We start from the raw sequence: 55,188 nt of genomic DNA, 5'->3' as shown, positions 1-55,188 counted from the left end.
ACGGTTCCAGTTAAAGCATCGGTCATGATAAGCGGATGGTAACCGACGTTCAAGTAGTGATAATTAAAACCAATTTTTTCTTGATGACCAAAGGTCTCAAAGTAGGTTGAATCCAAATCTAGCACCAGTTCAGTATTGGCTGATCTTTCATCAATTAAAGAGACAATACGACGATTTAATTCTTGTAGCTCATCAATGTCTTCGTTCGTGAGATGTGATAGAAATCTGGAAATAGTTGGTTGAGATGCCATGTTTTGCGCATAAACAAGTCGATGTTCGATATCTTGGGTCAAGTAATCTGCAACGTCGTCGTTGCGATAACCTTCGATAACTTGAATGAGCATTTGCAATAACAATTCTACCTTAGCATAGCGTGGATTTTTGCGATTATCGTTGAATTCAACGTTATTAAAGAGCCTGGAAATTACAGGCGAATTCAGAAAAATACTAAGCAGCACGTTGCCACCATCCGAGGTAATTGGTGCCCCATTGTCTGAAACTGCAACTAAATGGTTGCTAGGTAATACTTTTTGAGTCATAATTTTAGACGCTCCAATTTTTGAGTATTTGGTTTGTTTTCCACTAACAAAATATCATAAAAAAGAGCTCCTATGGTTTTCACCCAACGGGTGAAAGCGCAAAACCCGCTGAAACGGTATTAACTTGCTGTTTCAGCGGTTTTTTGTTTGTCTTGATGAATAATCCGGGATTAATTGTAACGCCAGAATGACAAAAAAAGGGGGGACACGAATGGCAAAATTTCATCGGGCTTTTGGTGTATATGGCATATTGATTATGCAACAACAACTGGTTGTCGTAAAAAAGAAAGACGGACCATACAAATATCGCTATGATTTACCTGGGGGAAGCTTAGAACCTGGAGAGTTTCTTCAGAATGCACTTATACGAGAAGTAGCGGAGGAAACTGGACTGCATGTGCGCGATGCTTCGCAGGTTGGAGTTACCAGCTTTACGTATCCTTGGATATTTGAGGATTTTGACTGGAATCAGCATATCGTCGTTCTTTATGAGGTTACGACGTTTGAAGGTGAATTGTCTGAAGAAGTTCCCCAATTTTCCGGTCAAGATTCATTCGGTGCTGAACTTATTAGCGTAGACGCTGTTTCAAACTTAAATTCATCACCGATTGTTGTGCAAGCGGTTGAATATCTAAAAAATGGGGTGTTTTCAACTAAAGAGACCAGGTTCGATTATTGGGATGTGTTGAGTCAAGAAGAAGCGCCATTTTAACGAAAATCAGCCCATTAATGGCTGCCACGCCAGATAGTTACTATCTGGCGTTTTTTTGTGCGGTTGCGTAAAATGAAATTGGATAGATGGGGGATGAATCATGGATCGAATTACAGAACAAAAGCGACAAGCTGGCGAATATGCAGCTTCGTTAATCACGGATGGCATGATAGTTGGTCTGGGGACTGGCTCGACCGTTAAGTTCTTCATTGAAAAATTAGCGGAGCGTATCAATCGGGAAGGATTGGATATTGTTGGAGTGACAACATCACGTCAAACGTCATCATTGGCCAAAGGTTGGGGAATCAAACTTAAGTCAGTTGACGAAGTGTCAGCAATCGATTTGACCATCGACGGGGCTGATGAGGTCGACACCAATCTGGATGGTATCAAAGGTGGTGGCGCAGCATTGCTCTTTGAAAAGATTGTTGCGCTAAATTCCAAGCGCAATATCTGGATTGTTGATCAAAGTAAGTATCACGACCAATTAGGTCAATTCCCATTACCAGTTGAAGTGGTGCCATACGGTAGTCACCAACTCTTGAAGCGCTTTGAAGCGGCTGATATGGCGCCAACATTCCGTCGTTTGCCAGATGGGCAACGTTTGACAACGGACGCCGGCAATTACATCATCGATTTACATTTAGCAGTCATTGAGCACCCACAAGCGCTGGCTTATTATCTGGAACAGACTATTGGTGTCGTAGAACACGGCCTATTTTTGAATGTGGCGGATGCAGTGATTATTGGTGGTGAAAAGTTAGTGGTCATCGAACGCGAAAACATTGAAAATCACTGATTATCCACATAATTTTCAAATTCACACAATAGCGTATGGTATAATAATGAGCATTAGTAGTAAGTTCGGGGACTTATTAAAAGGAGAATAAAGACTTATGACTTGGCAAGAAAATTACCAAATTTGGGCAGACCGTACTGATTTGCCACAAAACTTGCAAGACGACATGAAGAAGTTGGCAGCTGATGAAAAGGCTGCTGAAGATGCATTCTACCAACCACTTTCATTTGGAACGGCTGGTATGCGTGGCCTTTTGGGCGCTGGAATCAACCGTATGAACATCTTTACGGTTCGCCAAGCAACTGAAGGTTTGGCGCGCTTGATGGATTCATTGGACGACGCTGTTAAGGGACGTGGTGTTGCAATCTCTTACGATTCACGTCACTTCTCACCAGAATTTGCAATCGAATCTGCTAAAGTTTTGGGAGCGCACGGCATCAAGGCTTATGTCTTTGAGACGTTGCGTCCAACCCCTGAGTTGTCATTCACGGTTCGCCACTTGAACGCCTACGCAGGTATCATGATTACGGCATCACACAACCCTAAGGAATACAACGGTTACAAGATTTACGGTGAAGATGGTGGTCAAATGCCACCTAAGGAATCAGACATCATCACTGCCTCAATTCGCGAAGCTGACATGTTCGAAGTGCCAGTTAAGGACGAGGCTGAGTTGGTCGAAGCTGGTTTGTTGGTTAAGATTGGCAAGGACGTTGACGACGCTTACTTGGCTGAAGTGAAGACGGTTACGGTTAATCAAGAGTTGATCGACACGGTTGGTAAGGACATGAAGTTGGTGTACTCACCATTGCACGGAACGGGTGCTTTGATTGCTGGCCGAGCATTGAAGAACGCTGGTTTTGAAAACGTGACGATTGTGCCTGAACAAGCTGAGCCAAATGGTGACTTCCCAACGGTTAAGTTGCCAAACCCTGAAGATCCAGAAGCTTTGGCAATGGGAATTGCTTTGGCTAAGGAGCAAGGGGCTGACGTTGTTATCGCGGTTGACCCAGACGCTGACCGTATGGGAACGGCGGTTCGCCAACCATCAGGTGAGTACCAATTGTTGACGGGTAACCAAATCGGTGCCGTTTTGTTGAACTACTTGTTGACGGCCAAGAAGGCTGACGGCACGTTGCCAGCTAACGGTGCTTTGGTTAAGTCAATCGTGTCATCAGAATTCGCCGCTGATATTGCTAAGAGCTTTGGTGTTGAGACGATCAACGTTTTGACTGGATTCAAGTACATTGCCGAACAAATCCAACACTTCGAAGACACGAACGAGCACACGTTCTTGTTCGGATTTGAAGAGTCATACGGTTACTTGGTAAAGTCATTTGCCCGCGACAAGGACTCAGTTCAAGCAACGGTTTTGTTGGCCGAAGTGGCAGCTTACTACAAGTCATTGGGTAAGACGTTGTACGATGGTTTGCAAGAATTGTTCGAGCAATACGGTTACTTCGTTGAAAACACGAAGTCATTGACGTTTGCTGGTATCGATGGTGCCGACAAGATTGCATCATTGATGAACAAGTTCCGTGCTGAGACGCCTGCTGAATTTGGTGGTGTTAAGGTTGCCAAGGTTGAAGACTTCTCATTGCAAACTGAGACGGACACAGCTACGGGTGCCGTAACGCCAATGACGTTGCCAAAGGCAAACGTAGTGAAGTACTGGTTGGCTGACGGTTCATGGGTAGCCGTTCGTCCTTCAGGAACTGAGCCAAAGATTAAGTTCTACGTTGGAACGAAGGGTGCTACGGCACAAGCTGCTGACGAAGAGTTGGCTGCTATCCAAGCAACGATTGCAACTTATGTAGACTAATAATAATGATTGACCGCTACAACTCATCGGGTTGTGGCGGTCTTTTTCATAGTGACCGTTATTTCATCATGATATGATAACGGTATACATAAGAGGTGAGGTGACGGCTGATGACGATGAAAGCAGCTAAGAAGTTAGCCGACGGTATGCGCGGAGGTAAAAAGCTAATTTTTACTGAACAAGCATTCGATGACTATCAATATTTTTTGACGCAAGATCCAAAGACAACGAAAAAGATAAACAAGCTTCTGAAGGAAGTATTCCGCACACCGTTTGAAGGGACAGGTAAGCCTGAACTGCAAGCGGGACTTGATGGTGGTTGGTCACGACGCATTGATAGCGCGAACCGCATGATTTATTTCCCTGAAAGTAATGGGGATGTGACGATTGCCCAACTTCGCTACCACTACATGAAGTCAATGACGTCTTGAGGAGATATTGAAAATGGAAGAATTAATTGAACGCCTAGAAAATATCGCCCAAAAGATGGTCGATGATGGCCGTTTGTTCGGGGCGACAGTCGGCGTGGTGAATTTCAAGAACCAAAAAGAAATCGCCTCAGTTGGACAAGTCGGCACGGGTGAATTTGCGGACGATATTTTGTCAGTGAACCACATTTACGATTTAGCAAGTTTGACCAAGCTGTATACGACGATGCGTTATTTGCAATTATTCAAGGCAGGGACGGTAACACCAGAAACGACGGTGCAATCAATCTTGCCAGCTTTTGGCAACGTCGAAATTACAATTGGTCAATTGCTTTGGCACAATTCTGGTTTGCCAAGTAGCGTGCGCAAGGTCCCTGCACTGACACGTGAGATGCTCGAAGAAGATTTGATGCTAGGCAAGACCATCAACGAGTCTGGTACAGTAACGAAGTATTCCGACGTCGGCTTCATGGTGTTGGGAAAAGTGCTTGAAGCGCTTGATGAAATGCCGCTGGCGTTGGATGTGACGGCGAATGTGTTGGCACCTAAGAATTTGGCTAACTCAGGGTATCGCGTGGCGGACAAGGGACGTTTTGATGCGCCGCTTGATCGTTTCGTGCCGACTGAGGATGTGCCATTCCGTGGTGGTGTCTTGCAAGGTGAGGTCGATGATTTCAAGGCGTACTTGCTGGGCGGTGCTGGTGGACACGCCGGTATGTTTGCGACAGCTGAAGATGCCTTGTCATTCGTACACGAGTGGTTGATGCCGGATGAAGATTTGCCAGCTGATATGCACGCTTATCTTAAGGACAATCAGGCCGGTATTCGCACGTTTGGTTGGCACTACTGGACGTACGGTGGTGAAGATAATCCGGTTGTGGTCACGGATTGGTTGTACCAAACGGGCTTCACTGGCACGATTATGGCAGTTAATTACCGCACGATGCAGGGGATGGTCGTTTTGACGAACCGTGTGCACCCAACGCGTAATAACACAAGCTGGCTAAAAGACCGCTATGAATTTACCCAAGCTTTCTTTGCCCAAATTTGATTTACCTGATATACCAACGACTTTCTGGTAAAATGAAATTAGCATTAAAAGATGTCATAAAAATAATTTAATAGGGGGCAATATAGATGACAATTATCATCATTATCGCAGTCGTTGTTGTGATTGGTTTGATTTGGATCAGCATTTACAACGGCTTGGTAAAGGCACGTATGCACACACAAGAGGCTTGGAGCCAAATTGATGTGCAATTGAAGCGTCGTAACGATTTGATTCCGAACTTGTTGGAAACGGTTAAGGGTTATGCCAAGTTCGAACAAGGCACGTTGGAAAAGGTTGTGTCATTGCGTAACGCTTTGACGCAAGTACCATCTGGTGACCACCAACAAGCCATGGAAATTTCTGACCAATTGACGACGAGCTTGAAGTCGGTCTTTGCGGTTGCGGAAGCTTACCCAGACTTGAAGGCATCAGCCCAATACAACAAGTTGATGGATGAGTTGACGAACACGGAAAACAAGATTGCGTACTCACGTCAATTGTTCAACACAACGACAGCAAACTACAACGCCAAGTTGCAAACATTCCCAACGAACATTATCGCTGGGATTCACCACTTCCAACCAAGCGAATTCTTGGAGACACCTGAAGAAGAGAAGCAGGTTGTTAAGGTATCATTTGACGATCAAGGAATGTAATCGAGGTTTAAACGCAGATGTTATTTGACCAAATTGCCAAAAACAAGCGTAAAACAGTGATGCTTTTCTTTGGATTCTTCCTATTCATGGGGGTTGTCGGGGCTGCATTGGGAACCTTCCTGATGAATGGTCACTGGCAACAGGGAATCGTGATTGCCTTCGTGGTCGGTTTGGTTTACACGGTCTACATGGTTGGCCAATCGACTGACGTTGTCATGTCAATGAACCATGCCCGCGAAATCAAGAGCGCTGATGAGGCGCCTGATTTGTGGCACATCGTTGAAGACATGGCGATGGTGGCGCAAGTGCCGATGCCGCGTGTCTTTATCATCAATGATCCGAGTCCGAATGCGTTTGCGACGGGAAACAATCCAGAACACGCAGCGGTTGCAGCCACTACGGGTATCTTGCAACGTTTGAACCGTGAAGAACTTGAGGGTGTTATGGCCCACGAGATGACCCACGTACGTAACTACGACATCCGTTTGCAAACGATTGCTGTGGCGATGACGTCAGCGATTGCGTTGCTAGCAAACCTAGGAACGCACTTCTGGTACTTCGGTGGTAACCGCAGTCGTGATCGTGAAGGTGGCGGTAATGCAATCGGTATGATTGTGTCATTGCTTGTGTTGATGTTGGCGCCGTTGGCTGCCACATTGGTCCAACTGGCGATTTCACGTAACCGTGAGTACTTGGCTGATGCTGGGGCGGTTGAATTGACGCGTAATCCACAAGGGCTGATTAACGCTCTTACGAAAATTTCGCAAAGTGAACCGATGTCAGAAGCCAACGTTTCACCAGAAAGTTCAGCATTGTATATCGCGAACCCATTAAAGGGAGATAAGATGGCGAACTTGTTTGCCACGCACCCACCCATGGAAAAGCGTATCGAAGCTTTACGCAATATGTAAAACACAACACCCGCGTCGTGCAAAACTGCATGGCGTGGGTGTTTTTGCTAAATAGATTAAATTGTCTATAAAATGCGAAAATTGGAAAAAGTAGACTGAATTGTCTATAAAAACGAAAAATGCTAAAATATAGACTAAATAATCTATAAAACTTAGTGAGGGGGATTGAGATGATTAAGCGTGAGAGGTACTTGAATTTTTTAATTGATGCCATCGACAATGAATTTGTCAAAGTCATCACGGGAGTTCGGCGTTCTGGAAAGTCCGTGCTATTAATGCAGGTTCAAGATGCGTTGCGGGAGCGTGGTATTACTGACGATCAAATTGTCTATCTAAATTTTGAGTCATTCAGTAATGCTAAGTATCTAAATAACCCGGAACGGTTGTATGACGATTTGATGCAACGTAACCAGGGTAAGAAGCTGTATTTCTTTTTTGATGAAGTTCAACTGGTCTCGCAATGGCAAATGATTGTGAATTCACTTCGCATTGATTTGCCATCGGATATTTATATCACAGGGTCTAACGCCTCAATCCTGTCAGGTGAATTGGCAACACTATTGTCAGGGCGCTACGTTCAAATTAACGTTTATCCATTTTCATTTGCTGAATTTGTTGAACTTAAGGAAATTGATACTAGCTCAGTAACCAGTGTGCGCGATGCTTATCTTGAATATCGTGAGTTTGGTGGTATGCCAAGTATTTTAGATGCAAACTTGTCTGAAAATCAACATTTCGAATATCTATCAAATTTATACGATTCAATTATGTTGCGCGATGTTTCGCAGCGTTCAGGTGAAGGTAATCAACAGCTATTGAAGATGTTAACGCTGGTGATGTTAGATTCAATCAGTAGCGAAGTTAGTGTTTCTAAGTTGGTCAATCGATTGAAGGACGCTGGGTTTAACATCAACACGACACGATTCAGGAATTATGTTGGCTTGCTGGAGCAGGCGTATTTGTTTATCAGCGTGCCAAGACTAAATCTCCGCGGTAGTCAGCGTTTGCGTTCGAATGATAAATTTTATGTCATCGATAATGGGCTGTGGCATTCACAAGTGGGGGATGCAGGTACTAATATTGGTTCGCAACTTGAAAATATCGTTTGCTTGGAACTAATGCGACGCGGTTTTGATGTGAAATATGGTGAAATTGACGGTAAAGAAATTGATTTTGTTGCTGAAAAACGTGGTCAACGCCAGTACATTCAAGTCACGCAACAAATTCCGGAGAATAGTGAGCGCGAGGTTGCCAATCTTGTTGCAATTCCTGACGGTTACCCTAAGTTGTTGATCACGGGAGAGGACTTAGGCGTGAAACAAATTGATGGTGTACCGGTGGTGCCGATTTACGAATGGTTGCTAAACGATAATAATTAAGTCAAAACAAAAAGCAGCAAGGTCGATGACTTTGCTGCTTTTTGGGCTACTGCCTATATGGGGTTAATAGTTTTGTTAACTCGCTTTGAGCAGCTTCATCTTGTGAAACGGAGAATTTGTCCATTGCGGTTGCGTCCGGAATGCCATCATCTGTGAATTCATAGAAGCCGGAATTAGTTGATGGAGCGAGTGAGCCATCTTGTTGCGAAAGTTTTAATTCGTATACTTTGCCATTGTCGGCCAGTAGATATTTCACGACGGGCTTGTCACGGTCGACTACCTTTGAGTAATTGTCAGCAAATGAATAATTTGAAAGATCTTGTACGCCGGTTGTGCCGTCCAAAGATGTATAAAAGACAACACCTCCAATTGCATGAATTGAAAACGAGGTAGAACCAGGATGGTCCATGTTTTGTACTTGAATATTGCCGTCATCGCTCAACGCGTACCAATCACCGTGCCCGGCGGCTCCGTGATCGAAAAACCATGAACTAACAGCCATATTTCCCATTTCAGCACGTTGACCAGCCCACTGAAGAAAAGTGTTAGAAATATCTGATTTGTCAGAATCAGTTAGCGAAACTGTTTTTGGCTTATTTGCATTCTTAACTTTGATTTTAATTCCGTCCGTATCGGAAGAGCTGCTTTGTGAAGCCTTTGGCTTTTGCACCTTTTTGACGATCTTTTTGGATGTGTTAGCAGGTGCAGAAGGTTTATTGAATAGTTGCCAACCTATAATCACAACGCCAACAACTATTAGAATGCCAACTATTGAGGTTATTATTTTTTTCACGATGACTCTCCAAACTGTTATTTATAGTAATAGATTTTAAGCTATACTTAAGTATATAAATATGATTGAGGACGGTCAAATGGGCAAGAGAGTAAAAGTTGTGATTGGGATACTGGTAGCCTTGGTTGGGTTAACAACTGTTCAGTATTATCATGATAAGAGTCGAGCGCTGTACAGAAATAACTACGTCACTCTAAAAAGTGCCAGTCTTTTGAGAATAAACGAAAGCGAAGATGCTGCGAGCTTCTATAAAACGTCACATCACACAAACAAGGTAAACGCGGAATATTTTGCGAAACACACCATGTTCCATTATGGTAATTTATTTAAAAAAGTTTCTGATATAGATAGTTTTTCCGAACGTGACAATGAATACTTATTAAGACCTCAAGTGTTTTTGGACACAGGAATTAGCTTTTGGTATCTAATTGATCCGATGTATCGTCAAACTATCTATAACATGGAAAATGACATTGCGCTAAATCCTGCCACTTCTTTAACAGACATGTATGCATTTATGAAAAATATATCAAATCATCCATGGCTGTACGGTGAACGTTATTCTGATGGGCAATACCAAAATCAATCAAGCTACCTTGAGGACGGTGGCGATATTTTGAAAGAATATATCGACGATAAAGCCTATAACGAAGAATTTAGTCGGGCTACGAACATCGAAAAAGATGATCCAATTGACGAGTCGTCTAGTTCTTCGTCTGCTGTAAGTAGCGAGGCTAAAAAGTTAACGAAGAAGCAAAAAGCAATCGATGAATCATTCCAACAAGTATTGCTAACGATTTCAGACAAAATAACTTCAGAAGAAGGTACGCCGTATCATGCGGGGGCACAATCATATCCCAAGTTACCAAGTGAATACAAAAAGTTACCAAAAACGTTTAAAGTAACCTTCACTGGTACTCAGGCAAGTGCGTCAGATGAAGAAAAGGTGGATGAGAAAAAAGTGTTCACTGTGAAGCTTGAATTAGATAAAGAAGATAATTCATTTATGATTGTTAACTCAAAGGAGCTCCCAAGTTATTTTTCAGATTTATCTGAATAGACAAGCTATTTCTCACGGGCATCTCATGAAACTTACAATTTACATGTGTTACAATGGACAAGTAACATGGTCGTCGAAAAGGCCAACAAAAGGAGATTAAGATGAAAAAGAAAGCGCCAGTGGTGAAGAACCAAGAATTTGACGCAACGGTCATCGATTTAACGTACGAAGGTAACGGAGTCGTTAAGGTTGATGATTTCCCAATTTTCGTCCCAAATGCTGTTCCGGGTGAAGAAATCCGTGTCGGCATTACGAAGGTTGCTGGAACGTACGCATTCGGACGTGTTGTGAAGACGTTGAAGGAATCAGAGGACCGCAACAAGGATGTTGACGTAGCAACGTTGACGACAGGAATTGCCCCTTTGGCTCACTTGAAGTACGATGCACAATTGCGTTTCAAGCAAAACCAAATCCAAGAATTGTTCAAGAAGCAACACGTTGATGTTGAAGTTTCTGAGACACTTGGTATGGAGAACCCAACTGGGTACCGTAACAAGGCGCAAATTCCTACGCGTGAATTGCGTGGTGAATTGACGACTGGATTCTTCCGTCGTGGTTCACACAACTTGATGCCAATTGAGGATTTCTACATTCAGGATCCTGAAATTGACAAGGCTATCGTGGTTATCCGTGATATTTTGCGTAAGTACCACATTCCAGCCTACAACGAATTTGAGCACACTGGTGTTATCCGTAACATCATGGTGCGTCGCGGTTACTACAGCCACGAAATGATGGTTGTTTTGGTAACGCGTTCAAAGAAGTTGCCAGGCGCAGAGATGATTGTTGAAGAAATTCGCGAAGCTTTGCCTGAAGTGAAGTCAATCATCCAAAACGTTAACCAAGAAAAGACAAACGTTATCTTGGGCGAGAAGAACAACACCCTTTGGGGAAAGAATGTCATCACTGACACGTTGTTCGGTAAGAAGTTTGCCATCGGACCAAACTCATTCTACCAAGTTAACCCACAAACGACGGAAACGTTGTATCAATTGGCTGCTGACAAGGCTGGCTTGAACGGTGATGAAGAAGTTATCGACGCTTACTCAGGTATCGGAACGATTTCATTGACGATTGCTGACCGTGTTAAGTCAGTTTTGGGTGTCGAAATCGTACCTGGTGCCGTTGACGACGCCAAGCGTAACGCCGACATCAACGGTGTGACGAATGCCAAGTTCGAATTGGGTAAGGCCGAAGAGAAGATGGTTGAATGGCACGATGCTGGTATGCGCCCAGACGTTATCTTCGTTGATCCTCCTCGTAAGGGATTGACGCCAGAATTGATCGACGCCGCAACTGGCATGGAACCAGAAAAGTTCGTGTACATTAGCTGCAACCCTGCAACTTTGGCACGTGACACGGTTCAAATTTTGGAGAACGGTTACCACATTGAAGGACCTGTTCAACCAATCGACCAATTCCCACAAACGACGCACATTGAGTCAATCACTGTGTTCGTTAAGGATTAATATATAAAAAAGCAAATCGATAACCCGAAGAAGCTCACCGACAGTCTAACTGTTTGGTGGGCTTTTTTGGTAGCGCAATGTATAATGAATGTATTATTGAAAGCGCTTTAAGGAAACGAGGGATATGGAAATGACACTAAAGTTAGGTGTAATCGGTACTAATTGGATTACCAAGATGCTGGTTGAGGCCGCACATGAATCTAATGAATATGAACTAGCAGCCGTATACTCACGCCGTGCTGAAACAGGGGCAACTTTTGCCGCTGATTTCGGGGATGTCCCTGTGTTTACTGACTTGGCAGATTTTTACAACAGTGGCATCGAAGTTGTTTACATTGCTTCACCAAACAGCTTGCACTATGACCAAGTTGTACAAGCAATTGAGCATGAGTTACACGTGATTGTTGAAAAGTCAGCCTTCTCAAACACGAAGGAATATGAAGCGGTATACTCATTGCTTCGTGAACATCCGAATGTGCGCTTGTTTGAGGCAGCACGCCACATTCACCAACCAACTTTTAAGGCGATTGCCAAGAAGGTCTCAGAAATGGACCACATTTCTGGTGCGACGTTGGTCTATGAAAAGTACTCATCACGATTTGATGACTATCTAGCAGGAAAGGAGCCTAATGTGTTGACGCGCGAGTTTAGTGCCGGTGCGTTGACTGACTTGGGTGTTTATCCGCTTTATGCAGCAATCGCGTTGTTTGGCATGCCAAAGGAAAGCCACTATTATGCAACACCATTGCGTAATGGGGCCGATGGTCGTGGTATTGCCATTTTGCGTTATGCTGACTTTGATATGACTGTCCAATTTGGAAAGGGTGCCAACAGCTACCTACAATCAGAAATTTTGGGCATGCGCGATACAATCGTCATTGATAGTATTGCTGAGTTGCATGAGGTGACTTACAAGGACGGTCGTGGCAATGACACTGATTTGACAACGGATGTTCCTGGTAACCCAATGGTTGCTGAAATGAACGTCTTTGCCAAGATTATCAATGATCCAGTTGCTAACGATGAAGAATATCGTCAATTGTTGACGTTGAGCCAACGCGTCAACATCGTGATGACGAATTTGCGTCACGATGCCGGCATTGTTTTCCCAGCCGACAAGTAAAATGAACGAATGATAAGCGTCGCACGTTTTGTGGGGCGCTTTTCTGTTACAATTAGAAAGACAATGAAAGAAATTGAATGAGGATATAAAATGGATACTCGTTTTGAAGAGCGATTGGCGAGCGTTGGGTTTACCACGCTAACGCCAATTCAAGAAGCCGTAGCTGAACCGTTGGCTGCCGGTGAATCAATCGACGCCTTGGCACCAACTGGAACTGGAAAGACATTGGCCTTTACGTGGCCATTGTTGCCAACGTTGGTACCGGGGGATGGTGAGCAATTGCTAATCTTGGCACCATCACAAGAATTGGCCATGCAAACGACACGTGTTGTACGTGAATGGGCAACTTTGGTGGACTTGAAGGTTTTGGCTTTGACAGGTGGTGCGAACGTGAAGCGCCAACTAGACGCCTTGAAGAAGCACCCAGAAGTGATTGTGGGAACGCCAGGTCGTGTCGCTGAATTGGTCGACAACGGTAAGTTGAAGTTGAAGCGTTTGCGCACGTTGCTATTGGACGAAGCGGACGAATTGTTGACGGAAGACACTGCTAAGCAAATTGACGGTGTTTGGGACGCGATTGACGACCCTGACGTACAAGTTGCCTTGTTTGGCGCAACTGAAGTTGACACGACAATTGCAGCTGGTTTGTTCGATCGTGACTTTACGCGTATTGATCAACGTAATGTGCCAATTCCAACGGCGATTGCCCACGAATTCTGGCCAACAGCCCGCGAGCAACGTAACAAGCGTTTGCGTCAATTGGCAGCCCGCAAGAACTTCCAGGCCATTGTGTTCTTTAACACAACCAAGCAATTGAAGGTGACGGCTAGTTTCTTGGCGCACGAACACGTGGCGATGGCAACATTGGTCCGTGGTGACTCAAGTTCAACCCGTGCCAAGTCATTGGAAAACTTCCGTAAGGGAACGGCGAAGTTCTTGTTGACGACGGATGTGGCCGCGCGTGGTTTGGATATTCCTGACTTGCCAGCGGTTATTAACTTTGATTTGCCACGTAATGGTGAAACGTATACGCACCGTGCCGGTCGTACCGGGCGTATGGGGAAGCATGGATTGGTGATTTCATTTGGAAATGATCACGACTTGCGTGATTTGCGCCGATTGGTGGCCGTTGATATTCAATTGGTCAACGGTGCCAGCCAAGCAACGAAGCCAACTTCATTCTCAGGTTCAGCTGGTCACACAGTAGAACCAGGGGCAAGCAAAGAAGTAGCTGACAAGCCACGTCCAGTTGCCAAGGTTCGTAAGGTGCACAAGAAGAAGACTGAAGAAGTCGTTGCTCGTACAGATCGCTTCGCAAAAGAGAAAAAAGCTAAGCGTAAGCACAGCAAAAACAAGGGCAAGCCAAAGCGTAAAAACGGCGAAAACTAGGCATTTAGACCGTTATTCCGGAAATAGCGGTCTTTCTTTTTGCACTTAGTTTGTGAAAATAAATTGTTATTTAGTTCACATAAAGCGGGGGATGTGTTACTATAAATAAGGATAGAGAGTTCACAAACGTTTTTTGTTTGTGAAATAGCATGAAAATAAAACTTTTTAGAAAATGAGGTAGGTTGACATGGCAGAACATGACATCCCCCGCGCGACCGCTAAGCGTTTGCCAATTTATTACCGTTACTTGAAGCTTTTGTTGGATGCGGGTACGACTCGCGTTTCATCAAACGAATTGTCTGATGCCGTAAAGTTTGACGCTGCGACGATTCGTCGTGATTTCTCATACTTTGGTGCATTGGGAAAGCGTGGTTACGGTTACGACGTTAAGGCATTGATGACGTTCTTCGGTGAAATCTTGAACCAAGATACATTGGCATCAGTTGCCCTTGTCGGGGTTGGTAACTTGGGACAAGCTTTGTTGAACTTTAACTTCCACCAAAGCTCAAACGCCCGCATCTCTGCAGCTTTTGATATCAACGAAGACATCGTGAACACGATCCAAGCTGGTGTTCCTGTATACGGCATGGATGATTTGGAGAAGCAAATTTCTGATCAACGTATCGACGTAGCGATTTTGACGGTGCCAGCACCAGTTGCCCAAGAATTGGCTAACCGTTTGGCCAAGGCTGGTGTACACGGAATCTTGAACTTCACGCCATTGCGTTTGGATGTGCCAAGTGATGTCCGCGTGCAAAACGTTGATTTGACGAACGAATTGCAAACGTTGTTGTACTTTATCAACAATTTTGGCGCTTCAGAGGCTGAATAATGACATGATAAGCTACCCAATATTGGGTGGCTTTTTATTTCATTTTGAAACATGATAACGCTTACTTTGTGGAAGTTGTTTTGGTAGAATAATACATGTTAAGTAGTTCATACTTAACGTTTCTCATATGTTATAAGCGTTATTATTGTCTAAGACCTCTAAAATGATAACGCCGCAAATGGGCGTGCTTAACCACCACGGCTGTTTGTAAAACGGACCTCGATATATTCATATCGGAGGCCTATTTTTTTATTAATTTGGTGGTACGATATCAGTAAATTAACAGGGGTGACGTTGATATGGGTGAAAAGAAAAAGAAGAAAAAATTTGCTTGGTTCAAATGGCTAGTCGTACTTTTGATTTTGCTAATTTCGCTAGGTTTGATTTTTCATAATGAGATTGCCAACTACAGTTTGAAGTCATTCGAACCGCAAGTGACAAAGCAGTCGATCAAGGCAGGCGAGAAGGAGAAGAAGCAAGCAAACTACAATTGGCAGAAGGTGGGCGCTTTGACCGCACAGCAGGTCCTACAAGCACGCTTGAATTCAGATAAGATTAACTTCATCGGGTTTGTCGCCGTGCCTGAGGTGGGCATTTCAGTGCCAATTTCAAACGGCACAACTGATTTGAACTTGTCACTAGGTGCCGGGACGATGTTTCCTGATGAAGTGATGGGAGAAGGCAATTACGCGTTGGCATCCCACTTTATTCCGGGTGACTCAGGTCGTGATTTGTTGTTCTCACCACTTTACTACAAGGGGAAAGTGGGCCAGGACATATATCTGACTGATATGAACACCGTTTATCGTTATAAAGCAGTCGATTTCAAGGTGATTCAGCCAACCGATGTCGATTGGGTATACCCAGTTGAAGGTAAGAAGTTGGTCACGCTGATTACGTGTGATTACACGGCGAAACGTGGGCGTATTATGATGCGTGGTGAGCTGCAAGATGTGAAGAGCTGGGCTGACACGCCAAAGCACATCCAGAAGGCGTTCACGACGGATAACCGTTGGATTAAGTAAAGATATGCAAAAAGCCATTGGCCCGCATCCGTGGGGCCAATGGCTTTTGTTGTTAGTTGTTAATGTAGATAAAATCAGCAGCGTGTTGGGTAATCTGGATTTCGTTTCGTCCGTCCGTCAAAACAAGCGGTCCATCGAATGGCAAACGTTCCTTGATTGTCCACGTGCTACCAAGGGTTACACCAACTGTCTCTACATATTGGAGCAACTCTAAGTCTTCCGTAAAGCTATTAAGCGTGACGGTTTCGCCATCATTTGCTTCACGTAACGTGCGCAACTTATCTGGTTCGTAATTGTAATTTGCGTCCGGAATGAGCAAACCATGAGGTGAATATTTTGGATAATCCAAGAACTTCTCAAGGGCGTTAACAAATTCATCGTCGGCATCGTGATCCAAGTTGTCAGCGTTAAAGTGCGCTTCAGAAATTGAAAGGCCAAGCTTAGTTGCCCCGAATGTTTCAATCAAACGGTGTGAACGAATCAAACGAAGGGCAGTTTGACGACCAGGTTCCGTCAGCGTAACGCCGTAATAAGGCACCACATCAACTTCGCCGGCTTCTTGCAACTTCGCTAACATGTTTGAAACTGAAGAAGGCGTGACGTTCAAGTGATCAGCGATTTGATTGTTTGAAATCTTGCTGTCGTCATCACCACCGCTTAGCTCTAAAATCGTTTGCAGATACTGCGTCTTTGATACGGATTCGCTCATAATGAAATTCCTTTTTACGATTAATTTGTTTAGTGCATTAATTATAACATGATGTCGTGGATATAAAAGTTAAGTCCTTTAAAAAACATAAAGGTGATTTGCCGAAAAATAAAATTCAGGATATGCTTAGTTTGTTGATAGTGCACTGGTGGTATCGCCGCCAGGTTTGAAGTTTTGGAGGCAGACATGCACGGACAGGAGTTTCACCAAAAAAACAAGCTACACGGGGAACAAAAGCTGTGGGCACTATTAGATAGCGCTCGCGAAATCCCGCAGCAAACCGCATTGTTCGTTTATTCAGCCGTTAAGCAATCTGGCTACGGTAAGCGACAAGTATTCGTTGGACGCGTTTATGACAGTTGTGTCTATCATATTGGTTGTGACACAATCGAAAATGCGTTCAAGCTAAAGTTCAGTACACCTGATGAGCGCAATAAGTTCGCCAATTCATTTGAGGCAGCTTGTGTCGAACAAGGACTAGCTGTTCATCAAAGTTTCTAAGTCACACAAAAAGAGGATCCGACTGGTGTCGAATCCTCTTTATTTAATTACTTCATCATTAGGCGTGACTTCATTTGCTCAAGAACTGGGTGGTTCAAGAAGAAATAAAGGATAATCGCTTGAATTGGTAGGAAGATGATTTGCTTCACACCACGTACCCAAAGGAGTGATGTGATTGCGTGTGGATCAGTCATACCACCCATAATTACAATCCATAGCGTATTCATAATAGCATTTACAATAACCAAAACTAGAATAACCGTGATGATAACGCGGGCCCAGCTGATGTGCTCGCGGTTATAGAATGAGAAGCCGTAGATGGCAGCCCCAACTAGAGCTGACAGGGCGAATCCCCAGAAATAGCTGTAACCACTAATCATCGTTGAAATAAAATCGTTGAAGAATGCAACAATCATTCCCCAGTAAGGGCCGTACCACTTGGCAATCAACCCAACAACGATGAACGTGAAACCAACCTTAACGGAAGCTGGTCCAAACGTAAAACGGCCGATGACGATTTCCAACGCCATCAAAATTCCTAGTAATGCCAACTGCGTCGTGCGCAAACGTGGCAATGCGTAACTTAATGTCTTCATATCGAAAACACCTCCTAATTTTATTTGGAGGGTTTCACCTATTACAGTGAATGTGATAATGATATCGCGAACGTACCAGTCCTTCGTCTGTGGCCCACATTCCGTTTCCACAGCACTTAACGCATCAAAATCTACCCTGCATTTTTGTTACGAGTTCTATTGTAGAACAACTTGGCCGAAAGGGATACAAAAAGTTATTAAATTGACCAAAGTAAAATGTTTAACAACGAAAGAAAAATGTTAAAACGTTTTATCGTTCGGAATATACGAACAATATTAGTTGATAGAGGCAACTAATTTGCGAATTGTTGGTCAATTTGTGAACATAAGTCGCAATAAGGGGCTGTAAAACCTTTCAAAAGTTGGTAAAATGTTTACATGGTATTTAACCCGGAAAGAGATTAATCATGATAACAATTAAGGTACCTGCAACATTAGGCAATTTTGGACCTGGGGTCGCGTCGCTAGGCATGGCGCTAGACCTTTCATTAACGGTCGAAATCATTGAAGCAAGCAATGTTTGGGTGGTTGAACACAATCTAGGGGATACGATTCCTTATGATGAGACGAATTACATTGTGGCGGTTGCCAAGAAGTTGTATCCAGATATTACGCCACATGTACTACGCGTGACGTCAGATATTCCGTTGCGCCAAGGCTTGGGTTCATCGACGGCGGCACTTTTGGCAGCGATTGAGTTGGCGAACCAACTGGGCGAACTCGGTCTAGATGACTACACAAAGCTGACGTTGGCCGCTCGTACGGAAGGACAACCAGCGAATGTCACGGCGGCGTTGCTTGGTGGTGTGACAGCTAGCTACTTAAACGACGGTAACGTTTTCGCTAGTGGGGTGGTCGCGCCTGAATATCAAGCGGTAATCTATTTACCTGATTACCAACGCACAGACAAGGCTGACAAGCCAACCGAAATCACGCTAGCAGATGCAACCGGAACGGCAGCTGCCGGTAATATGTTGTTGGCAGCCTGGCAGTCACAACAATTGGTATTGGCTGGGCAATTGTTGGAAACCGATAATATCCAACGGGCAGTGATTAATGACGTGCCAGAGTTGGGCGCGATTCGCCAAGCATCACATGCACTTGATGTATACGGATCAGTGGTTGCGGGTGATGGACCAGCGGTGGTGACGTTGGTTGCACCAAACCAAACCCAAGATTTGTTAGATGTGCTGGCTTATTTGGATTTGCCAGGTGAATTTAAAGTGGTTGATATTGCAGGAACTGGGTTAACAGTGTTTTAAGAAGGAGACGGAATAATGGGGAAGGCTTCAATCCGTGACGTTGCTAATTTGGCGGGGGTTTCAATTGCAACTGTGTCACAAGTACTGAATGGCAAGGGAGAACGATTCTCAGACGCCACGAAACAAAAGGTGTTGGCTGCACGTGACGAGGTTGGTTACGTGCCAAACGCCAGTGCCCGTAGCTTGAAACGTGGGACAACGACGATGATTGGCGTCATTGTACCAAGTTTGCGCAATCCATATTTTGGTGACATTGTGCAACGTATGCAAGAGGTGTTGCCAGAAAATGTGTCATTGCAAATCATGACAGCGGAAACCAGCACGGCTGATCAAACAGTTGAAACATTGGTAGCTGCGGGAGCACAAGGCTTGGTTGTAGCGAGTCAATTGTCTAATCCACCTGCCGTTGCGCGTAGCTTGCGTCGCCGTGGCATTGCCATGGTCGTGCTTGAAAACCACGATGAATTGGAAGATGCGGATGCCGTTTATGCATCAGATACGCAAGGTGGTCGCAAGGCTGCAGAACACTTGATTGCATTGGGCCACAAGCACGTGGTGTTGTTGGGTAATCAGGTTTATACGGATAACTTGCAATACCGTACCGCTAGTTTCAAGGAAACGATGGCCGAAGCTGGTGTGAAGGTTAGCGAAGTGGCCACACGTAATTTGACGAAGCACGCTGGTCGTGCGGCCGCGATGGCAGTCTCAGTCACGCATGCGACAGCTGCTTTTGCGTTGAATGATGAGCTAGCAATTGGTGTGATTTCGGGATTGAATGCAATCGGAATTAAGGTGCCAGAACAAATGTCAGTCATCGGTTATGACGACACTGATTATGCGGAGTTCTTCCGTCCAGCGTTGACGACGATTGAGCAACCGGTCTGGGATATCGCCAAGGCCGCCTTGGATTCAGTGCTCAAGCGGATTGCAGAACCGGACGCACCACGCCAAGTTTCAGCGTTCGATGCAAACTTAGTTGTACGCGAGTCGACTGCACCATTAGCTTAATTATGGTAAGCTAGTACCTTGAGGAGGTGCGCCATGACAATTTTGTTTAAGCGAACACGCGATTTAATAGCGAATCCGACCGGAGTAACCGAACATAAGGCAGCAATGTCAGCAGCTTTGATAGGGCAAGTTGAGACATTGATGGCTGATGGTTGGTTACCTAAGTCCTTGGCAGCATATGTTGAGGCCGTTGCGAAGGAACCTGAGCTAAACGATGCGACGATGATGGACGTATTGGAAGCCAAGTGGTTTGAAGCACACAGAGTGGGATCAGCGCTCTTTACAGAAATGTTAGTAGCCGGTTTCCACCGTGGTAGCGCGCCAGCAACTGACCGTTTGGGGATGTTGTACAATGTTTTGGGGTTATATCTAGATGAAACCAACTTTGTGCAAATGACACATTTGGGTCTTTGGGATGATCGTGAAGCAACGCCTAGCTTATACTACCTACAAATTAACGATGAAGATGAACTACAAGCGTATTGGCAGTTTGTTAATCGTGTTGCCTACTTGATGCGATTAAAGTACCGTGCTTGGAACGGTATTCGCTCACGTTATGCAACCAGTCGATTGTTGACGGCGACGTTTGACAACCAACTGCGTTACTATCTTGGTAAGCCAGTGTCTGATTTTGTGCGTGCCCAAGGCTGGACGCGTGCGATGTATGAGGCAAAGGTCCTTGAAGAGATGGGTCACGAGGTGCTGCACCCTGGTGTTAGTCTGCACAATCGTGGCGTAGCGGACCAATCAAATGTGAAGGTGGTCACACCTGATTATCACGTTGAATTGATTTTCGATTCAGCTGATCAGATTGTGTCATTGTGGCAACCACTTGAAGCGCATCAAGTGATTGTTGCAGATGGGTCAGTACGTTTCGTGCAAGATCATACTGTTTACTCACTTGATGAGTTGCAGATGATTGCCAACACTGAGTCAGCTAACTATGCTGGCCAAGGTGGTGAAATCCACCAAGCGTTGGATGTTCGCCCAGCTGCCCGCAACGCCGGTCTAGAAGCAACGTTGCGTAATTACGCGAAGAATCAATTTTAATCACAAATGAAAGCCGAGAATCTGTTTTAAACAGGTTCTCGGCTTTTTGTTGTTATTTAGAAGACGGCGTCGTAGATAACGCGGACGGCGTAGTTGACTTGGCTGGCTTTCACACCAAGCATCAATGAAATTTGTGAGGCACCCTGGTTGATCATCGGCAACGTAATGCCGGCTTCAGACAAGGGTGTTGCGATTTCCGAGAAAGCGCCAACACGGTTTTGCATACCTTCGCCAACCACCATGATAATCGCAAAATCATCAATCCATTCTAGATGGTCCGGTGCGATTTCGGCTTGAATTTCAGCGCAAATGACATCCTGAATTGGTTGGGTGAGCTGGGTCTTATCAAAGATAATCGTCATGTCATCGATACCTGATGGCATGTGCTCATAACTTACACCGTGGCGTGCCAAGATTTGCAGAATTCGAAGCGTGAAACCAACTTCCTTGTTAAGCAAGTAGCGGTGAAGGTACAAAGCAGCGAAACGGTCGTCGCTGGCAATGCCAGTGACCTTCGCTGGATTAGAAACTTGATCTACCGGCACAATCATCGTGCCAGGTGCATCTGGCTCGTTCGTGTTCTTCACGTTAATTGGTATATCCGCCTCGATAACTGGAATAATCGCTTCATCGTGAAAAACGGCGAAACCGGCGTAGGCGAGTTCTCGCATCTCGCGGTAGGTCATGGTTTCAATCGCAGCGGGTGTTTTGATGATGTGTGGATCGACGGCATAGATAGCTGAAACATCAGTGAAGTTTTCGTACATATCTGCGTGGAATCCACGGGCCAAAATGGCACCGGTAATATCAGAACCACCGCGACTGAATGTCGCCATTAAACCATCAGTGGTATAGGCAAGGAAACCAGGGACAACAATCAAGCCTTCACTAGGGAGTGTGAACGCAGCGATGCGGTCATAGCTATCTTCGTTCACACGTGCCGCCATAGGTGAGCCTGAGACGGTTAAGCCAAGGTCATGCGGTGACACAAATTGCGCCGGATGACCGAGCTCGCGGAGAACATATGCGACCAATTGTGCATTCAAATATTCGCCATGCCCCATGAAAGCTGCATATAAGTAATCAAATGACGGGTAGTGAATGCGACTCAATTGCGCAAGTTGATCAGATAAGGATGATAGAATCTCATTTTCTTCTAATTCAAAATAAGTAACGATGTCACGGTAACGTTGTAAAATCTGCGTTTGAATATCGGTCGTGTCTTCGCCAACAATTGTCAGTTGCGCGTAGGTCTTTAATAAATCAGTGACTTTAATATCTTCTTTGAAACGCTTGCCTGGCGCTGATACAACGAGAATTTTACGCTCTGTATCGGCCAACATAACATTTAAAACTTTTTCGAGTTGAGGTCCGTTCGCAAGGGAGGACCCGCCAAATTTTACAACTTTCATGATTAACTCCTTCGAATAATGGCTAATTGACGATAATTTAAAAAGAAAAGTTCTCAAAAGTCAACCCTTGACACTCATAATGCTAAGGAGTATTCTAATCGTATCTTAATTATTGATAGAGGTTGCGACCAACAAGAGTAACTTAACCGAGCCGGCACCGGCAAGGACGTTAAGTGAAAGGGGCGGTCGCCGAAATGAATTAGCGCAACTAATTTGTTGGGACAACAGTTAAGAGCTGTTGGACTGTCGCTGGAAATCAGCGGAGAGCTATCGTAACAGTCTATTTGAATGCTTTTTCGAGCGATCAACTGACAGTGCGATAGTGCCGTCGGTTGATCGTTTTTGTTTGCCCGACGGACACTAAAGAAAAAGAGGAAAGCATCATGGTAGTAGCAGTCACACGTCCGACACGTCTTAATATTTCGCAAGCAGCAGTCACGCACAATGTTCAACAGGTTCGTGAAAGTGCCCACGCAAGTTTCGTTTTTTTGGCAGTGAAGGCCAATGCTTATGGTTTTGGGTTGGTACCCATGAGTCAAGCGGCCTTAGCGGGTGGCGTTGATGGATTGGCTGTCGCAGTTTTGGATGAAGGATTGGCATTACGCCAAGCAGGTATCACCGCACCAATCTTGGTGTTGGGGATTACGTTGCCACAATATGCGAAGTTGTTGGCCGATAACCAAGTGATGGCAACGGTCGGTTCGCTTGCTTGGTTAGAAACGGCAGCCGAATACTTAAGTCCTGATGGGCCACGTTTGCAAGTGAACTTGGCGGTAGATACCGGTATGGGGCGCATCGGCTTCCGTGAACGGGCGACGTTGGAAACGGCAATTACCTATTTGAAGGCCCATGATGACATTTTTGATTATCAAAGCATCATGACGCATTTCTCTGAAGCAGATTCGACAGAGGAAGATTACTTCCATCAACAATTGCACTGCTGGCACGAGTTGACGGATGGCCTGCCAATGCCTCCTTTGGTTCATCTCGCTAACTCAGGAGCCGCCATGTATCACGCTGACGAAATGCCAACGGATGTCATTCGGGCTGGTACGGTGGTGTACGGCGTTGAACCATCGCTTGGTGAACTTCGTGATGATGATTATTTGGAGCCGGTGATGACACTTGAAACGGAGTTGGTCTTCGTCAAGCGTTGCCACAAGGGCGAAGGTGTGAGCTACGGTCACACGTACTACACCGAAGAAGGCGAGTGGATTGGCACAGTGCCGGTTGGTTACGGTGACGGTCTACCACGTAAGATGCAAGGATTTGAAGTGATTGTGAATAGCGAGAATCGTCCAATTGTTGGGAAGCTAGCCATGGATCAGATGATGATTTCATTGCCTGGTGAATTACCAATTGGGACGACCGTTACGATTATCGGTCGCCAAGGTGATGTTGAAAACCGCCTTGAAGATGTCGCTGATTATGTGGGATTGGCACCTTGGGAAATTTCAACTGGCTTACAAGAACGCATTTATCGTCAAATTACAGATTAGTAGGGGAAATAAGATGACAACACCATATGAAACGAATGCTGCCGGCCATTTGACGGTTGGCGGTGTAGAAGCAAACGAATTAGCAGAACGATTTGGCACACCTTTGTATGCCTACGATGTGTCAGCAATGCGCCAACAGATGCGTGACTTCAAGCGCGTTTTTACAGAACGCCAGGTCGATTACGCCGTCTCATACGCTTCAAAGGCTTTCGCAACAGTTGCAATGTATGAGGTGGCTGCCCAAGAAGGGATGCATATTGATGTTGTGTCGGGTGGTGAGATTTACACGGCCCTTGAAGCGAACTTCCCAATGAGCGATGTCTCTTTCAATGGTAATAACAAGTCTGAAGAAGAACTTGTGATGGCGATTGAGAACAATCTAGGCACGATTATTGTCGACAACTTTTTCGAACTGCATTTGCTTCATGATTTGTTGGCTGAACGTGACCGTGTGCAAAACATTTTATTACGTATTACGCCAGGTGTTGAGGCGCACACGCACGATTACATTTCGACAGGTCAAACGGATAGTAAGTTTGGCTTTGATGTGAATAGTGGCCAAGCCCAAGCGGCATTGCAAGAAGCATTAGCTGATCCGCACTTCAATGTGTTGGGTGTTCACGCACACATCGGGTCACAAATCTTCGATGTGACTGGTTTCCAAATGGCAGCCACAAAGCTGGTTGATTTGGTTCATGAATGGGGCTTCAATCCGAAGGTGATTAACACCGGTGGTGGTTTCGGCATTCGATATACCGAAGATGACGAACCGATTCCAGCATCTGATTTCGTAGCAGCAATTATCGATACGATTGCTGAAAAGACGACTGAATATGGGATGCCAATGCCAGCCGTCTGGATTGAACCAGGTCGTTCAATTGTTGGTCCAGCAGGTATGAGTTTGTACACGATTGGCTCACGTAAAGATGTGCCAGGCATTCGTTCATACCTAGCTGTTGATGGTGGGATGGGTGACAATATTCGTCCTGCTTTGTACCAAGCCAAGTACGAAGCGGTGTTGGTTAACCAACCAGATGCACCAACTGAAGAAGTCGTTCGTGTTGCTGGTAAGTACTGTGAATCAGGGGATGTGCTGGTTTGGGAGCAGGCGTTGCCAAAGACGAAGGCTGGGGATGTCCTCGCCGTTCTGGCAACCGGGGCATATGGTTACTCGATGGCATCCAACTATAACCGCAACCCACGTCCCGCTGTTGTCTTTGTTGAAAACGGTGAAGCGAGGGTGGTTGTTGAACGTGAAAGCTACCAAGATATCGTGCGACTAGATCGCCACTACTTATAGGAAGAAAGAGGTCATAACATGGCAGAATTAGACGCACAATCAATCATTAATTTCATTGCAACTGCACCCAAGCAAACGCCAGCACGCGTGACATTAGCGGGGGACTTGGCCGATATCGTTTGGCCAGAAACGGTCCAAGCATTTATTGAAACGCGCACGGGGACCGTTATTGGTGACTATAACGAAATTGCGCCGGTATTGGCGGCGCATGCCGACCAAATCACGAATCAACACGTGGAATTGTTGGCTCGCAACTCTGGTGTGCCGTTGCTTAATTACGATGGTGTGCCAGCCCGTATTGAACCGGGTGCCGTTATTCGTGATCAAGTCGAAATTGGCGCGAACGCCGTCATTATGATGGGAGCCATTATTAACATCGGCGCTGAAATTGGACCTGGTACGATGATTGATATGGGTGCTGTACTTGGTGGCCGTGCCATTGTTGGGGCGCACAGTCACGTTGGTGCAGGTGCCGTACTGGCTGGGGTGGTTGAACCAGCTTCAGCACAACCGGTGCGCATTGGCGATAACGTGTTGATTGGTGCGAATGCGGTTGTGATTGAAGGGGTTCAAGTAGGTGACAACGCGGTGGTTGCGGCTGGTGCGATTGTCACGAAGGACGTCCCTGCGAACACAGTGGTAGCTGGGGTGCCAGCGCGCGTAATCAAGGAAATCGATGCCCAAACGAGTGCGAAGACAGCATTAGTTGATGCATTACGTAATTTGGATTAATGAAACAGGGGTAGCATATGACGACACTAGATTTAATCAAAATTCGACGTGATTTGCATCAAATCCCCGAACTAGCCTTACACGAAACGCAAACGCATGCGTATTTGAAAAACGTTATCGAAACATTCAAAACGGATTTCATGACGATTCGTGAAATACCTGAGGTGCCAACGGCTTTGTTGGTGCGCCTGGCTGGCACAAATCCGACCCGGACCATTGGGTATCGCGCCGATATCGACGCCTTGCCAATCACCGAAGCGACCGGATTGCCGTTCGCTTCGACAAATGAAGGTGTGATGCATGCCTGCGGACACGATATGCATATGACAGTCGGGCTTGGTGTGCTGGCATACTTTGCCACGCATCAACCGAAGGATAATTTAATTTTCTTCTTCCAACCGGCTGAAGAGTCAGATTATGGTGGACGACGTGTGTATGAAGCAGGGGCCTTTACGGGAGACTGGCGCCCTGATGAATTCTACGGCTTGCATGATCATCCTGGCTTACCAGCTGGTCAAATTGCGAGTCACATGGGTACGCTGTTTGCCGGGACAACGGAAATTCACGTCACGTTTACTGGTCGTGGTGGGCACGCCGCATTTCCACATCAAGCGACCGACGCAATTGTGGCAGGGGCAGTGTTTGTATCGGCGATTCAGACGATTGTGTCACGCAATGTTGATCCAGTTCGCGGTGGCGTTGTGACGTTGGGGACGTTCCATGCCGGGACGATTGGTAATGTGATTGCTGAAACGGCGCACTTGGATGGCACAATTAGGGCTTTCCGCCAAACAGACATTGAAATGATGCAACAACGCGTGCGCGACATCGTTGCCGGCATCGAAACGACATATGGTGTGACCGCGGATTTATCCTTAATCCAAGGTGGCTATCTACCGGTTGAAAATGATCCGACCACAACACAATTATTCATTGATTATATGACCAACGCACCTGACGTTGATTACACGGACATTGCCCCAGCTATGACCGGGGAAGATTTTGGTTATTTGTTACACCAAATTCCAGGGACGATGTTCTGGCTTGGTGTCGATGATGCATCGCATAGTTTACATGAAGCAGGGTTATCACCAAATGAAGCGGCCATTCAGCCAGGTGTGAATGCGATAACGGGTTACTTAACATGGCGCATGGCGCAATAGGGGAAGAGTGATGTACGAAAATATTGAATTAATTACCGCAATTATTACGCCATTTACGGCGAATGACCAAATTGATTATGTGGCATTAGACCGACTAGCAGATCGGTTGTTGCATGAGGGAACCCAAGGATTTGTCATCGGGGGCACAACAGGTGAATCACCAACGCTAACGCATGACGAAAAAATTGCGTTGTATACGCATTTCGCTGCTCATATCGGCGAGCGTGGCGTGGTGGTTGCTAATGTTGGTGATAATAACACGGCACATTCAGTGGCGTTGGCTAAGGAAGTGAGCGCCATTCCTGGTGTCGATGGCTTGTTGGCGGTGACGCCTTATTACAATAAGCCAAGTCAGGCGGGGATGATTGCCCACTTTACGGCGATTGCTGACGCATCAAGCGTGCCGGTAATGCTGTATAACATTCCGGGGCGCTCAGCGGTGGGACTAACGAATGACTCTGTCGTAACGTTGGCCCAACATCCAATGATTAATGCGGTTAAGCAAGTAACTACGATTGATGATTTGGCATTCTTGGTTGGTCACACACCAGCTGATTTTGCAGTTTACACTGGGGAGGATGCCCAAACGTTGGCGGCCAAGGCGGTCGGCGCAACGGGAACGATTTCAGTGGCTGCTCACGTATATAGTCGCGAAATGGCGGACTTGTTTGTGGCGGTTGCGGACGGTAATATCGAAACAGCAGGACGCTTGCAACGTTGGTTAACGCCACGCATGAACGCGTTCTTCCGCTACCCATCCCCAGCGCCAGTCAAAGCAGTATTGGCACAACGTGGCGAAATCGAAAACACGACACGTTTGCCAATTTTGCCATTAACGGACGCTGAATTGGCGGATGTGCAAGCGACACTCAATGAAAAGGACGATTAAACATGACAACAGTTTTATTAGCCGGTGGCTTTGGTAAAATGGGGCTGGAAATCCAATCGCTCATTGCTGAACAACCAGATTTAGAATTAGTGGGAATTCTCTCAGCAACGCTTCATGAAAGTCCCATTTCCGTGTATACTGAACTGGACGAGATCGACACGCCAGCCGATGTTTGGGTGGATGTGACGCAACCTGAATCAGCCTTTGATAATGCGACTTATGCGTTGTCTCATGGTTATGATCTGGTTGTTGGTACCAGTGGGTTGTCCGCTGAAGACGTGACGCAATTGGGACACCTGGCACAGAAGTATAATCGTCATGCGATTATTGTGCCAAACTTCTCATTGTCAGCTGTTTTGCTGATGCAATTTGCTGAGCAGGCAGCCAAGTATATGCCGGATGCTGAAATTATCGAAATTCACAATCCGCATAAGTTGGATGCACCATCTGGCACGGCCAAAGCGACGGCTGCAAAAATTGCGGCTGCCCGTGAAGCTGAACCAGTGGCACAACGCCAACATGATGCGACCCGTGGTGAAGTTATTGATAACGTGCCCGTGCACGCCGTTCGTTTGCCAGGCTACGTTGCCGAAGAAGAAGTCATCTTTGGTGCGCCAGGTGAAACGCTACGTTTGAAGCAAACGTCATTTACACGCACATCATTTATGGGGGGCGTTGCGCTAGCTATTCGTCAGGTTCATCAAATCGATGGGCTGGTAGTCGGTCTAGAACACCTATTGTAATTGTTGCCCAAGTCCAGCGAGGCTTAAGAAAAAAGAATGGCCTGAGAGCCAAAGGAGACTGACATGCCAGAAGTAAATCCAGCCCTTGCAAACCGTTATAACAAGGAGCTTGCCAAGATTTTGCCATCACCAATCCGTGTGATTGATCAAAAGTTTTCAGCCATTGATGGCATCATCAAGTTGACGCTAGGCGAGCCTGATTTTGCGGTGCCTGATCACATTAAGGCGGCTACGAAGGCCGCTATTGATGCTGATGATTCACACTACGCCGCACCACACGGTCACTTGAGTTTGCGTGAAGCAATTTCTGATTACTTGGTGGAGCGATTTGATGCACCAAGTTACAACCCAAATGGCGAAGTTGTCGTGACGGTTGGTGCTTCAGAAGCATTGTTTGCAACGATGAATGGCTTGTTGAACGCGGGGGAGAAGATTATTATCCCAACGCCAACATTCCCAATGTATGAAGCGATTGCTGACATTATCGGTCTTGATGTCGTGGGCATTAACACGGCACCTGATTTTGTGTTGACGCCAGAAAAGTTGGAAGCAACGCTGGCTGAAAACCCAGATGCCACGGCTATCTTGTTTAACTACCCATCAAACCCAACTGGCGTGACGTACTCAGCTGAGCAAATTGAGGCAATCGCCGCAATTCTAAAGGCTCACAACATGTTGGTCTTCTCAGATGAGATTTACGCTGAGTTGGTTTACGATGGTGATCACGTTTCAATGGCATCATTGCTACCAGATCAAACCATTTTGATTAGCGGTTTGTCAAAGTCTCATGCTATGACAGGCTACCGTATTGGTTATGTGGCTGGTCCAGCGACGTTGATGGCCCACGTCGGCAAGATGCACCAATTCTTGGTAACGACGGCACCTGGTCCAATGATGGCAGCTGCTGAAGAGGCATTGCGTAATGGTCGTCAGGACGCCATTGATATGCGTGATACGTATAAGCAACGTCGTGACTTGGTCATGGCTGGCTTGGCGGAAGCTGGTTTTACAGCCGCACAACCAGGTGGTGCCTTCTATATCTTTGCCAAGATTCCAGCGACGTTGAACACGAACGACATGGAATTTGTCATTGATTTGGCAGAAACGGTGAAGCTAGGTATCGCACCAGGTTCAATCTTTGGTGCCGGCGGTGAAGGCTACGTACGTTTGTCATACGCAGCCTCAACTGAAGACCTAACGGAAGCCGTTAACCGTTTGAAGCAATACGTTGCTTTGAAGGGATAAAATGAGAACAATTTAATTTTTGGAAGCACAACCGGTCAATTTCGGCTTGTGCTTTTAATGTACCCAAAATTTGGGGTTTTATTAAAATTTGAGGAGTAAATACATGAGTGAAGAACGATTATATACAGTTGCTATCTTGGGAGCTACCGGCGCAGTGGGGTCTCGTTTAATTGAACAATTGGCCCAGTCATCAATTCCAGTGGCGTCACTAAAGCTATTGGCATCAGCCCGCTCAGCCGGTCAAACACGTGAGTTCCGTGGTGAAATAATCACGATTGAAGAGGCGCAACCGGAGTCATTTGAAGGGGTGGACTTGGTACTGGCATCAGCTGGTGGTTCCGTATCAGCTCGCTTATTGCCAGAAGCGGTGAAGCGTGGGGCGGTTGCCGTGGATAACACGTCATTTTGGCGCATGAACGACAATGTACCGTTGGTTGTACCTGAAGTGAATGAACAAGCATTGTACGAACACAACGGCATTATTGCTAACCCAAATTGCTCAACGATTCAAATGGTCGTGGCCCTTGAGCCAATTCGCGAACAATTTGGTTTGAAGCAAGTCATCGTCTCAACGTACCAAGCCGCTTCTGGTGCTGGTCAATCAGCTTGGCAAGAGTTGCTCGACCAAGCACAACAACACTTGAACGGTGAACCAGAAACCGCTGAAATCTTGCCAGTAAAGGGTGACAAGAAGCACTATCCATTGGCCTTCAACTTGTTGCCACAAATCGACGTATTCGAAGATGAAGGCTACACGCACGAAGAGTACAAGATGATTCATGAAACGAAGAAGATTATGTTGGGCGACAAGAACGCTAAGGATATCAAGGTGACGGCAACCGCAGTGCGTGTGCCAGTCCCAGTTGGTCACGGTGAAACGGTCTACTTTGAAGTTGCTGACGCAGACGGCGCTTCAACACCAAAGATTCAACAAGCCTTGTCAGAAGCATCAGGGGTGGTGTTGGAAGATGATCCAGCCAACCAAATTTACCCACAACCAATCAACGCGGAAGGTAAGCGCGATACCTTTGTTGGTCGCGTGCGTCCAGACCTTGAAAACGATGGTAGCTACCACATGTGGGTTGTGTCAGATAACTTGTTGAAGGGAGCTGCTTGGAACGCGGTACAAATCGCCGAGCGCTTGGTTGCCTTAGACTTGGTTCGCGTGCCTGAAGGTTCTGCTGAAAAGTTCGCATAAGGGATATTAATGACGAAATGTTAGTGGTTAGTCTATAATGAATAGTAATTATTAAATTTAGGTGGAACTGAACATGTCATTATCACTAGCAGATATTCAACGTGAGCAACCACGCCAAGTGCCATTGGCCAACTGGCAAGATGTGTTGCAAGCCGAACTAAACGCCTTCGATACCGCTAGCTCAACGGTTAGTGGGATTGGGGATGTTGCCAAGACAATCAATTTTGCCATTGATCGTTTCCACATTGCGCGCAACACGGACAACGTTTTGACGTTCCGTACATTGAACGACACGTACATCCTTGATGTGATTGGTGGTTTGGTGTTGTCACAATTGTTGGCCAAGCACTATCTAGGTTCAGTATTGCCAGCCCGTATCGTAGAAGGTGAAGGCAATGACTACCCAGTTATGACTGAGTGGATCAACGAAATCAGCACAACACTTGAATAATCAACACATGAAGCACTCAGATTTTTTCTGGGTGTTTTTTGTTTAGTGGTATGTGTCGACGCGTTGCGTCGAGGCATGGAAGTTCGACACTATCTCCGGCAAAGTTCAAATGTGGGCAACCGAATGGCGCGGACGCCATTCAGCGGGGCAAATAATTCCCCCTAATCCTTTTAGTCCTGTGTGGCTTGTCTGAATAGCGCCGGCCATGCGGCATGTTGCCCGCATTTGAACGCTCCGATAGTGCCGACCTTCCATGCCAGCAGCCGAGATGTTCTATTCTGTTTGAGATAATAAGCCACATGGAAATAAGTAGGTGAACAGTTACCTTGTTATCTTGCGGTGGATGAAAAACTGACCAATTAGAGTATTGCTTGGCCCCGCCACGCGTATAGACACGTGCAGACCTTGACCCGCAGGTGTGGGTTCTTAGCGGGTTTCCCGCTTAGAGCCACGGGAGGTAAAGGGAAACGCAGCTTGCTGTGGTTCGCGCTCCCTGCAGGTCATGGTTTGGACGGGTTAGCGTGCCCTAGAAGGGGCCAAGCACTCCGGCCGTAAGGGCGGACACATACTACCAACCTCTGCAAAACCAACCTTAAAACGTTTGATTAAAATTAAATTAGAGAAAAGTGTTGACTTTTATAATTAACCTCGTATACTTAAGAACATCAAGAAAAGAGGAGGACAACGTCATGAAGAACGTGTCAGTAGAAAAGTTGAATGTTATGACGTTGGTTGCCCCAATTATCATTGCGATTATTATTATTATTTCGCAGTGATGGTTGGCTTTTTGAGATGCTAACGCTAGCCATGACTGCTTCCCAAGGAAGATTATCATGGCTAGCCAAATTTAATTACTTTGTAAACGAGTAACGGCTAGTATTTTGCGCAGAATACTAGCCGTTTTTTTTATATATTTTTTTGAGCTCAAACTTTTACTCGTAGGTCATACAGGAATATTAGGAGATATGTGGTTATGAATAAGTTTGTTAAGAATTCAGTTTTGTTGTCAGTTACATTGGGTATGGTCGCAGGGACTGGGGTGCCAGTTGCTTCAGCAAGTGAAGGTAAGGCCATCAATTGGACGCTTACCGGTGATCTAAAGACGACCGACCCTTCAAACGTTGCGGACATCCCATCACAAGACGCGGTTATGGCAACCGGTGAAGGTTTGTACCGTGTTGGCAAGAGTGGTCAACCAGAATTGGCAGCGGCCCAATCAGCCGACGTGTCACAAGATGGTTTGACGTGGACGTTTAAGTTGCGTGACAACTTGAAGTGGTCAGACGGTTCAAAGTTAACAGCCCAAGATTTCGTCTACAGTTGGCAACGTACGAATGATCCTAAGACGGCGGCTATCGGAGCGATGTTCTTCAGCGGGGTGAAGAACGCTGATGCCATCCAAGCTGGTAAGGTTACAGATTTGAATGAATTGGGTGCTAAGGCGCTCGATGATACAACGTTGCAAGTAACGTTGGAGCGTCCATTGCCCCAATTTAAGGCTGAGTTGGCGATGATGTACTTCTTCCCTGAAAAGCAAAGTTTCGTTGAGCAAACGGGTCAAAAGTTTGGCACGACCGCTGTCGATTCACTTTCAAGTGGGCCATACGTCTTGAAGAAGTGGGATGGTTCAAGTTCATCATATACGTATGAAAAGAACCCAAATTACTGGGACGCAGCCAATGTTAAGACGCCAGCCGTCAACGTGACGACAACGGCCGATGCAACGACGAGTTTCAACCTATACAACTCAGGCAAGACGGACTTTGCGTTGTTGAATGCCACGCAAGCCCGCAACTCAAAGAACAAGGCTGGTTACACGGTAGTTGATACTGCTGCGACGACCTACATGACAATGAACCAAAAGAATAAGGCGTTGCAAAACGTGAAGGTTCGTCAGGCACTATCATTTGCAGTTAACCGTGAGAAGCTAGCAAAGAATGTGTTGACTGGTGCGGCTGAACCAGCCAAGACCTTTACCGCCAAGGGGTTGGCAAAGGATCCAAACACGGGCAAGGACTTCACAGTTGGTGCGCACACGAAGTACGTCAGTTATGACAAGGCACAAGCTGCAAAGTTGTGGCAACAAGGGTTGAAGCAAGTTGGTCAAAAGCAAGTGAAGTTGACTTTGTTAACAAACGATACCGATGCAGCTAAGCAAACTGGCCAATACTTGCAATCACAATTGGAAACGAACTTGAAGGGCTTGACGGTGTCAGTGAAGTCAGTGCCAGCCAAGCAAACGAGTTCACTGCAAAAGGCCGGCAAGTTTGATTTGTCATTGGCAACGTGGAACGCGGATTACACTGATCCGGTTGATATGTTGCAAACGTTGGTAACGGGGGCTTCATGGAACCTAACGGGTTGGTCTGACAAGAAGTACGATGCGCTTTACCAAAAGGCAACGACGACACATGCTAACGACGAGAAGGCGCGCTTTAAGGACTTGGCAGCCGCTGAAGAGTATGCGCAAAAGCAAGGTGCTGTAGCGCCATTGACATACTCAAAGATGACCGCTTTGATGAATCCAAAGGTTAAGGGCGTCTTCGTAAACCCAGTTGGTGGCACATTTGATTGGAAGAACGCAGTTAAGAACTAGGAGAAAACAGTATGACAAAAGACGGAACCCATATTTTGAGTTTGGATAATGGCTACCATTTGTGGTCACGCACTGACGGAACGGGCAAGCCAATCAAGTTATTGACGTTGCATGGTGGTCCGGGCGCTGGCCACGAGCCGTATGAACGTTTCCCAGAGTTCTTGAATCCAATTGGGGTTGAAGTGACGCAATATGATCAACTTGGGGCATGGTATTCAGATCAACCTGATTTTGATGATCCGGCCAACGTTGAGAAGTTCTTGAATTACGACTACTACCTAAACGAAGTGGAAGAAGTTCGCCAAAAGTTAGGTTATGAAGATGGTGAATTTTATCTTGCTGGGCACTCGTGGGGTGGCTTGCTTGCCCAAGAATATGCGCTCCGTCATCCGGGCTTTTTGAAGGGACTTATCATTATCTCAATGATTGATAATATCGACGATTATGTCACGAACATCAATGCAATCCGCGAAAAAGAATTTGATGCCGATGTCGTCGCCTTCATGCGTGAAGTGGAAGAACGTGGCGAATGGGATAACCCAACGTATCAGAAGTACGCGACGCACTTGGACCGTGAATACATCACACGTCACCCGAATGCCCCACATCACCAGATCAGTACGCTGGGGACAGCGGTGTACAACCATTTCCAAGGTAACAATGAATTTGTGATTACGGGCAAGTTGGCGCACTGGTCAGTCGCGGATCGCTTGCATGAGATTGAGACGCCGACTTTGTTGACCTTTGGTGGGCATGAATCAATGCCATTAGACGTGGCTCGTGAGATGCGGGACAAAATGTCGAATGCTCGTTTGCGTGTGACGCCAAACGCCGGGCATGTTCACATGGTGGATGACCCTGAGATTTTCTTTTATAACTTGACCCATTTCATTCAAGATGTTGAAGCAGATGAATTTGTCCCAGAGCGATAACAAGATGGAAAACCGAGTGATGAGCTCGGTTTTTTTGTATGCCAATCCAAGAGTTGTAAAGCCACTTTACAAGCGTTTTTCGATACAATTTAGGTACAAAAATATGTTTGGGGGAACATGGTATGAAGGGGCGTAATGAAAAATACGGCGGTAAGAAAAAGCTGTATAAAGCGGGTAAAGTATGGCTAATGGCGGGATTAGTAACGCTAGCTGGGGTTGTGTTGCTACCTGCTGATGTGAGTCTGTTAGATGTTGATGCTGATGATAAAGACGTTGTGACGAAACGTGAAAAGGCGGACTCGCAACAAAATGTCTTTAAAAGTGGTGCGCTCACGTTTATGACGAGCGTTGCTGCTGCGGAAGTTGAAGCACCAAACACACCGGTACTGACACCGTGGTTGGGAAACGACTTGGCTAAAGCGAATGATTTAGCCAACAACGACACGCCGGAAAATAAGGCTGCAAGAGCAAACAAGAGCATCTTTGTGTCTAATGCTGATGGATCACATCCGGCAGTTTACCTATTTGATGAAAACGGCGATAAAATCAAAGGCACTTATCAATTTGGGGATAAAACAATTTACACTGATCCAGATACCGGTGCGATGACATTGGACGATGCGTATAAGTATGGTTTTGATACTGGGTTACGTGCACAACCTGTATCGATTCCGAAAATTGATGGCATGGTAGATTAAACTGTTCGTGGGGTGGACGCATCATCATATCAGGCCCTAAAGGATGCTGGTGTGAAGTTCTATGATAATGACGGAAACGAAAAGCCGTTGATGCAAATCATGGCGGAATCGGGCGTTAATTACATGCGTATCCGTATTTTTAACGATCCGAAGAATCCAAATGGTAGCACATATGGTGGTGGAAATAATGACACTACCCAGGCGATTAAAATCGCACAAGAAGCCCAAAAGTACGGCATGCATATCATGGTTGATTTCATGTACTCTGATTTTTGGGCAGATCCGTCTCAACAAGTGCTTCCTAAAGCTTGGAAAGGCATGAGTGGTCAACAAATTCAGAGTAATGTGATGTCATTTACGACGTCAGTGCTGACGGAATTTACAAATGCGGGCATCACGCCGTCAATGGTTCAAGTCGGAAATGAGATAACGAATGGCTTGTTGTCTGGCGGTACGACTAGCGGATCAGCCGATGGTTCGACCACTGAAACATCGTGGGCCGATAAACGGACGGCGGTTGAGATGGCAGCCTTTTTGACGGCCGGGTCGAAAGCGGTTCGTGATACGGTGCCATCTGCCCAAGTTGTTTTGCAATTAGAGTCGCCTAATTTGGAAAGATTCCGTACAATTTTGAATGCATGGCGTGCATATGGCGTTGATTATGATGTGTTGGCATCTTCGTACTATCCAACTTATTCGGATGTTAAAAACAATCCAACTAATCTGAAAGCAGTACAAGATTTAGCGGCTGAATTTGGCAAGGGGGTTGTCGTGGCCGAAGTGGCTCAGGCGAATAGTCCTTATGATGGCGATGGTACGAACAATGTGTTGGGTGATACGTATCTAGCCGATGATAAACATCCGGCGACACCACAAGGCCAAGTGGACGTGCTGGCAGAGACGTATAACACCGTCTTGTCGAATCAAAATCAAAACGGGTTAGGAGCCTTTTACTGGGAGCCTGCATGGACGCCCGTTTTTGCCGGATATGATAATTGGTGGTATAACCGACAAGCATCAACTAACCAGGGGACTGGGTGGGCCACTGCCGCTGCGGAAGGCTATTTGCCGGACCGTAACATGTTTTGGGTGAATCCAGCGACTGGTGAAAAGCAACCGACCTGGGGCGGATCTTCGTGGGACAACGGCGGATTGTTCGACATTAACGGTGTTGCCCTAAAGTCACTAGATTTCTATAAAGATTCTATTTCGGACGCAGCAAATTATAAGGTTGTGCGAGTGGATGTTATCAAGTTTGATGGTAATAATGAGTCGAAATTTTACCGTGTGCCAGTAGGAACGACACAAATTTCGGTTGATGGGACGCCAGTTGTTCAGTCACGCTTACGTGCGGCGACCCAGACGGCAGATATTTCTAGTCGTAATGTGGCAACCTTCTACGAAGCACCTGAAGGGGTGCCGGTAGATGAAGATGGTGAGCCTATATACAATAGTCGTCCAACGGCAACTTATATTTATTATGACGTTGCAAATAACAATACGATTGTTGGTACAGCACCACAAGCCGGTGTAGGTTATTACACACAGACAATAACCAATGATGATGGTACGACGACAACGAAGCATATTTTAAACTCATACTTATATCGAAACGGAAGCAATCCATATCTGAATAATTCGGCCGTTCAGGTTCCTAGTGGCTATGAAACAGCTTTTGATGTAGCTGGATTAGAGTTGGTTGGTACACCTGAAGATGGGTTTGATAGCCGGTTCGTGCACAAACCTGGACGACAAATCCAGACGATGGGTATGGCTATGGTCCAACCACGCCAACGACACCCTCTGAACCGGTAAATCCAACGACACCAAGTACGCCGACGGAACCAGTAAATCCGACGACGCCAAGTACGCCGACAGAACCGGTGACGCCGACATCACCAAGTTCACCAACAGAACCGGTTAACCCAACGTCCCCAAGCATCCCGACAGAACCAGTAAATCCGACGACGCCAAGTACGCCGACAGAACCAGTGACACCAACGACACCAAGTATTCCGTCCGGATTGTCTAATTTGGCGAATTCGGCATGGCCCACGAGCGTAGTGACGGCTAGTGTTCCTTGGACGAGTGTAGAAACTATCACTTCGGCAATCCCAACTTCTGGTGGCGCTAGGGCTTATACAGCTGCACCAGCACTTCAGCAGTCAGGTGTATTGCCATACACGAGTGCTGAACAGCAACAAAAGCGTTGGATAATTGCTGGCGCGACAGCCGCATTAACGATTTATGTATTAGCGATGCTGATTGATCGAAAGCGACATCAATAATAATGCAAAGAGCGACCTCATCTGAATTGGTGGGGTCGTTTTTTGTAACAAGCGTAGCGAAGCAGTAAAAAAGTGTGGGCCGTTGTGCCGGAAATGGTACTTTCCGGATTGCAGTGTATTCGTTTGAGAAATATAGAAGTAGGTTAAACGAGAGTTAAAAAACAATGAATTTACATCTGAACTGTAAAATTAGGAGTAGGAAAGTACGTTTCGGAGGGGGAGCATCATGGCAAAGAAAAATACGCCAGCTTGGACTGGACAAAAGAAACTATATAAAGCAGGTAAGAGTTGGGTTGCCGCGGGAGTTGTAGCAATTTCAGGCGTTGTTTTGATGCCAACTGATGTCTCAGCTGACGACAAAACTGGTACTGACAGTGCAGCAGCGTCAACTGAACAAACAGCAGCTACGGCAACAGATGCGGATGTTGTGACGAGTGGATCGTTTACAATTATGACGCAGTCGGCGGCATCACAGTCAGCAGAATCTCAGGTAGCACAATCTGCAACAACACAAAGTGCCACATCAGATGCAGTTGTCTCTAATACGCCAGCTCCAACCACCGGTTATTATTTTGACGGTGGTGAGATGACCTATTTGGAAAATCAACTACCGGTTACATCTGGCTGGGTTGATGACGGACGCGCCTATGTTGACCCACAACAAGGCATGATGTTTGGGTTGCGCACAATTGATGGGCGCACTTATGCATTCGGGTACCAAGATGGTGACTTGAAGACGCAAAATGGTACCACGTTGCGTGCGTCTATGTTCGAACCACGCGGTTATCAAAAGCACATCGGTTGGCAAGAAATTAATGGCAAGGTTTACTACTTTGGAACTGCCGATGAAACCGGTAATACGCGTAATGCAGCGAAAACCGGTTTGCAAACGATTGATGGCCAATTATTTTACTTTAATGCCGACGGTACGCAAGTTAAGAACAGTACAGTCGTGGTTAATGGACAAACCTATTCAGTCGGGACTGACGGTGTTGCGCAACTTATGCCTGCGTCATCAGCTGCTGATTCTTCGGCAACAAGTTCAGCTGCTGAAAGCTCATCAAGCGTTAGCTCGTCTGTTTCGAGTGCATCATCGGCAAGTTCTTCAGCAGAGTCCTCATCGGCTGTGAGTTCTTCAGTGGTGTCATCATCAGTTGCATCATCCGCTGAAACCAGTTCGTCTACATCGTCGGCTTCAAGTGCAATTGTAGATACGCCAAAGCCAAATCAACCGGAAATCACACCTTGGATTGGTGATTCCCAAGATGAAGCACGTGACTTGGCAACCAATGACACGTCAGAAAACAAGGCTGCGCGAGCAAACAAGTCAATCAGTATTTTTAACTCAGACAAGGGGTGGATTACGGCTGTCTTTGATGAAAACGGTGACCAGTATAAGGGTGTTCGACAATTTGGCGATAAAACCATCGACTTTGGAAGTGATGGTTGGTTGTCGCAAGACCAAGCATACAAGTACGGATTTGATACTGGTCTTCGTACACAAGAGGTTACTATTCCAAAGATTGATGGTATGGTCGACTCAACAATCCGCGGAGTTGATGCTTCATCATATCAAGCGTTGAAGGATGCTGGCGTAAAGTTCTACGATAACGATGGAAATGAAAAGCCATTGATGCAAATCTTGGCTGAATCAGGCGTTAACTACATGCGTATTCGTATCTTCAACGATCCGAAGGACGCGAACGGGAACACTTATGGTGGCGGAAATAATGATGCCGCACAAGCACTGAAGATTGCACAAGAAGCGAAGAAGTATGGCATGAATATCATGCTTGACTTTATGTACTCTGATTTCTGGGCTGATCCATCACAACAGGTTTTGCCTAAGGCTTGGGCTGGTTTGTCAGGTGAGACTTTACAACAAAAAGTCTATGAGTACACCAAGCAAGTGTTGACTGACTTCAAGAATGTCGGCATTACACCTGACATGGTGCAAGTCGGTAACGAAATTACCAATGGTCTGCTATCTGGTGGTACGACAAACGGTGCTGCCGATGGTTCAACGAAGGAAACGTCATGGGCAGATAAACAAACGGCAGCTGAAATGTCGGCCTTTTTGTCAGCTGGTTCGAAAGCTGTCCGTGAGTTAGCGCCATCTGCTCAGATTGCTTTGCAATTGGAGTCGCCAAACATCGATCGTTTCCGTACGATTTTGAATGCATGGGCCGTTAATGGTGTTGATTACGACGTTTTGGCGTCGTCATACTATCCAACATATTCTGATGAAAAGAATAATGCGATTAATTTGAAGGCTGTGCAAGACCTGGCTGCCGACTTTGGTAAAGGTTTCCTAGTTGCTGAAGTTGCACAAGCGAATAGCGAATCTGATGGGGATGGTCAAAACAATGTGCTGGGAGACACGTATTTGTGGGACGATCAGCACCCTGCATCACCACAAGGTCAAGTAGACGTGTTGTCTGAGACGTACCAGACTATTTTGTCTAACTCAAACAATAATGGACTTGGCGCGTTCTACTGGGAACCAGCTTGGGTACCTGTGTTTGCCGGTTACGATAACTGGTGGTACAACAAGACGGCTTCTGAGAAACTAGGAACCGGTTGGGCGTCATGGGCAGCGGAAGGTTACTTGCCTGATCGCAATATGTACTGGGTAAATCCTGACACAGGGGTTAAGCAAGAAACCTGGGGTGGCTCTTCTTGGGATAACGCCGGCCTGTTTGCTATTAACGGTGTTGCGTTGAAGTCGCTTGATTTCTACAAGGATTCGCTTACGGGAGAGGCTGACTACAAGGTTATTCGAGTTGATATCATTAATGCGGATGGCATAACGACGTCAAACTTCTATCATGTGCCAGTCGATACTGTATCTGTTAACCGTGAAGGTGAGCCAGTGTTGCGCAATGCGCGTATGGCACGTGCAGCAACGCAAGAAACGGCGACCTTGTCAGAACGAAATGTTGCGACGTTTGATGATTCGTTGCAAGACGTTGTAGTTGATGACAATGGGTCACCAATTGCTAATGAAGCGTATCCTGTCCGCTTTGAATTCGTAGATGTCGCAACTGGCGAAACTGTTCAGGCTTACTACAGAGGGATGCTTTACTACACTAGGGAGACAACTGATGAAAATGGCAACGTCTCTTATTCATATGTAATAGGATATGAAAATGCTGTTGCATCGAATACCCGTCGTGAAGAGATGGGCTTGAATACAATTTTGCAAGGCGGACCATTAACAGGTTATGACTACGCATTTGATGCAGCCAAAATCGTGTTAACAGGTGACCCAGATTCAGAATTTACAGTAGTCATTCCAGTTCGCGCTCAAACTTGGACCGAGAATCCAGATGGCGGTTATGGATCAGCACCAAGCGTGCCTGATACACCAACGACACCAAGTACGGTGCCTGAGCCAGAAAATCCTGGCACGACACCAGAACCTGAGAATCCAAGTACGCCAACGACACCGGAGAATCCAAGTGTGACGCCAGAACCGGAAACGCCCACGAATCCAGAGAATCCAAGTAGACCGACGGAACCAGAGAATCCGAGTGTGACACCGGAACCGGAAAATCCAAGTACGGTACCTGAACCAGAAACGCCAAGTGCGCCAACAAGGCCGGTAACGCCAACTGTAACCACGCCAAGCACGACGCCAGGACCAGAAAAGCTAACGACACAGGTAGAGTCTACAAGTTCACAGGCTGCTAGCGTCCCTTGGACGAGTGTAGAGACCGCAGAGTCGGTTCTAGCAGTTGGCGGTGTGTTAGCATATACTGCCACGCCAGCAACTAATAGAACGGCTTTAGCGCTTCCATATGTAGGTGCACTACCCAAAACGAGTGCTGAAAATCAACAAAAGCGTTGGTTAGTAGCTGGTGCTGTTGCTACAGCGGCGGCATTAACGGTTTTTGCGTTAGGACTATTGATCGATCGAAAGCGTCGACAATAATTTAGAACATTTAAAAAGCGACCTTACCCCAAAAAATCGGGGGAGGTCGCTTTTACTATAGCCAAGGGAATTCAGGTTTTGTGGCACCATAAAACGCAGTGTCGTGGCCACTCATGAAGGTCCAATTTTGATTACCGTAATCGTAGTGCCACCATTCTTCGAGATAGTTGGTGAAACCAGCGTTCGTCATGACATGGTAGAGCAGACGACGGTTTTCACGAATCTTGATGACGGCTTCAGATTCCGGTTCAAATTCATAATAAGTTGTCTTGGCGCGAGCGCTAATGTCATCAAATGGACTGCCCATTTCTAACAGGCGACCACGTTCGTCCACAATCGAAACGTCCACTGAACCACCCGTATTGTGTGGAGAAGGTCGGTTCGCATTTGATGACGGCAAAGCCACAATTCGCAATGTCGCAGCCAGTATTTGGTCGGCATTGCATTCGGGATGGTCACGTTGCACAAAGCTTTGCATGCGATCGAATAGCGCTTGTTGGGTGTCGATATCACGCCAAGCGTCGAAGATAACCAACTTATAGCCATAGGGTAGCATGTCCGCGGCATCATTCAATTTTTGTTGAATCGTTTCGCGCACGAAGATATCAGCCTTCGCACCTGGTAGTTGTTGGATGAAGTATTGTGGGCTAACGACCATTTTTTCAGGTAAATAGCTCACCGAAACCAGTTTTTCATCTGACAAATCAAGCGGTATGGCTCGGATTTCGCCCCAGTCCCAGGTATCACGTTGCGGTTCAATTGGATTTCCAGTAAATTCAAGCATCAGCTCAGCCCCCTCTGTGAGTGATATTGTTTGCCATTCATATTTTCTTCACAAAAATACAGCTAGAAAAGTAAGTGATTATTGATATAATAATTACTACTTGGGAAGAATGTGAGAATAATTAATATGATTAAAAAAGATTTCATCCAACCCCTTAACCCCATTGTAACTAATTTGGCGCCAGATGGGTTGTTGGACTTTCAAAAAGCCGTACGTGATATTCCAGACTTGGTTCGTTTGACGTTCGGAGAGCCTGGCTTTAACGTTGATGACGCAATCAAGGATCGCATTATTGAATCAGTTCGTGAAGATAATTCACACTACGCTGAGTCACAAGGTGAGCGTGAGTTGCGCAATGCAGCGGTTGAATACTTCAACAAGAAGTACGACTTGAACTATGATGGCGAAGACAACATGATTGTGACCATCGGCGTGTCTGAAGCGATTAACGTTGTCTTCTTGACGTTGTTGAACGACAACGAAGGTGTAATCGTACCCGAACCGGCATACCCACCATACTTCGCGTCATTGGACTTGGCCCACGGTACGAAGATTTCAATCAACACACGTCCAACGAAGTTCAAGTTGACGCCTGAACAAGTTGATGAAGCGATGGCGAATGCCAAGGTGCCAGTAAAGGCTATCTTGTTTAACTACCCATCAAATCCAACGGGTGTGACATATTCAGAAGATGAATTGATTGCCTTGGCTGAAGTGTTCAAGAAGCACCGCCTTTGGGTCATTTCAGACGAAATCTACTCACAATTGACATATGATCAACAACACGTTTCTTTGGCAAAGTTGATTCCTGATCAAACGATTTTGATTACGGGGTTGTCAAAGTCACACGCCATGACGGGATGCCGTATCGGCTTTATCCTCGGTGAGAAGAGCTTCATCGACTACGCCCAAAAGGTGCACGGTGCGTTGACGTTCTCATTGCCAAAGGTTTTGCAAGATGGCGCATTGGTTGCTGTGACAACTGCTGCTGAAGTCGCTGATGAGATGCGAGACATTTACAAGCGCCGTCGTGACTGGTTGCGTCCGCAACTTGAGGAACTTGGCTTCGAAATGGTTAACCCAGAAGGGGCCTTCTACATCTTTGCTAAGATTCCTGAAGACATGGGTAAGAGTGGTTTTGATTTCGCCGTTGATTTGGCTGAAAAGGCCAAGGTTGCCATTATTCCTGGGGATGCATTCTCAGAATATACACCTGAATTCGTCCGTATTTCATATGCGGCATCAGATGAAGACTTGGCTGAAGCAATGAAGCGCATGAAGGCTTACTTTGCAGAGCGTCGTGGTCAAAATTAATTTTCATAAATAAAATCGAACCCCAGCTAAGGTTACGCCTTGGCTGGGGTTGTTTTTGTATTTTTAACTCTGTTGAAAAAATGATTATAAATAACATTTGATAAAAAGATATATTGATTATGTATTAGAGTTTATTGTTAGGAGTTTATATGGCTGTTATAAAAGAGGTTTTATCGCATACAACGGTGTTATCAATTATCTTGGTTGGATTACAATCAATCTTGCTACCAATGGTGAAGGGTCGTTGGCCAATTTTTATTTTGCCAATGGTAACGCTAGTCATCGGGAATGGCATGATTTGGTCGAATAATGACGCGCAAAATAAGGTCATGGGGACGGTTGTTGTCATTGTTTTGGCAGGACTTTTGTTGCTGATGGGTTTGGTTTCGAAATCGCGCCGAACTGGTAACCACTAACAAATCGTTTGCGATTTTCTTGTATCTTAGGTGTTGCACTGTTATACTACCCTGTAACAGGGGGGCTGATAATGGAGTTTAATGATAATGAACCCTTATATATTCAGGTCGCGGATTATTTGGAAAGTGAAATTCTCGATGGCAAGTACGAGATGGGAAGCAAAGTTCCTAGCGTGCGTGAATTAGCAGCTGATCTCGTTATTAATGGTCGAACGGTTCAAAACGCCATTACGCGACTTGTAGAATCGGGTCTAGTGGAAACACGACGCGGATTGGGAAATTTTGTGACAACTGATCAAGAAAAAATACAGCGTATCCGACGCGACAAAATCACCGCAATGACCGAAACGTTTGTTAAAAATAGTTTGGCATTTGTTTCAATTGCTGAGTTACAGGATATTTTGACGCAAGTGGTTTCGCAATATAAGAAGGGGTAAGTAGGGATGTTGGAAGTAGATAATTTAAGTTACCGAACCGGCCGACGTCAAATTTTAAAAGAGATGACGTTGCAGGTCGACGCCGGGGAAATCGTTGGCGTTTTGGGTGAAAATGGTGCTGGTAAAACAACGTTTATGCGTGCATTGGCTGGTCTAATTCAGCCGAATCGAGACGCTAAAATTAGCATTGATAATCAATCAGGTGATGTGTTGAAGGCATTCGTATCGTTTATTCCTAATTTGAATTGGGCAACTAAGAGTGAAACGGTTAGTTCGGTGGCGGCCTTTTATCAAGATGCTTATGCGGATTTTGATACGGCACGTTGGGAAGCGTTGCGCAAGGAACTTAAGATTGATAGTCAGGCTAAAATTGGTAAGTTGTCAAAGGGCCAACTAGAACGTGTCATTTTCGCGTTGACAGTTTCACGTGAGGCGTCGGTCATTCTGCTGGATGAGCCGTTCGGAGGTGTTGATGTGATGACTAGACGTCGCGTGCTGCAAAGTTTGCTACGTTGGATTCCAGAAGAAGCCATTGTACTGATGTCAACGCATGAAATTAATGAAATTGAATCAGTGATTGATCGTGCCATTGTTATTCAAGACGGTCGTATTATTGTGAATCGCGGGATTGATGATATTCGCACGACTGAACAAATGAGTCTGGAACAATACTTCGTCCAAGTGGTCACAGAAAATCGGGAGGGCGTTGAATTATGATGAAGATGAGTAAACTCATTAAATTAGTTGCTAAGGATAGTTATGTTGGCTTTCAAACATTTTTGATGACCGTGGCTGCTGTATTAGTTTTTGCTTTGGCAATTGCGTTTAAGGATAGTTGGCACGCGGGTGGTATTCAACTTTATCGTTCGTTATCTATTGCTATTGGGATACCAGTAATTTTTGGCATGGTGCTTTATGTCATTCTAGCCTATGCCAAGTCAGTTGAATCATGGCAAAATGCAAAATTGGTGCTTTTGCCAACGACCAAGTGGCGGTTTGTACTGACTAATTTAGTGGTGCGGTTGCTTGCGATTCTCGTCAATGTCACGGTCGCTTCATTTGTCTATCAAGGCGTTGATTTGGCGATTAGAAGCTGGCTATCAGTTGGGAAAACAGAAAATCCACTACACATGGACTGGCAACTAGGTAACTTGTGGGAGTCATCGAGTGCCATTGTTTTGGTCTTTCTGTTTGTTAACTTAATTGGATTAGCCGTTAATCTCGGCATCGCGCACCTAATGCCAAAACTAAAACACGCCAAGGTGCTGGTGTTTATGATTGCCTTTTTGACAGTCTTTATTGCAATCTCGTTAGGTGAGACGTATTTGCTAGATTTCATTGGCCTAGGTGATTTTATGATGCACGCTCTTGATGTCGTAACGGCTGGGTTATTTGTGTACGGTATCTACTGGCTCTACGCCCATTACAATGACGCGTACTAAAAAACAGACAGGCAACAAGAAAAGTTTAAGAAACTTCACTGAATTATTAAATCGTAAGTGGTTTTCATGTAGGATAAATAAGTAATATTTTAGAAATGTAATTGACACAATTGGTTAGGGGAGAAGAATGAAGAAGCGAACAAAGATTGTCATTGGGAGTGCTGTGGGAGTACTAGTTGTTGGTGGCGTAATTGTCAGTCAAATGGGTGGATCATCTGAAAAACATGTGATTGCGACAACCAAGGTGCAGGAACAACCATCTTTGAAGGAGTCTGGTGTGGTGCAACCAATGCAGATTCAAGAGGTTGCACTAGGCAGCATGAAGCCGGTGCAAATCTTGGTGAAAAACGGACAAACTGTTAAGGCCGGTGATGCGTTGATGACATTGCAAGCTGAGGACGCAAATTCTGATGTTAGCGAGGCCCAGGCCGAAGTGACGAAGCTACAAGCGCAGGTTGGTATTCAACAAGAAGCATTAAATAATGCGCAAAAAGCGATGAATTCTGAAGATGGCGGTGGCAGTCAAGATGCTGTGACGCAAGCCAAGATGGCTTTATCGGATGCTCAAAATGATTTGCAAGCTGCGCAAGCAAAGGTGACTAACATCCAAGGCAAGGTTGCCAAGACAGTTACTGCAAAGTTTGATGGTGTCGTTGATTTGGACCAAACAAATCCTGACACACCAAAGTTACAAGTGCTTTCACAAACGAAACATGTTGTGACAACGGTTAGCGACGGTGATTACGACAAGGTGAAGCCAGATGCCGAAGTGACGGTAAATGGTGTATCTGATCATGATAAGAAGACAGCTCAACGTGTGCTAGAAGTGAGTGCTGTGCCAACAAAGGATAGTAACCGTAAGCTGGCAAAGTATGAATTCACGGTTAGCCTTGATGATACTTTCCGCTATGGTCAACCGGTCACGGTGTCACTAGCCCAACCAGGGATTGTTGTGCCTAAGTCAGCCGTGAAGACGATTAATGGTCAAACAGTTGTTTACCGTGTGGTCAATGGTAAGGCGGTGAAGACTGTCGTTGATAGTCACGTTGGCAATAACAATGTGATTGTCACGGCCAACTTAGCTGAAAATGATCGTGTTGTAACCGACTATGATTCAGCTAAGGACGGGGAGGCAATTGATGGCGCTAATTAAGTTATCGAATATCAATAAGACCTACCAAAATGGTGAATCGAAGTTGCACATCTTACGTGACATCTCACTTGAAATTTCAGATGGTGAATTTGTGGCGGTCATGGGCCCCTCAGGTTCTGGTAAATCAACTTTTATCAATATCGTGGGGATGCTAGACCGTGAATTTGAAGGTGAGTATGTCTTTGCGAATGATGACACAACGGCATTAAGTCGTCGTGATTTCGCAGCCTTCCGCAACCGCAATATTGGTTGGGTTTTCCAAAACTTTAAGTTGATTCAACAAATGTCAGTGTTCGACAACGTTGCGCTACCATTGGTATACGCGGGACGTCGTCGTGCAGATATCAAGGAAGCGGTGCAAGAAACGCTTGATCGCCTAGGTATTGGCGACAAGGGAAACAAGAAACCTTCCGAATTATCTGGTGGACAACAACAGCGTGTGGCAATTGCCCGTGCACTCGTGGCCAAGCCTAAGTTCTTGCTAGCTGACGAGCCAACCGGTGCGTTGGACAGTCACACTGCCCAAGAAATTTTGGATTTGTTTATTGCATTGAATCATGAAGGGACCACTATCTTGATGGTGACGCACGATGCGCATGTTGCCGAACAGGCCCAACGGACGATTCGCTTGGCTGACGGTCAAATTGTAGGGGGTATGTGATGGATCTTTGGGGAATTATTAAGTCGTCATGGCAGTCACTCATCTCTAACAAGCGCCGTTCAATTTTGACGATGTTAGGTATTATTATTGGTATCGCATCCGTTATCACGATTTTGTCGATTGGTAATGGAGTGAACAAGCAAATGGCCAAGTTTGTTTCAGCTGATAAGTCGGGGATGATTAAGGAAACCATTTACTACACGCAAGATGATTACTATTCAAACGGGTTGGACCAATCTGATGTGAATACAATCAAGAGCAGTCCTTATGCTGACAAGATTGCGAACATCAAGTTGAAGCGTCTTGAAAACGAGTCAACGACCTTTGATGCTTACATTGGTGAACAAAAGGCAACTAACTTAAATGCCAAAGTTGTAAAGGGCAGTGGTGATGTCGAGTTGGTTGCTGGTCGTAAATTAAACAAGTCAGATAATGCATTGGCGCAACGTAACGTCACGCTTGCATCCGATTTTGCGAAAAAGTATTATGGATCAGCACAAGCGGCAGTTAATCAATCCATCGAACTGGGTGGTTTGAGCTATACGGTTGTTGGTGTCGTGAAGATGGGGGCGGATTCACAAATGGAAAAGCCAGCAGAAGTCTGGTTGCCGTACAATACCTTCTTAGGCACACAAACTGCTTCTTATCCAATGGTGCAGCTGACGATTGCCACTAAGAATAAGCCAGGTAAGGTGGCCCAGAAGGTGACAGACTACTTGCAAAAGAATGGTAGCCAGGCATCTTCTGGTAAGTATCAATTCGAAGATGAAGGCGCAACCATGGCATCATTGCAAAAATATGTGTCTGTGATTGCCTTGTTTGTGTCAGCGGTGGCTGGTATTTCATTGTTCATCGCCGGTATTGGTGTCATGAACATGATGTACATTTCAGTTTCGGAACGTACGCAAGAAATTGGTATTCGTTTGGCTGTCGGTGCCACGGAACGCCACGTTTTGCTGCAATTCTTGATTGAAGCGGTCATGTTGACCTTGTCAGGTGGTGTTATCGGGTTGGCCCTGGGAGCTGGTTTGGGTAAGTTGATTACGGTTGTAATGAACAATCCAAACATTACCGCTGTTGTCACGATGAACAACGTCTTGATGGTCTTTGGTGTCACAACCGCCATTGGAATTATCTTTGGTTGGTTGCCAGCGCGCCAAGCATCACGTAAGAATTTGATTGAAATTTTGAGATAAGCAGACTGAGAATGTCGGAGTTTTCTGACAAACAGCTGCTGTGATAGAAAATGAAAAGCTTCCGAGAGCGTTACTTTCGGAAGCTTTTTTCTATGGCGTTGAATTCCCAATCACCAAGGTTGGCGTAATAAGTTTAGATGAAACGGTTTCGCCGTTCAGTTGCGCCATTAATAACTTGACCATGGTGTTCGCAATCACGCCTAATGGTTGCTGAACGGTGGTCAGGGTAGGTGAGGATAGCTTATGAATGTAAATCCCATCAAACCCAATAATCCCAATCTCATTTGGGAATGATAGGCCAAGAGCCTGACTGGCCCTAAGTGCACCAAGGGCTAAACGGTCGGTCGCCGATACAATCCCAGTGCCCGGATTAGGTGCGATTAAGCCGATTAATTCAGCGGCGGCACCTTCATTGTTTGGTAATTCGTAAGCTTCAATTGGCAACCCGTACCTCAACATTGTTTGTCGATAACCAGTTTCGCGATTTAACGCAAACGGTTCGTCGATCGCCAAACCAAGATAGAGTATGTGTTCAAAGCCGTGATTAATGAGATACTCCGTGGCCATTGCAGTACCGACGGCATTGTCGCTGTCAACGGAAATCAACCCGGGTTCCATGCCATAAATCACAACCGGAACGGGAAGGTGCAACGCTTCAACATCTGTTCGACGTTCACCACTGACTAAGAATGCATCCACATTCGTTAAATCAAACTCACGGTCGTGACGTACTTCTAATGTATAGCCGTGGTGGCGTAATGCATCGGTTAAATGTATCAATAAATGCGCATAGTACGGCTCAATTTCTGCAATATCATCTAGTAGAACAAATGCGATATTGTAATGTCGTTTGTTTGCCAAGGCGCGGCCAGCCCGGTTTTGCACATAACCGAGTTCCAGAATCGCCTGTTGCACGTCTTTCTGAATTTCTAGTGACACGAGTTCGGGATGGTTTAAGACACGAGAAACAGTCATTTTTGAGACATGAGCCGTCTTCGCAACGTCGTTAAGTGAGACCATAATAAACCTCCTAATTGATGAAAGCACTAACACGCCTAACATATATTAAGTGTAGCATACTTTCAAATGCCGTAAGAATGTAATTTTATGTTACCGGTAACATTCTGAAAACGCTTTCATTTTGTAATCAAGAGAACTATAGTGGAATTTGTAAATAAAGCGCTTTCATTTGCAGTTCACAGATAGGTTATTTTGAAATTACGAGGTTGAATCATGACAGAATCGCAAAACAAGGTTGGTAAGAAGCATCTACCAACGCTAACAATCGCGACATTGATGTTGATGACGTTTGGAAATTTGGGTACTTCCATGGCGTTCTCATTGCAAAGTGCCAACATGGGACGTATCTTCCAAACGCTTGGTGCTGATCCTACGAAGCTAGGGTTCTTCTTTATTTTGCCACCATTGGCTGGAATGGTTGTCCAACCATTGGTCGGTTACTTCTCAGACCGTACTTGGTTGCCTAAGATTGGGCGTCGTTTGCCATATTTGATTTTGGGAGCTTTGGTTGCCATCGTCGTCATGGCGTTGTTGCCAAACGCCGGTTCATTTGGTTTTAAGACATCAACTGCTTTGTGGTTTGGTGCCATCGCCATTCTATTCATGGACTTGTCATCAAACATGTCAATGCAACCATTTAAGATGATGATTTCAGACATGGTCAACGATAGCCAAAAGGATATGGCTTGGTCATGGCAAACCATCTGAGGAAACATTGGTGGTGTTATCGCTAACTTGTTCCCATACTTCTTTACTGCAATTGGTGTTGCCAACGTTGCCGCTCAAGGACAATTGCCAGCATCAGTTAAGTGGTCATTCTATGTTGGAGCAATTATTTTGGCTATTTCAGCCGCTTTCACAGTATGGAAGGTTGATGAATACGATCCTGAAACGTACGCAAACTACCACGGCCTTGATGAGCAAAAGGGCGAGAAGCAAAACGTCTTTGAAATCCTAAAGCACGCGCCAAAGGTCTTCTGGACACTTGGATTGGTTGAGTTCTTTAGCTGGGCCGGTTTCCAATACCTATGGACGTATGGAACTGGTACGGTCGCAAGTAACATCTGGCACACGACAAACGCTGCTTCAGGAGCCTTCCAAGCTGCTGGTAACTGGTTCGGTGTCTTGTCAGCCATCGAAACTGTTACGGCCATTGTTTGGGGATTGATTATTTCACGTTTGAACAACAAGACACGTAAGCCAGCTTACACATTTGGTTTGATTGTTGGGGCTGCTGGATTTGCTTTGTTGGCCACGACTGGCTCAAAGACCATGTCAGCAGTTGCGTTTGTGATGTTGGGTATGGCTTGGGTTACGATGAACGCCACCCCATTCACGATTTTGACGAACGCTTTGGACGGACAACACGACGGAACATACATGGGCTTGTTCAACTCATGGATTTGCTTCCCACAAATTGTTGCCTCAGTAGCATCATTCGCCCTTTACCCACTATTGGGTAACCACATGCCACACATGATTTTGGTATCAGCAGTCTTGTTTGTTTTGGGTGGTATTAGCGTTTGGGCCGTGAAGGAAACTTCTGTCGAACACGGCGACAGCGTGCGCTAATCACGAGAGAGGGAAGCATTATGAACCTAGCAGGTATTATGCACCGTCCCGACAGTGAGATGGCGTACGTCGTGAACGAGCAAACCGTTAATATTCGCCTGCGGACTGCCAAAGACGATATCGTTAGCGTTGAATTATTAGCAGGTGATTCTTACAGTTTGCGGAGCTTGCCAACTGATGAAAAGTTCTACCAAGTGCCAAAGCAGATGACCAAGATTATGTCAGATGGCATTTCTGATTTCTGGCAGGTGACGGTGACCGAGCCGAAGCGGCGGTTAGCATATGCCTTCCTAGTGACTGATATGCTCGGTATCCAGAAAATTTATAGTGACAAAGGCTTCTTTAAAGTGGCTGATGCCGATTTAATGGATATGAACTTTTACTTTCGCATGCCGTTTTTTCAAACGATTGATCAGTACAACGCCCCGGAATGGGTGACCGATACGGTTTGGTATCAAATCTTTCCAGAGAGGTTTGCGAATGGGGATGTATCAAATGATCCGGTAGGCACGAAGCCTTGGCGTTCAACTGATCATCCTGGTCGTGAAGACTTTTACGGTGGTGATTTACAGGGTATTTTGGACCATTTGGATCACTTGCAAGACCTTGGGGTTTCAGGTATCTATTTGAATCCAATCTTCCAAGCGCCATCTAATCACAAATATGATACGCAAGATTATTTGACGGTGGACCCACACTTCGGGATGCCAAGTTGTTTAAGCAACTGGTTCAAGCAGCGCATGAACGTGGCATTCGCGTCATGTTGGATGCGGTCTTCAATCACATTGGTGACAAGTCAATGCAGTGGCAGGATGTGTTAAAGAACGGGCAAGCATCACCATATGCGGACTGGTTCCACATTCATCAGTTCCCAGCAACGTACACACCAACCGACAACTTTGAATTTGCAGCTGATGCAACGTATGACACGTTTGACTACACGCCACACATGCCAAAGCTGAATACAAGTAATCCGGAAGTGGTTGATTATTTGTTGAACATTGCAACGTATTGGGTCAAAGAATTTGATATCGATGCCTGGCGTCTAGATGTTGCCAATGAAATTGATCATCATTTCTGGCGTAAATTCCACGATGCGATGATGGCATTGAAACCTGATTTTTACATTCTAGGTGAGATTTGGCACACATCGCAGAGCTGGTTGGTCGGCGATGAATTTACAGCCGTTATGAACTACAGCTACACCGGCGCCATTCTCCAATATTTCTTGGAAAATGAGTCAGCCGATGCATTAGTTCAAAAGATGAGCCATCAATTGATGTTGTACCGTGATGCGACGAATCGCATGATGTTTAACACTTTGGATTCACACGATACGCCACGTTTGATGACCTTGGCGCATGAAGATAAGCAACTAGCGAAAAGCATCCTTGCATTTACCTTCATGCAACCAGGTGTTCCATCAATCTACTATGGAACAGAATACGGTATGACCGGGGAGAACGATCCAGACGATCGTAAGCCGATGGTTTGGCAGCCAGAGTTACAAGACCATGATTTGTACGACTTTATGCAAAAATTAGTACAAGTCAGGCGCCAAGACATTGCTAAGCTATCTGACGACAAGATTACCTTTGACGTGATTGGGGAACGTCAAATTCGATTGACGCGTGAAGATAATCAAACGCGCATCGTTGGGGTATTCAATAATGGCACGACCGACTTAACGGTTGAGCAGCCAGTCACTATTTTGCTAAAAACAAATCAATCTGAGACGCAACTGGCACCAAACGACTTTATCATTTGGACCGAGCCAGTGCGCTAATTATGAGGGAATAATAACATGAAACGAATTTTTGAAGTTAGTCCTTGGACAATTACAACGCACGAATTGAATCCTGCTGACAAGCGTTTGCAAGAATCAATTACATCATTAGGAAATGAGTACATGGGTATGCGCGGTATGTTTGAAGAAACGTATACTGGTGACTCATTGCAAGGTGTCTACATTGGTGGTGTCTGGTTCCCAGACAAGACCCGTGTTGGTTGGTGGAAGAATGGGTACCCAGAGTACTTTGGTAAAGCTATCAACGCTTTGAATTTTGTGAAGGCTGAAATCCGCATTGACGGTGACTTGATCGATTTGGCCAAGACGCCATTTGATGATTTTGAGTTGTCATTGGATATGAAGGCTGGTATTTTGCACCGCTCATTCATCGTAAAGGGCGTTAAGATTAGCGTTGACCGCTTTATCTCAGTTGCCAAGAAGGAATTGGCGGACTTGCGTTGGACCTTTGTATCAGTCGATAAGGCCACGCACCAATTGGAATTGACGGCTTTGATTGACGCCGATGTCATGAATGAAGATTCAAACTATGACGAGAAATTCTGGGATGTCTTGGATAAGGAAGCTGATGACGAGTCAGCCTTTATCATGACACGCACAATTGCCAACCCATTTGGTGTGCCACAATTTACAGTGGCTGCCCGTCAACGTTTCGTCTCAGATTTGCCAGCCGTTGGGTCAGTCGACGATGAAAAGCAAGTCGGAAACGTCTTTGCTGGTATCGTGACCGAAACGCCTGTGCAAATCGAAAAGCGTGTCATTGTGACAACCTCACGTGACTATGAGTCGAATGATGCCGTTAAGGCTGCCACGGATGATTTGTTCGCTGACATTGCATCAAATACTTACAACGATTTGGTCATCGACCACACAACTGGTTGGGCTAAGCGTTGGGAGAAGGCAGACGTACAAATCGAAGGGGATGCAGAAGCGCAACAAGGTATTCGCTTTAACTTGTTCCACTTGTTTGCTACTTATTACGGTAACGATGCCCGTTTGAACATCGGACCAAAGGGATTCACCGGTGAGAAGTATGGTGGTGCCACATACTGGGATACGGAAGCATTTGCCATTCCAGTTTACCTAGGGGTTACTGATCCAGCTGTCGTGAAGTCATTGTTGAAGTACCGTTATCAACAAATCGAAGGGGCTTACCACAATGCTAAGCAACAAGACTTGGCTGGGGCTTTGT

49 protein-coding genes, 3 pseudogenes and 2 riboswitches are annotated in these 55,188 nt (G+C 45.7%); of the genes and pseudogenes, 44 read left to right on the top strand and 8 right to left on the bottom strand.

All coding sequences use genetic code 11. The features are described 5' to 3' along the window. Positions 1-539: transposase (locus C6P11_RS07590; RefSeq protein WP_210114206.1), on the bottom strand; the 539-nt coding region annotated here is incomplete at its 3' end. 211 nt (positions 540-750) lie between these two features. Here C6P11_RS07590 and C6P11_RS07585 point away from each other — a divergent pair. From C6P11_RS07585 to C6P11_RS07550, 8 genes are all read left to right on the top strand, one after another. Next, positions 751-1,251, top strand: a complete 501-nt coding sequence (locus C6P11_RS07585; RefSeq protein ID WP_135520038.1) for an NUDIX hydrolase — start codon at positions 751-753, stop codon at positions 1,249-1,251. Positions 1,252-1,351: 100 nt separating this feature from the next. Beyond that, the gene (gene rpiA, locus C6P11_RS07580) at positions 1,352-2,050 is read left to right on the top strand and encodes a ribose-5-phosphate isomerase RpiA (RefSeq protein ID WP_135520036.1); all 699 of its coding nucleotides are present in this window, start codon (positions 1,352-1,354) and stop codon (positions 2,048-2,050) included. A gap of 97 nt (positions 2,051-2,147) precedes the next feature. Then, complete coding sequence (locus C6P11_RS07575) at positions 2,148-3,872, top strand: phospho-sugar mutase (protein WP_135520034.1); 1,725 nt, start codon at positions 2,148-2,150, stop codon at positions 3,870-3,872. A 110-nt stretch (positions 3,873-3,982) separates the two neighbouring features. Further along, complete coding sequence (locus C6P11_RS07570) at positions 3,983-4,303, top strand: Txe/YoeB family addiction module toxin (protein WP_003609807.1); 321 nt, start codon at positions 3,983-3,985, stop codon at positions 4,301-4,303. Positions 4,304-4,316: 13 nt separating this feature from the next. After that, positions 4,317-5,351 carry a serine hydrolase domain-containing protein gene (locus tag C6P11_RS07565; protein WP_135520017.1) on the top strand — a complete coding sequence of 345 codons (1,035 nt, stop codon included), beginning with the start codon at positions 4,317-4,319 and terminating at the stop codon, positions 5,349-5,351. A gap of 86 nt (positions 5,352-5,437) precedes the next feature. Further along, the gene (locus C6P11_RS07560; RefSeq protein ID WP_056973711.1) at positions 5,438-6,007 is read left to right on the top strand and encodes a LemA family protein; all 570 of its coding nucleotides are present in this window, start codon (positions 5,438-5,440) and stop codon (positions 6,005-6,007) included. Positions 6,008-6,024: 17 nt separating this feature from the next. Then, positions 6,025-6,918: a zinc metalloprotease HtpX gene (gene htpX, locus C6P11_RS07555; RefSeq protein WP_003609812.1), complete on the top strand. Its 894-nt coding sequence runs from the start codon at positions 6,025-6,027 to the stop codon at positions 6,916-6,918. A 170-nt stretch (positions 6,919-7,088) separates the two neighbouring features. Beyond that, on the top strand, positions 7,089-8,297 hold the full coding sequence (locus C6P11_RS07550; protein ID WP_135520015.1) for an ATP-binding protein: 1,209 nt from the start codon (positions 7,089-7,091) through the stop codon (positions 8,295-8,297). Between the two features lie 46 nt (positions 8,298-8,343). Here the strand turns inward: C6P11_RS07550 and C6P11_RS07545 are convergent, their stop codons facing one another. Next, the gene (locus tag C6P11_RS07545) at positions 8,344-9,090 is read right to left on the bottom strand and encodes a hypothetical protein (protein ID WP_135520013.1); all 747 of its coding nucleotides are present in this window, start codon (positions 9,088-9,090) and stop codon (positions 8,344-8,346) included. Between the two features lie 79 nt (positions 9,091-9,169). Between C6P11_RS07545 and C6P11_RS07540 the strand changes: the two genes are divergently transcribed. From C6P11_RS07540 to C6P11_RS07515, 6 genes are all read left to right on the top strand, one after another. Further along, entirely contained in the window at positions 9,170-10,150 is a 981-nt protein-coding gene (locus C6P11_RS07540) for a hypothetical protein (RefSeq protein WP_135520011.1), read from the top strand. 101 nt (positions 10,151-10,251) lie between these two features. Next, positions 10,252-11,619, top strand: a complete 1,368-nt coding sequence (gene rlmD / locus C6P11_RS07535; RefSeq protein WP_003609814.1) for a 23S rRNA (uracil(1939)-C(5))-methyltransferase RlmD — start codon at positions 10,252-10,254, stop codon at positions 11,617-11,619. 130 nt (positions 11,620-11,749) lie between these two features. After that, a complete protein-coding gene (locus C6P11_RS07530) occupies positions 11,750-12,742 on the top strand; it encodes a Gfo/Idh/MocA family protein (RefSeq protein ID WP_135520009.1) in 993 nt (330 codons plus the stop codon). Between the two features lie 90 nt (positions 12,743-12,832). After that, a complete protein-coding gene (locus C6P11_RS07525) occupies positions 12,833-14,131 on the top strand; it encodes a DEAD/DEAH box helicase (protein WP_135520007.1) in 1,299 nt (432 codons plus the stop codon). Between the two features lie 187 nt (positions 14,132-14,318). Beyond that, complete coding sequence (locus C6P11_RS07520; RefSeq protein WP_135520006.1) at positions 14,319-14,963, top strand: redox-sensing transcriptional repressor Rex; 645 nt, start codon at positions 14,319-14,321, stop codon at positions 14,961-14,963. Positions 14,964-15,262: 299 nt separating this feature from the next. After that, complete coding sequence (locus C6P11_RS07515) at positions 15,263-15,988, top strand: class A sortase (RefSeq protein WP_135520004.1); 726 nt, start codon at positions 15,263-15,265, stop codon at positions 15,986-15,988. Between the two features lie 52 nt (positions 15,989-16,040). Here C6P11_RS07515 and C6P11_RS07510 read toward each other — a convergent pair whose 3' ends face one another. Next, the gene (locus tag C6P11_RS07510; protein ID WP_135520002.1) at positions 16,041-16,697 is read right to left on the bottom strand and encodes a metal-dependent transcriptional regulator; all 657 of its coding nucleotides are present in this window, start codon (positions 16,695-16,697) and stop codon (positions 16,041-16,043) included. A 186-nt stretch (positions 16,698-16,883) separates the two neighbouring features. Between C6P11_RS07510 and C6P11_RS07505 the strand changes: the two genes are divergently transcribed. Continuing rightward, complete coding sequence (locus C6P11_RS07505; protein WP_135520000.1) at positions 16,884-17,198, top strand: hypothetical protein; 315 nt, start codon at positions 16,884-16,886, stop codon at positions 17,196-17,198. 47 nt (positions 17,199-17,245) lie between these two features. Here the strand turns inward: C6P11_RS07505 and C6P11_RS07500 are convergent, their stop codons facing one another. Next, on the bottom strand, positions 17,246-17,794 hold the full coding sequence (locus tag C6P11_RS07500) for a folate family ECF transporter S component (protein WP_135519998.1): 549 nt from the start codon (positions 17,792-17,794) through the stop codon (positions 17,246-17,248). A 42-nt stretch (positions 17,795-17,836) separates the two neighbouring features. Further along, positions 17,837-17,935, bottom strand: a riboswitch (THF riboswitch). A 266-nt stretch (positions 17,936-18,201) separates the two neighbouring features. Between C6P11_RS07500 and C6P11_RS07495 the strand changes: the two genes are divergently transcribed. From C6P11_RS07495 to C6P11_RS07485, 3 genes are read left to right on the top strand one after another with little or no spacing between them, the layout of a single operon-like run. Continuing rightward, the gene (locus C6P11_RS07495) at positions 18,202-19,056 is read left to right on the top strand and encodes a homoserine kinase (protein ID WP_135519996.1); all 855 of its coding nucleotides are present in this window, start codon (positions 18,202-18,204) and stop codon (positions 19,054-19,056) included. Positions 19,057-19,071: 15 nt separating this feature from the next. Then, complete coding sequence (rbsR, locus tag C6P11_RS07490) at positions 19,072-20,064, top strand: ribose utilization transcriptional repressor RbsR (protein WP_004560464.1); 993 nt, start codon at positions 19,072-19,074, stop codon at positions 20,062-20,064. Between the two features lie 33 nt (positions 20,065-20,097). Then, positions 20,098-21,114, top strand: coding sequence for a DUF3114 domain-containing protein (locus tag C6P11_RS07485; protein WP_135519994.1), 1,017 nt, complete (start codon positions 20,098-20,100; stop codon positions 21,112-21,114). A gap of 56 nt (positions 21,115-21,170) precedes the next feature. Here C6P11_RS07485 and C6P11_RS07480 read toward each other — a convergent pair whose 3' ends face one another. Continuing rightward, a complete protein-coding gene (locus C6P11_RS07480) occupies positions 21,171-22,526 on the bottom strand; it encodes an aspartate kinase (RefSeq protein WP_135519992.1) in 1,356 nt (451 codons plus the stop codon). 108 nt (positions 22,527-22,634) lie between these two features. Beyond that, a riboswitch (Lysine riboswitch) is annotated at positions 22,635-22,804 on the top strand. A gap of 105 nt (positions 22,805-22,909) precedes the next feature. On the opposite strand from C6P11_RS07480, the gene alr reads away from it, so the two are divergent. The 13 genes from alr (at position 22,910) to C6P11_RS07415 (ending at position 37,787) form a co-directional block, all read left to right on the top strand. Beyond that, entirely contained in the window at positions 22,910-24,025 is a 1,116-nt protein-coding gene (alr, locus tag C6P11_RS07475; protein WP_135519990.1) for an alanine racemase, read from the top strand. Between the two features lie 13 nt (positions 24,026-24,038). Further along, positions 24,039-25,325 carry a diaminopimelate decarboxylase gene (gene lysA, locus C6P11_RS07470; RefSeq protein WP_135519988.1) on the top strand — a complete coding sequence of 429 codons (1,287 nt, stop codon included), beginning with the start codon at positions 24,039-24,041 and terminating at the stop codon, positions 25,323-25,325. 18 nt (positions 25,326-25,343) lie between these two features. Then, on the top strand, positions 25,344-26,057 hold the full coding sequence (gene dapD, locus C6P11_RS07465) for a 2,3,4,5-tetrahydropyridine-2,6-dicarboxylate N-acetyltransferase (protein WP_135519986.1): 714 nt from the start codon (positions 25,344-25,346) through the stop codon (positions 26,055-26,057). Positions 26,058-26,074: 17 nt separating this feature from the next. Continuing rightward, positions 26,075-27,220, top strand: a complete 1,146-nt coding sequence (locus tag C6P11_RS07460; protein WP_135519984.1) for an N-acetyldiaminopimelate deacetylase — start codon at positions 26,075-26,077, stop codon at positions 27,218-27,220. Between the two features lie 10 nt (positions 27,221-27,230). Then, complete coding sequence (dapA, locus tag C6P11_RS07455) at positions 27,231-28,109, top strand: 4-hydroxy-tetrahydrodipicolinate synthase (RefSeq protein WP_135519982.1); 879 nt, start codon at positions 27,231-27,233, stop codon at positions 28,107-28,109. A 2-nt stretch (positions 28,110-28,111) separates the two neighbouring features. Beyond that, a complete protein-coding gene (gene dapB, locus C6P11_RS07450) occupies positions 28,112-28,852 on the top strand; it encodes a 4-hydroxy-tetrahydrodipicolinate reductase (protein ID WP_135519980.1) in 741 nt (246 codons plus the stop codon). Between the two features lie 63 nt (positions 28,853-28,915). Continuing rightward, the gene (locus tag C6P11_RS07445; RefSeq protein WP_135519978.1) at positions 28,916-30,097 is read left to right on the top strand and encodes an aminotransferase class I/II-fold pyridoxal phosphate-dependent enzyme; all 1,182 of its coding nucleotides are present in this window, start codon (positions 28,916-28,918) and stop codon (positions 30,095-30,097) included. Positions 30,098-30,200: 103 nt separating this feature from the next. Further along, entirely contained in the window at positions 30,201-31,295 is a 1,095-nt protein-coding gene (locus C6P11_RS07440) for an aspartate-semialdehyde dehydrogenase (protein WP_135519976.1), read from the top strand. A gap of 73 nt (positions 31,296-31,368) precedes the next feature. Continuing rightward, positions 31,369-31,746 (top strand): hypothetical protein, encoded by a 378-nt coding sequence (locus C6P11_RS07435; RefSeq protein WP_135519974.1) that lies wholly within the window; start codon positions 31,369-31,371, stop codon positions 31,744-31,746. Between the two features lie 973 nt (positions 31,747-32,719). After that, positions 32,720-34,342, top strand: coding sequence for a peptide ABC transporter substrate-binding protein (locus C6P11_RS07430; protein ID WP_135519972.1), 1,623 nt, complete (start codon positions 32,720-32,722; stop codon positions 34,340-34,342). Positions 34,343-34,353: 11 nt separating this feature from the next. Continuing rightward, complete coding sequence (locus C6P11_RS07425) at positions 34,354-35,274, top strand: proline iminopeptidase-family hydrolase (protein WP_135519970.1); 921 nt, start codon at positions 34,354-34,356, stop codon at positions 35,272-35,274. A gap of 122 nt (positions 35,275-35,396) precedes the next feature. After that, positions 35,397-35,972, top strand: coding sequence for a KxYKxGKxW signal peptide domain-containing protein (locus C6P11_RS07420; protein WP_135519968.1), 576 nt, complete (start codon positions 35,397-35,399; stop codon positions 35,970-35,972). A 12-nt stretch (positions 35,973-35,984) separates the two neighbouring features. Next, on the top strand, positions 35,985-37,787 hold the full coding sequence (locus C6P11_RS07415) for a glycoside hydrolase family 53 protein (RefSeq protein WP_135519966.1): 1,803 nt from the start codon (positions 35,985-35,987) through the stop codon (positions 37,785-37,787). Here the strand turns inward: C6P11_RS07415 and C6P11_RS11290 are convergent. Further along, complete coding sequence (locus C6P11_RS11290) at positions 37,747-38,028, bottom strand: hypothetical protein (RefSeq protein WP_245299838.1); 282 nt, start codon at positions 38,026-38,028, stop codon at positions 37,747-37,749. The two genes, C6P11_RS07415 and C6P11_RS11290, sit on opposite strands and share 41 nt — an antisense overlap. A gap of 7 nt (positions 38,029-38,035) precedes the next feature. Between C6P11_RS11290 and C6P11_RS07405 the strand changes: the two genes are divergently transcribed. Both C6P11_RS07405 and C6P11_RS07400 read left to right on the top strand, forming a co-directional pair. Beyond that, a complete protein-coding gene (locus tag C6P11_RS07405; RefSeq protein WP_135519962.1) occupies positions 38,036-38,260 on the top strand; it encodes a hypothetical protein in 225 nt (74 codons plus the stop codon). Positions 38,261-38,486: 226 nt separating this feature from the next. Further along, positions 38,487-42,194, top strand: coding sequence for a glycosyl hydrolase 53 family protein (locus C6P11_RS07400; protein ID WP_135519960.1), 3,708 nt, complete (start codon positions 38,487-38,489; stop codon positions 42,192-42,194). A gap of 55 nt (positions 42,195-42,249) precedes the next feature. On the opposite strand, the gene C6P11_RS07395 is transcribed toward C6P11_RS07400, so the two are convergent. Continuing rightward, complete coding sequence (locus C6P11_RS07395; RefSeq protein ID WP_135519958.1) at positions 42,250-42,978, bottom strand: M15 family metallopeptidase; 729 nt, start codon at positions 42,976-42,978, stop codon at positions 42,250-42,252. A 126-nt stretch (positions 42,979-43,104) separates the two neighbouring features. On the opposite strand from C6P11_RS07395, the gene C6P11_RS07390 reads away from it, so the two are divergent. From C6P11_RS07390 to C6P11_RS07355, 8 genes are all read left to right on the top strand, one after another. Further along, positions 43,105-44,292, top strand: a complete 1,188-nt coding sequence (locus C6P11_RS07390) for an aminotransferase class I/II-fold pyridoxal phosphate-dependent enzyme (protein ID WP_135519956.1) — start codon at positions 43,105-43,107, stop codon at positions 44,290-44,292. A gap of 149 nt (positions 44,293-44,441) precedes the next feature. Further along, on the top strand, positions 44,442-44,708 hold the full coding sequence (locus C6P11_RS07385) for a hypothetical protein (RefSeq protein ID WP_135519954.1): 267 nt from the start codon (positions 44,442-44,444) through the stop codon (positions 44,706-44,708). Positions 44,709-44,779: 71 nt separating this feature from the next. Further along, positions 44,780-45,145 carry a GntR family transcriptional regulator gene (locus C6P11_RS07380; protein ID WP_135519952.1) on the top strand — a complete coding sequence of 122 codons (366 nt, stop codon included), beginning with the start codon at positions 44,780-44,782 and terminating at the stop codon, positions 45,143-45,145. Between the two features lie 6 nt (positions 45,146-45,151). Next, positions 45,152-45,862: an ATP-binding cassette domain-containing protein gene (locus tag C6P11_RS07375; RefSeq protein ID WP_135519950.1), complete on the top strand. Its 711-nt coding sequence runs from the start codon at positions 45,152-45,154 to the stop codon at positions 45,860-45,862. Further along, positions 45,859-46,587: a hypothetical protein gene (locus tag C6P11_RS07370; RefSeq protein WP_135519948.1), complete on the top strand. Its 729-nt coding sequence runs from the start codon at positions 45,859-45,861 to the stop codon at positions 46,585-46,587. Before C6P11_RS07375 ends, C6P11_RS07370 begins: the two co-directional genes overlap by 4 nt. Positions 46,588-46,714: 127 nt before the next feature. Then, positions 46,715-47,740, top strand: a complete 1,026-nt coding sequence (locus C6P11_RS07365; RefSeq protein ID WP_135519946.1) for an efflux RND transporter periplasmic adaptor subunit — start codon at positions 46,715-46,717, stop codon at positions 47,738-47,740. Beyond that, positions 47,727-48,401 carry an ABC transporter ATP-binding protein gene (locus C6P11_RS07360; protein ID WP_135519944.1) on the top strand — a complete coding sequence of 225 codons (675 nt, stop codon included), beginning with the start codon at positions 47,727-47,729 and terminating at the stop codon, positions 48,399-48,401. Before C6P11_RS07365 ends, C6P11_RS07360 begins: the two co-directional genes overlap by 14 nt. Continuing rightward, the gene (locus tag C6P11_RS07355) at positions 48,401-49,597 is read left to right on the top strand and encodes an ABC transporter permease (protein WP_135519942.1); all 1,197 of its coding nucleotides are present in this window, start codon (positions 48,401-48,403) and stop codon (positions 49,595-49,597) included. Before C6P11_RS07360 ends, C6P11_RS07355 begins: the two co-directional genes overlap by 1 nt. Before the next feature lie 90 nt (positions 49,598-49,687). On the opposite strand, the gene C6P11_RS07350 is transcribed toward C6P11_RS07355, so the two are convergent. Further along, the gene (locus C6P11_RS07350; RefSeq protein ID WP_135519940.1) at positions 49,688-50,617 is read right to left on the bottom strand and encodes a LacI family DNA-binding transcriptional regulator; all 930 of its coding nucleotides are present in this window, start codon (positions 50,615-50,617) and stop codon (positions 49,688-49,690) included. 213 nt (positions 50,618-50,830) lie between these two features. On the opposite strand from C6P11_RS07350, the pseudogene C6P11_RS07345 reads away from it, so the two are divergent. The 3 pseudogenes from C6P11_RS07345 to C6P11_RS07335 all read left to right on the top strand — a co-directional run. Next, positions 50,831-52,189: pseudogene (locus C6P11_RS07345) on the top strand (SLC45 family MFS transporter). 20 nt (positions 52,190-52,209) lie between these two features. After that, positions 52,210-53,975: pseudogene (locus C6P11_RS07340) on the top strand (glycoside hydrolase family 13 protein). 18 nt (positions 53,976-53,993) lie between these two features. Continuing rightward, positions 53,994-55,188: pseudogene (locus tag C6P11_RS07335) on the top strand (glycoside hydrolase family 65 protein); the annotation flags it as partial.

The organism is Weissella confusa, assembly GCF_004766315.1.
GTDB lineage: Bacteria > Bacillota > Bacilli > Lactobacillales > Lactobacillaceae > Weissella > Weissella confusa_A.
This window is presented reverse-complemented; position numbering and strand designations above follow the sequence as displayed.

Excerpts from the sequence above, each read along its gene's own strand:
- C6P11_RS07585 (WP_135520038.1), top strand. The coding sequence starts at position 751 with ATGGCAAAATTTCATCGGGCTTTTGGTGTATATGGCATATTGATTATG.
- rpiA (WP_135520036.1), top strand. The coding sequence starts at position 1,352 with ATGGATCGAATTACAGAACAAAAGCGACAAGCTGGCGAATATGCAGCT.
- C6P11_RS07575 (WP_135520034.1), top strand. The coding sequence starts at position 2,148 with ATGACTTGGCAAGAAAATTACCAAATTTGGGCAGACCGTACTGATTTG.
- C6P11_RS07570 (WP_003609807.1), top strand. The coding sequence starts at position 3,983 with ATGACGATGAAAGCAGCTAAGAAGTTAGCCGACGGTATGCGCGGAGGT.
- C6P11_RS07565 (WP_135520017.1), top strand. The coding sequence starts at position 4,317 with ATGGAAGAATTAATTGAACGCCTAGAAAATATCGCCCAAAAGATGGTC.
- C6P11_RS07560 (WP_056973711.1), top strand. The coding sequence starts at position 5,438 with ATGACAATTATCATCATTATCGCAGTCGTTGTTGTGATTGGTTTGATT.
- htpX (WP_003609812.1), top strand. The coding sequence starts at position 6,025 with ATGTTATTTGACCAAATTGCCAAAAACAAGCGTAAAACAGTGATGCTT.
- C6P11_RS07550 (WP_135520015.1), top strand. The coding sequence starts at position 7,089 with ATGATTAAGCGTGAGAGGTACTTGAATTTTTTAATTGATGCCATCGAC.
- C6P11_RS07540 (WP_135520011.1), top strand. The coding sequence starts at position 9,170 with ATGGGCAAGAGAGTAAAAGTTGTGATTGGGATACTGGTAGCCTTGGTT.
- rlmD (WP_003609814.1), top strand. The coding sequence starts at position 10,252 with ATGAAAAAGAAAGCGCCAGTGGTGAAGAACCAAGAATTTGACGCAACG.
- C6P11_RS07530 (WP_135520009.1), top strand. The coding sequence starts at position 11,750 with ATGACACTAAAGTTAGGTGTAATCGGTACTAATTGGATTACCAAGATG.
- C6P11_RS07525 (WP_135520007.1), top strand. The coding sequence starts at position 12,833 with ATGGATACTCGTTTTGAAGAGCGATTGGCGAGCGTTGGGTTTACCACG.
- C6P11_RS07520 (WP_135520006.1), top strand. The coding sequence starts at position 14,319 with ATGGCAGAACATGACATCCCCCGCGCGACCGCTAAGCGTTTGCCAATT.
- C6P11_RS07515 (WP_135520004.1), top strand. The coding sequence starts at position 15,263 with ATGGGTGAAAAGAAAAAGAAGAAAAAATTTGCTTGGTTCAAATGGCTA.
- C6P11_RS07510 (WP_135520002.1), bottom strand. The coding sequence starts at position 16,697 with ATGAGCGAATCCGTATCAAAGACGCAGTATCTGCAAACGATTTTAGAG.
- C6P11_RS07505 (WP_135520000.1), top strand. The coding sequence starts at position 16,884 with ATGCACGGACAGGAGTTTCACCAAAAAAACAAGCTACACGGGGAACAA.
- C6P11_RS07500 (WP_135519998.1), bottom strand. The coding sequence starts at position 17,794 with ATGAAGACATTAAGTTACGCATTGCCACGTTTGCGCACGACGCAGTTG.
- C6P11_RS07495 (WP_135519996.1), top strand. The coding sequence starts at position 18,202 with ATGATAACAATTAAGGTACCTGCAACATTAGGCAATTTTGGACCTGGG.
- rbsR (WP_004560464.1), top strand. The coding sequence starts at position 19,072 with ATGGGGAAGGCTTCAATCCGTGACGTTGCTAATTTGGCGGGGGTTTCA.
- C6P11_RS07485 (WP_135519994.1), top strand. The coding sequence starts at position 20,098 with ATGACAATTTTGTTTAAGCGAACACGCGATTTAATAGCGAATCCGACC.
- C6P11_RS07480 (WP_135519992.1), bottom strand. The coding sequence starts at position 22,526 with ATGAAAGTTGTAAAATTTGGCGGGTCCTCCCTTGCGAACGGACCTCAA.
- alr (WP_135519990.1), top strand. The coding sequence starts at position 22,910 with ATGGTAGTAGCAGTCACACGTCCGACACGTCTTAATATTTCGCAAGCA.
- lysA (WP_135519988.1), top strand. The coding sequence starts at position 24,039 with ATGACAACACCATATGAAACGAATGCTGCCGGCCATTTGACGGTTGGC.
- dapD (WP_135519986.1), top strand. The coding sequence starts at position 25,344 with ATGGCAGAATTAGACGCACAATCAATCATTAATTTCATTGCAACTGCA.
- C6P11_RS07460 (WP_135519984.1), top strand. The coding sequence starts at position 26,075 with ATGACGACACTAGATTTAATCAAAATTCGACGTGATTTGCATCAAATC.
- dapA (WP_135519982.1), top strand. The coding sequence starts at position 27,231 with ATGTACGAAAATATTGAATTAATTACCGCAATTATTACGCCATTTACG.
- dapB (WP_135519980.1), top strand. The coding sequence starts at position 28,112 with ATGACAACAGTTTTATTAGCCGGTGGCTTTGGTAAAATGGGGCTGGAA.
- C6P11_RS07445 (WP_135519978.1), top strand. The coding sequence starts at position 28,916 with ATGCCAGAAGTAAATCCAGCCCTTGCAAACCGTTATAACAAGGAGCTT.
- C6P11_RS07440 (WP_135519976.1), top strand. The coding sequence starts at position 30,201 with ATGAGTGAAGAACGATTATATACAGTTGCTATCTTGGGAGCTACCGGC.
- C6P11_RS07435 (WP_135519974.1), top strand. The coding sequence starts at position 31,369 with ATGTCATTATCACTAGCAGATATTCAACGTGAGCAACCACGCCAAGTG.
- C6P11_RS07430 (WP_135519972.1), top strand. The coding sequence starts at position 32,720 with ATGAATAAGTTTGTTAAGAATTCAGTTTTGTTGTCAGTTACATTGGGT.
- C6P11_RS07425 (WP_135519970.1), top strand. The coding sequence starts at position 34,354 with ATGACAAAAGACGGAACCCATATTTTGAGTTTGGATAATGGCTACCAT.
- C6P11_RS07420 (WP_135519968.1), top strand. The coding sequence starts at position 35,397 with ATGAAGGGGCGTAATGAAAAATACGGCGGTAAGAAAAAGCTGTATAAA.
- C6P11_RS07400 (WP_135519960.1), top strand. The coding sequence starts at position 38,487 with ATGGCAAAGAAAAATACGCCAGCTTGGACTGGACAAAAGAAACTATAT.
- C6P11_RS07395 (WP_135519958.1), bottom strand. The coding sequence starts at position 42,978 with ATGCTTGAATTTACTGGAAATCCAATTGAACCGCAACGTGATACCTGG.
- C6P11_RS07390 (WP_135519956.1), top strand. The coding sequence starts at position 43,105 with ATGATTAAAAAAGATTTCATCCAACCCCTTAACCCCATTGTAACTAAT.
- C6P11_RS07385 (WP_135519954.1), top strand. The coding sequence starts at position 44,442 with ATGGCTGTTATAAAAGAGGTTTTATCGCATACAACGGTGTTATCAATT.
- C6P11_RS07380 (WP_135519952.1), top strand. The coding sequence starts at position 44,780 with ATGGAGTTTAATGATAATGAACCCTTATATATTCAGGTCGCGGATTAT.
- C6P11_RS07375 (WP_135519950.1), top strand. The coding sequence starts at position 45,152 with ATGTTGGAAGTAGATAATTTAAGTTACCGAACCGGCCGACGTCAAATT.
- C6P11_RS07370 (WP_135519948.1), top strand. The coding sequence starts at position 45,859 with ATGATGAAGATGAGTAAACTCATTAAATTAGTTGCTAAGGATAGTTAT.
- C6P11_RS07365 (WP_135519946.1), top strand. The coding sequence starts at position 46,715 with ATGAAGAAGCGAACAAAGATTGTCATTGGGAGTGCTGTGGGAGTACTA.
- C6P11_RS07360 (WP_135519944.1), top strand. The coding sequence starts at position 47,727 with ATGGCGCTAATTAAGTTATCGAATATCAATAAGACCTACCAAAATGGT.
- C6P11_RS07355 (WP_135519942.1), top strand. The coding sequence starts at position 48,401 with ATGGATCTTTGGGGAATTATTAAGTCGTCATGGCAGTCACTCATCTCT.
- C6P11_RS07350 (WP_135519940.1), bottom strand. The coding sequence starts at position 50,617 with ATGGTCTCACTTAACGACGTTGCGAAGACGGCTCATGTCTCAAAAATG.